The following is a 56,384-nucleotide window of genomic DNA, read 5'->3' on the forward strand; positions in this document are numbered from 1 at the left end:
GCGCGTCCCGGTCAGGTTCCGCGTACACGGCGACGCTGGCGATTCCCGCGTCCCGGCAGGCCCGGGCGACGCGGACGGCGATTTCTCCGCGGTTGGCGATGAGCACCTTGCGCACTGTGGCTCCCTTCTCGAACCTCGTTGAGTCTATGGATTGGAGGGCGCTACCGGCGAGTAGTCCCTGGTGGTGAGCGTGCTCACACGCTCGGTCGCCGGACTCCCGTACGAGCGGCGGCCGTTGGCGGTACACCGCAGGCAGCGGGCCGGGCACGGGTGTGGCGGCGGGTCGGGGGCGCCCGGAGCGGGTGGGGTGGTCTTGGCCACACCGGTCGGGTCAGGCGGCCGCCGGCCGGGGGCGGGTGGTCGCCGCGGCCGTCACGTCGGCCTCCAGCTCGACCACGTCCGGGCCGTAGGCGCGGGCGTTCACCACCCGCAGCACCACCGCGAACGCGCCGTCCCGGCCGTGCTCGCGCGACAGCGTCCGGTGGTTGGCCGCCAGGTAGCGGGCTCCCGCGTGGTTGGACACCGCGGTCTGCCCGGCTATCACGAACACCGGCCGGCTGCCCGCGCGCGGGTGTATCCGGGCCAGCAGCACGTGTGCCCGCTGGCCGGGCTCCTCCGAGGCGGTCAGGAACCGGAACTCGCGCGAGCCGACCAGCAGGGTGTGCACCGGGTGCCCGACCTCCGCGGGCGGGCTGACGAACGCCACCCCCGGCAGCCAGGACTCCAGGTGGGCCGCCGTCCGCTTGTTGCCGGCCGGGCCGCCCACGCAGAACTCGGACTTGTCGCCCAGCCCCTGCCGGACCTCGTCGTGCCCGGTCAGCGTCGCCCGGGCGCCGCACTCGCGCACCAGCGCGGCCAGCTCCATCAGCGCGTACACGTCGTCGCGGGCCACGCTCTTCACGTCCGGTGCCGAAGCCTGGCGGTTGACCACCAGCAGCGCCTCGCCGTTGGCGGGGAGCCCGAAGAAGGCCCGTTGCCGCCCCAGCCGGCGCCGCCGGCGCAGCGTCTGGGCCAGCCAGCCCAGCCCGGCGCTGATCGCCGAAGCGGCCAGCCCCAGAACGACGTTGAGCACACCATCGGTCATCTTCCGCTCCTCGTCGCTCCTTTCCGGCCCGGCTGCGTCAGCCTAACGGCGCCCCGGTCGGCAGTGGAGTGGAACTCTGCAACAGATGTGCGAGCCGGGTTCTGTCCGATTCCGCACCCCGTGGAGGGAATCCGTTGTTCCATCCGCTGGCGCTTCCGCGATAACGGAATGGTCCGGACCATTGACCCGGCTCCGGCCGCTCCCTAGCGTCACAGCCGACCACCGCACCATTCGCACGATTCACGGGGGAAAACGTGAAGCGTTCCACGCTGCCCGTCGCGCTGGCCGCGACCGCGCTCCTGCTCACCGCCTGCTCCGGCGGCTCCGGGAAGACCGGGGCCGCGCCCGGCCCGAGCGCCGACACCTACGGCTGCCTCACCCGGGCCGAGGCCGAGAAGGGGTCCTTCACCCTGGACGCGGGCACCTCCGGCGGCTCGTCCCTGGACGCCTACTACCGGGACTCCGACGCCGGCCACGCCAAGGTCGCGGTGATCTTCTCGCACCAGCGGGACGGCTCGCTCTGCGAGTGGGCGCTCGACCTCCCGGCCTTCACCAAGGCCGGGTACGCCGTCCTGGCCTACACCTCGGAGGGCGACGTCACCGAGGTGATCAAGGCCGGCTCCGCCCACCTGAAGTCCAAGGGCGTCGGCGCGGTCGCGCTGGTCGGCGCCTCCAAGGGCGCCGCCGGCTCCCTGGTCGCCGCCAAGCTGGACAACCCGCTGCCGATCAAGGCCGTGGTCTCGCTCAGCTCGCCCGCTTCGTACCCGCAGTTCAACGCCGCGCTCGCGGTCACCACGGTCAGGACGCCCACCTACTTCGCCGCCGAACAGGCCGACAGCCCGTTCAACGACAACGCCCGGGCCCTCTACGACGCCTCCGTCGCGGAGGACAAGCAGCTCAAGATCTACCCGGGCGGCAGCCACGGCGCCCCGCTGCTCCGGGACGGCGCGCTGCCCGACGTGCTCGACTACCTGGCCAGGCACGCCCCCGCGGCGGGCTAGGCCGCCGGTCTCAGGCCCACAGGTCGGTGATGCGCACGTCCAGTTCGGCGAGCAGGCGGCGCAGCAGCGGCAGCGACAGGCCGATCACGTTGCCGGGGTCGCCGTCGATCCCCTCCACGAACGGTGCCGAACGGCCGTCCAGGGTGAACGCCCCGGCCACGTGCAGCGGTTCGCCGGAGGCGACGTACGCGGCGACCTCGGCGTCGTCCGGCGTCCCGAACCGGACGGTGGTCGAGGCGGTCTCGGCCGCCCGCCGCCCGGTCGCGGTGTCGATCACGCAGTGGCCGGTCCGCAGGACGCCCTCGCGGCCGCGCATCGCCCGCCAGCGGGCGACGGCCTCCGCCGCGTCGGCGGGCTTGCCCAGCGCGGCGCCGTCCAGCTCCAGCACCGAGTCGCAGCCGATCACCAGCGGCGGCTCGCCCGGTTCGGCGGACAGCTCGCCCGCGACCCTCTCCGCCTTCGCCACCGCCAGCACCAGCGCCAACTCGCCCGGCGTCGCGGCGCTCAGCGCGTCCTCGTCGACCCCGCTCACCCGCACCAGCGGATCCAGGCCCGCCTGTCGCAGCAGGCCCAGCCGGGCGGGGGAGGCGGACGCGAGAACCAGCGGACGGCGAGCGGTCATGGCCACCAGCCTAGCCCGCGGCCCGGCCCCGCTACACCAGCACCAGGGCCGCCCCCGCGAGTGCCAGCAGTGCGATCAGCAGGGCCGTCCGACGCAGCTTGCGCTGCACCTCGCGGGCCTCTTGCGACGGCTCGTCGCGGGGATCTGACCAGAGCACTTCACCAGGGTGCGGCCCGCGGACGGGTCGGCGCCTGAGTATCCGTACTCAGTCCGGCGCGGCGGAAACGGTTCGGGTGCCCCTTGACGCCGGGGCCCGGGTTCCCTGCAATAGAGCAATTGGATTGTCGGGTCCATGATCGGCGGCGTGCGGTCGTCGAACTGTTCCCGTGCCCGGCACCATGTCATCCCACATGGTCAGGGCACGCGCACAGCTCCAGAACCACCCCACTGGTTTCGGCTGAGGAGACAAACCATGTCCCAGTTCACCACCACGGCGAGAACCACCACCGCCGCGGCCCGCCCCCACCTGATCGCACTGCACCGCGTGGTCGTCGGGCTGCTCTTCGCCTGCCACGGCGCCGCGTCCCTGTTCGGCGTCCTGGGCGGCGCCTACGGCGGCGGCAGCATCAAGGTCGGCACCTGGCCCGGCTGGTACGCCGCGGTCATCCAACTGGTCTGCGGCTCCCTGGTCCTGCTCGGCCTCGGCACCCGCGTCGCCGCGCTCGTCGCCTCCGGATCGATGGCCTACGCCTACTTCACCGTCCACCAGGAGAACGCGCTCTTCCCGCTCCAGAACGGCGGCGAGTCCGCGGTGCTCTTCTGCTGGGCCTTCCTGCTGATCGCCGTCCTCGGCCCGGGCAGCTTCGCGATTACCGGCCGCGGCAACCGCGAGGAGTAGCACCCGCGCGTCCAGGGGCCCGGGGAACGGCGGTTCCGGGCCCCTGGTCGCGCGTGCCGCCGTTCCCCGGTGGAAGTTTCAGCGCGGCCAGAGGCTGGTGCGCCAGGCGTTCGGGCCCGGGGCCGGGACGGGGCGGGGCGTGCGGTCGGTCCAGACGGTGGCCGGGCCGCGGGAGGGGCCGGTGGCGGCCCGGTTCGCGGCCCGGGATTGGACCACCGCCAGGACGGTGGCCAGCTCCTCGGGGGTCGGCTGCCCGTGCAGCACCTGAATGGGGGTCATGGCGCGGGGTCCCTTCGGGAATCAGAGCGGGATGTTGCCGTGCTTCTTGGGCGGCAGCGCCTCCCGCTTGCCGCGCAGCGCCCGCAGCCCGCGGACGATGTGCCGCCGGGTCTCGCTGGGGGCGATGACCGCGTCGACGTAGCCGCGCTCGGCGGCCAGGTACGGGTTGAGCAGGGTGTCCTCGTACGAGGCGAGCAGTTCGGCGCGGCGCTCCTCGCCGAGGCCCTCGGCCTCGGCGGCGGCGATCTCCCGCCGGTGCAGGATGTTGACCGCGCCCTGGGCGCCCATCACGGCGATCTGGGCGGTCGGCCAGGCCAGGTTGATGTCGGCGCCCAGGTGCTTGGAGCCCATCACGTCGTACGCGCCGCCGAACGCCTTGCGGGTGATGACGGTGATCAGCGGCACGGTGGCCTCCGCGTACGCGAAGATCAGCTTGGCGCCGCGCCGGATGATGCCGTCCCACTCCTGGCCGGTGCCGGGCAGGAAGCCGGGCACGTCGACGAAGGTCAGCACCGGGATGTTGAACGCGTCGCAGGTGCGCACGAAGCGGGCGGCCTTCTCGCTGGCGGCGATGTCCAGGCAGCCGGCCAGGTCCATCGGCTGGTTGCCGACCACGCCCACCGGGTGGCCCTCGACCCGGCCGAAGCCGACCACGATGTTGCCCGCGTACAGCGGCTGGACCTCCAGGAAGTCGCCGTCGTCCAGGACGTGCTCGATCACCCGGCGGATGTCGTACGGCTGGTTCGCCGAGTCCGGGACGATGCCGTCGAGTTCGAGGTCCTCGGCGGTGACCGCGAGGTCGGCCTGCTCGGGGTAGGCCGGCGGGTCGGTCAGGTTGTTGGAGGGCAGGTACGACAGCAGCGCCTTGACGTACTCGATCGCCTCCTTCTCGTCGGCGGCCAGGTAGTGCGCGTTGCCGGACTTGGTGTTGTGGGTGCGGGCGCCGCCCAGCTCCTCCATGTCGACGTTCTCGCCGGTGACGGTCCTGATCACGTCCGGGCCGGTGATGAACATGTGCGAGGTCTTGTCGGCCATCACCACGAAGTCGGTCACCGCGGGGGAGTAGACCGCGCCACCCGCGCACGGGCCCATGATCAGCGAGATCTGCGGGATCACCCCGGAGGCGTGCACGTTGCGCCGGAAGATCTCGCCGTACAGGCCGAGCGAGGCCACGCCCTCCTGGATCCGGGCGCCGCCGGAGTCGTTGATGCCGATCATCGGACAGCCGGTCTTCAGCGCGAAGTCCATCACCTTGACGATCTTCTCGCCGAACACCTCGCCCAGCGAGCCGCCGAAGACGGTGAAGTCCTGCGAGAACACCGCGACCTGGCGGCCGTCCACGGTGCCGTAGCCGGTGACCACGCCGTCGCCGTACGGGCGGTTCCTCTCCTGCCCGAAGTTGGTGGAGCGGTGCCGGGCGAACTCGTCGAACTCGACGAAGGAGTCCTCGTCCAGCAGTTCGGCGATCCGCTCACGGGCCGTCAGCTTGCCCTTGGCGTGCTGCTTCTCGACGGCCGCGGCCGAGCCGGAGTGCACCGCCTCGTCGATCCGCCGGCGCAGGTCGGCGAGCTTCCCGGCGGTGGTGTGCGGGTCCTGCGGTGCCTGGGTCATTCGGGTGGCTCTCCCTGCGTCCTCGGCCGCCGGCCCGGCGCGCGAGGGGGGCGGGCAGGGCGGCGCTGCGGTCTACCGCACAGCAGCGTAACCAGCGTGGGCGCGTTCGTGGTTATGGCCATCGACACATCGTCCACCTGTCCGTTCTGCGAGACGATGAGGCGGCATGTGGCCGCTGCACGTGCCCCTAGGCTGGCCGGGTGACCACTCCCGACCGCCCCCGCCCCCGCCGTTCCGGCCTGCGCGGCTTCGGCCACGACGGCCCCTCCCCGTGGACCGACCTGGAGCGCCCGCCGCTGGACGAGCGGGCCCTGCGGCTCGACCTGCTGCGCCCCGGGGCGCTGTGGACCTCACTCGATGTGGTGAGCGAGACCGGCTCCACCAACGCCGACCTCGCCACCCGGGCGAAGGACGGCGCCCCCGAGGGCGCCGTCCTGGTCGCCGAGTCCCAGCACGCCGGACGCGGCCGCCTGGACCGCCGCTGGAACGCCCCGCCGCGCTCCGGACTGTTCCTGTCGCTGCTGCTGCGCCCGCGGGGCGTCCCGGTGGAGCGCTACGGCTGGCTGCCGATCCTGGTCGGCACCGCCGTCTCCGCCACCCTGGACCGGGTCGCCGAGGTGTCCACCGGCCTGAAGTGGCCCAACGACCTGCAGACCGTCGTCGACGGGCAGGAGCGCAAGCTCGGCGGCATCCTCACCGAGCTGTCCGGCGGCGCCGTGGTGGCCGGCCTCGGCCTGAACGTCTCGCTGCGCGCGGACGAGCTGCCCGTCCCCACCGCCACCTCGCTGGCCCTGGCCGGCGCCGGGACCACCGACCGGTCGACCCTGCTGCGCGCCCTGCTGCGCGAGTTCGCCGAGCTGTACGGCGAGTGGACCGCCGCCGCCGGCGACCCGCACGCCAGCGGCCTGCTGCCCGCGTACACCGCCCGCTGCACCACGCTGAACCGGCAGGTCAGGGTCCAGCTGCCCGGCGAGCGCGAACTGCTCGGCGAGGCCGTCGCGGTGGACGGCGACGGCCGCCTGGTGGTGCGCACCCCCGACGGCGCCAGGCACCCCGTCGCCGCCGGGGACGTGGTGCACGTGCGCCCGCAGGACTGAGCCGGACCGGTCCCGCCCCGCGGGAGCGGCCGGTCTCACCCTGCGGGACCGGCCGCCCGGCTGCCGGGCGGATGCCCCGGATTACGCGATTCCGTGCGAACATTCCACCTGGCAGCGGTGTGAGGCTCGCCACTACCCGCGCGGTGCCCGCGTGCCCACACCTCGAAGACGGCAAGACACAAGTGCGGCTGACCGCACGGGGACGGACCGGTGACAGACAACGACGGCGCCACGACGGGCTCCGGCAGCGGCGCGGCGGACGAGCCCACCGTCGCCACCGACCTGGAGCGGCTGATCCTCGACGCGCCGCGCAAGTACACCCCGTACCAGGCCGCGCGCGCCGCCGAAGTCCCGATGGACCTCGCCACCCGGTTCTGGCGCGCCATGGGCTTCCCCGACATCGGCCAGTCCCGCGCCCTCACCGACAACGACGTGATCGCGCTGCGCCGCCTCGCCGGCCTGATCGAGTCCGGACTGCTCAGCGAACCCATGGCGATCCAGGTCGCCCGCTCCACCGGCCAGACCACCGCCCGGCTGGCCGGCTGGCAGATGGACACCTTCCTCGACAACCTCACCCAGCCCGTCGAGCCCGGCATGAGCCGCTCCGACGTCGCCTACCCGCTGGTGGAACTGCTGCTGCCCGAACTGGAGCAGTTCCTGGTGTACGTCTGGCGCCGCCAGCTCGCCGCCGTCACCGGCCGGGTCGTCCAGGCCGCCGAGGACCACGAGGTCACCTCCGGCCGGCTCGCCGTCGCCTTCGCCGACCTGGTCGGCTTCACCCGGCTCTCCCGCCGGCTGGAGGAGGAGGAGCTCGGCGAACTCGTCGAGGGCTTCGAGAACACCTGCTCCGACCTGATCGCCGGCCAGGGCGGCCGGGTGGTCAAGACGCTCGGCGACGAGATCCTGTTCGTCTCCGAGGACCCGGCCACCGTCGCTGAGATCGCGCTCTCCCTGGTCGAGACGCTCGCCAAGGAGGACAACATGCCCGCCCTGCGGGTCGGCATGGCCTTCGGCACCGTCACCTCCCGGATGGGCGACGTCTTCGGCACCACCGTCAACCTCGCCTCCCGGCTCACCTCGATCGCCCCCAAGGACGCCGTCCTGGTCGACGGCGAACTCGCCGCCGCGCTCGAACAGCACGGCACCGCGAGCCTCCCCGAGACCGAGCCCGCCCCCGGCCACCGCTTCCACCTCCAGCCGATGTGGCGCCGCCCCGTGCGCGGCCTCGGCCTGGTCGAGCCGTGGCTGCTCACCCGGGTGCCCACCGCCGACTGACCCACCCGCGCGCCACCGGCCTCACCCGAAAACCGGACGCACCGCCCTAGGCTGGGTAGCAGGGTCACGCGGGCAGGGAGAAGGCTTACGGTGAGTGAGGCGACCATGGACGAGCGGGCCTCGTTCGAGGCGGCGGCGCCCGACCTGCGGCTGCAGGCCGTGGTGGAACTCGCCCAGGACATGGCGGGCGCGATGACCCCGCTGGAGGCCGTCCGGGCGGCGGCCGCCCGCGCCGTCTCCGCGCTCGGCGCCACCATGGCCGCCGTCTCCGTCTGGGACCGCGAGTCCGGGCGGCTGCGGGTGCTCGTCAACCACGGCGAACTCGCCCCCGGCGAGGAGGAGCTGCCCGAGGACGAGTCGTACCCCGTCGCCGACTTCCCCGAGATCGTCACCTACCTCGAAGAGCACTGGACCACCGGCCGGCTGCCCCGCGCCTGGATCCAGACCGCCGAGGACACCGGCCCGCACACCGGCCACCAGGACCACGTCTCCGGCGCGTTCTGCCGCCAGCGCGCCGCCGGACTGCGCCGCCGCGGCCGCGGCTGCTGCCTGGTCGCGCCGATCGTCCTGCACGGCCAGGCCTGGGGCGAGCTGTACCTCGCCCGCGGCACCGGCATGCCCGTCTTCACCGGCGCCGACGCCGAGTACGCCACCCTGCTCGCCGCCCAGGTCTCGGCCGGCCTCGCCCAGACCGAGCGCGTCGCCGACCTGCGCCGCCTCGCCTTCACCGACGCCCTCACCGGCCTCGCCAACCGCCGCGCCGTCGACGCCCGCCTCGACGCCGCGCTCAAGGCCCACACCCGGGACGGCGCGGTAGTCTCCCTGGTGGTCTGCGACGTCAACGGCCTCAAGCGGGTCAACGACCAGCTCGGCCACGAGATGGGCGACCGCCTCCTCGAACGCTTCGCCCACCAGCTCTCGCTGTCCGCCGCGAAACTCCCCGGCAGCCTGGCCGCCCGGCTCGGCGGCGACGAGTTCTGCCTGCTCGCGGAGGGCCAGTCGGCCGACGAAGTGGTCGTCGTCGCCGAGGAGCTCTGCGCCCGCGCACTGGAGTTGACCGACGGCGAGGGCGTCGCCTGCGGCATCGCCTCCACCGGCGACTCGATCGGCCCGGTCACCACCCCCGACCGCCTGTTCCGCCTCGCCGACGCCGCCCAGTACCGCGCCAAGGCCGGCCGCGCCGCCCACCCCGTCGTCGCCGGGCGCAGCCACGGCCCGGCGTACGCCCCCGACCCGACCATCCAGCTCGCCGACGCGGCCGACCCCCAGCGCAGGGCCGCCGGCGGGCGGCCGAACGGCGACCGCCGGCGCTTCCGCGGCGCCGCGCACAGCGCCGACCCCGGACAGCTCCTCACCGCCGTCCTCGGCGCCCTCGACCAGGGCGGCGGCACCCACCCCGCCGACACCCTCGGCCGGCTCGTCCTGGTCGCCGAGACCGCCTCCCGGCTGCTCAACGCCGTCGGCTGGTGGATCTCCTACGTCCCGCCCGGCTCCCAGCTGATGCGCACCGCCCGGCACGCCGTCTACCGGATGACCGGCGGCCCCGCCAGCACCCGCGCCCAGACCCAGCGCGCCCAGATCGAAGCCCCCGACGCCGTCTTCGACCTCCGCCACTACCCCCTCACCTCCCGCGCCGTCACCGGCGGCTCCTTCACCCTCCGGGCCGGCGCCCCCGGCAACGACGCCGCCGAGGAGGCCGTCATGGTCGTCTCCGGCTACCGCGCCATGGCCGCCGCCGGCGGCTGCAACCCGGCCGGCGGCTGGCTCCTCGAACTCTTCGCCGACGAATCCACCCTCCCCCTCACCCAGACCGCCCCCGCCCTGCGCAGCCTGGTCGCCGTCGCCCTCTCCGGCCCCTGCTCGCCGCCGCCGTCGTAGGCGGGGCCCCGCCGGGGCTCGGGGGACGGCGGGCAGCGCGACCCCGGCGGACGCCGCGGTGCCGGTGACGGCCCGTCAGGCGGCCTCGTCGCCGTCCCAGTCGATGCCGATCTCGGCCAGCCAGCGGCGGTCCTCCGCGTCGGGCTCGGGGTTCGGCTGGCCGGGGCGGGCCGGCGGGCGCGGGATGTGCTGGACCGGGCCGACGCCGTAGCGGTCGGCGGCCCGGTCGGCGGCGGCGGCCTCCTCGCCGCCCGGTTCCAGGACGCCGATGTGCACGGCCTCCTCGTCGCCCGGGTCGAGGACGGTCAGTTCGGGGTGCGGCGGGCGGCGCAGCGCGATGCGGCGGCCGCAGAGCGGGCAGGACCATTCGTCGGCTCCGGAACCGAGCCGTCCGGTGAGCCTCATCTGGTGGATCGGCGGTGGCATTGGACTTCCCCCGTCCAAGCTGTCTTTCTCCCTACTCAGAGGGATGCCCGCTCACCACCCGTCGTCAACCCGACGAAAAGGTGTCATTCGGCAAACAACAGGTGTCAGTCCAGGAAGAGCTGACGGGCCGTCGCGGACTGCTCGATGGCCTCCAACCGGGCTTCGGCTCCCGGCAGTTCGTCGCACATGGTCTGCAGCAGGACGCGGCCCAGCATCATCGGCGCGCACGCGGTGTCGAAGACCAGGCCGGTGCCGACGGCGGCGGGCAGCAGCACGTCGGAGAGCTTGGCGACGGGGGCGAAGGCCGAGTCGGCGACGGTGAGCACCGTCAGGCCGCACTCCCGGGCCACCGTGAGGGCGTCCATCAGCTCGCGCGGGTAGCGCGGCAGGGCGAAGCAGAGCAGCGCGGTGGCCCCGGCGGCGGCGGCCTGCTCCAGCCGGTCGGCGAGCATCGAGCCGCCCTCGTCGAGCAGCCGGATGTCGGGGTGCACCTTGCCGGCGAAGTACGCGAAGCCGTGGGCCTGCGCGGAGGCGGCCCGCAGGCCGAGCACCGGCAGCGGGCGGGAGGCGGCCAGGATCCGGGCGGCCCGGACGATCGGGGCCGGGTCGGCGAGCAGTTCGGCGAGGTGCCGCAGGTGCTCGATCTCGGCGAGCACGGCCTGCTGGTGCTCGTTGCGCACCACCTCGTCGTGGCTCTCGGGCGCGCCGCCCTCGCCGACGCCGAGTTCGCGCAGCTGCTTGCGCAGCGCCGGGTAGCCGTCGTAGCCGAGCGCGACCGCGAACCTGGTCACCGAGGGCTGGCTGACCCCGGCGAGTTCGGCGACCTCGACGCTGGACAGGAACGGCGCCTCGGTGGCGTGCCGGACCAGCGAGTGGGCGATCCGCCGCTGGGTCGGGGTCAGCCGGTGGCCCTCGAAGAGGTGGAGCAGCCGGGCGGAGGGCCCGGTGGTGGTGCCGGTCTCGTCCAGGGCGGTCATGTGCGGTACCTCCACGCTCGGTTGGGCGGTCGCCGGTGGCTTCGACGGTGGGACGACTGTGGCGCAGTCCCGGCAGGTGGGCAATCGCGTATCGACTGGCGGGACGGGCGGGTCCGGAGGCCGGTGACCCGGCTCCGGCGGGTGCGCCCGCCCGTCCCGGGCCGGTGGTCAGGCGAGCGGTCCGGTGACCTTCTCGACCGCCGCCAGCAGGGCGCCGGAGGCGACCAGGGCGGCCGCCGCCTCCAGGTCCGGGGAGAGGAAGCGGTCGCGGCCCGGGCCGCCGACCCCGGCCGCGCGGGCGGCGGCGACGGCGGCGGCGGTCGCCGGGGCGAGCGCGCCCGGCTGCTCGGCGGCCTGCTCCCGGATCTCCAACGCCCGTGCGGCGGCCACGAGTTCCACCGCCAGCACGCGTCCGAGGTTGGCCACCGACTGGCGCAGCTTGCGGGCCGCCGACCAGCCCATCGAGACGTGGTCCTCCTGCATCGCCGAGGACGGGATGGAGTCCACCGAGGCGGGCACCGCCAGCCGCTTGTTCTCGCTGACCAGTGCGGCCTGGGTGTACTGGGCGATCATCAGGCCGGAGTCCACGCCCGGGTCGTCGGCGAGGAACGCGGGCAGGCCGTGCGAGCGGGCCTTGTCGAGCAGCCGGTCGGTGCGCCGCTCGGAGATCGAGGCCAGGTCGGCGGCGGCGATCGCCAGGAAGTCCAGCACGTAGCCCACGGGCGCGCCGTGGAAGTTGCCGTTCGACTCGACCCGGCCGTCGGGCAGCACCACCGGGTTGTCCACCGAGGCGGCCAGCTCCCGTTCGGCGACCAGCGCGGCGTGCGCCAGGGTGTCCCGGCCGGCGCCCGCGACCTGCGGGGCGCAGCGGATCGAGTACGCGTCCTGCACCCGCGGTGCGTCGTCCTGGTGGTGGCCGGTCAGGCCCGAACCCCGCAGCACCGCGAGCATGTTGGCGGCCGAGGCGGCCTGGCCCGGGTGCGGGCGGATCGGGGCGTGCAGCTCGGGGGCGAGCACCTTGTCGGTGCCCAGCAGCGCCTCCAGGCTCATCGCGGCGGTGACGTCGGCGGTGGTGTAGAGCCGGCGCAGGTCGGCCAGCGCCATCACCAGCATGCCGAGCATGCCGTCGGTGCCGTTGATGAGGGCCAGGCCCTCCTTCTCCAGCAGCTCGACGGGTTCGATCCCGGCGGCGGCCAGCAGTTCGGCGGTGTCCTTCTCCACCCCGTCCGGCCCGAACGCGGTGCCCTCGCCCATCAGCGCCAGCGCGCAGTGCGAGAGCGGCGCGAGGTCGCCGGAGCAGCCCAGCGAGCCGAACTCCCGCACCGCCGGGGTGATGTGCGCGTTCAGCAGCGCGGCCATGGTCTCGGCGACCAGCGGGCGCACGCCCGTCCGCCCGGACGCCAGCGTCTTCATCCGCAGGAACATCAGGGCCCGGACCACCTCGGTCTCCACCACCGGCCCCATGCCCGCCGCGTGCGAGCGCACCAGCGAACGCTGCAGCTGGGCCCGGAGCTCCGGGCTGATGTGCCGCACCGCCAGCGCCCCGAAACCGGTGGACACCCCGTACACCGGCCGCGGCTCGGCCGCCAGCGCGTCGATCCGGGCCCGGGCCGCGGCCATCTCGGCGAGCGCGTCCGGCCCGATCTCCACCCGGGCCCCGCCGCGGGCGACGGCGAGGACGTCCTCGGCGCTGACGTCGGCCTTGCCGACCCGGACGACGACACTGTGCATATCCATATGCACAATCTCATCAGGTGAATGGTGATGTGACAAGCAGGGCTGCGCACCGCACCGCTGCGCACCGCACCGCCGTGCTCCGTGCGCGCTTGCGATCGGAGGGCGGGGCCGGGGGGCGGGAACGGCACGCTGACGGTCGGGGGGCCGGAGGGCGGCCGTGTCCGGACCGCGTGTCACGGCCTGACGGGGTGGTTGACTGGCCCGCGGAGGTGTGAGACGCATGGCGCGGGCAACGGAACGGCGACGAGTGGTGCGGCTGCGCGGGGACGAACGCTCCGCGCGGCCCGACAGCCTGGCGGCGGAGGAGCCGCTGGAGATCCGGATCGGCGGCGAGGCGCTGACCGTCACCATGCGCACCCCCGGCCACGACTTCGACCTGGTCGCCGGGTTCCTGGTCGGCGAGGGCCTGGTCGGCGCCGCCGGGGAACTCGCCGCGCTGCGCTACTGCGCCGGGACGGACGCGGACGGCGCCAACACGTACAACGTCCTCGACGCCACCGTCCGCGGCGCCCGCCCCGCGCTCTCCGCCCACCGCAACCTGCTCACCACCAGCGCGTGCGGCCTGTGCGGCCGCGACACCGTCGACGCCGTCCGCACCCGCTCCCGCTGGGACGTCTCCGCCGACCCGCTCACCGTCCCCGCCGAGGTCCTGTACGGCCTCCCGGAGCGGCTGCGCGCCGCCCAGCGCGCCTTCGACGCCACCGGCGGCCTGCACGCGGCCGGGCTGTTCGCCGCGGACGGGACGCTGCTGTGCGTGCGCGAGGACGTCGGCCGCCACAACGCGGTCGACAAGGTCGTCGGCTGGGCGCTGCGCGAGGGCCGCCTCCCGCTGACCGGCCACCTGCTGCTGGTCTCCGGCCGGGCCTCCTTCGAGCTCACCCAGAAGGCCGCGCTGGCCGGCCTCCCCCTCCTCGCCGCCGTCTCCGCACCCTCCTCCCTCGCCGTCGACCTCGCCGAGGAGTTGGGCCTCACCCTGGTCGGCTTCCTGCGCGACCGCGGCGCCAACGTGTACACCCGCGCGGACCGGATCCCATAGGCGCGTCAGGGGTGCGGTGGCGCGCACCCTGGTCGGCGTGGTGCTGTTTGGATATATTCAGCCAGGTCGAGAGTGAATGAATTGCATCCGGCAGGGAGGCTGGCCCATGGCAGAGCAGACGAGCGGCCCGCGCGAGGTGCGCGCGGCGCGGGGGAGCGGGCTGAGTGCGCGGGGCTGGCAGCAGGAGGCGGCCCTGCGGATGCTGATGAACAACCTGGACCCGGAGGTCGCCGAGCACCCGTCGAAGCTGGTGGTCTACGGCGGGACGGGGAAGGCGGCCCGGGACTGGCGCTCCTTCGACGCGATGGTGCGGACGCTGCGGGAGCTGAAGCAGGACGAGACCATGCTGGTGCAGTCCGGCCGCCCGGTCGGCGTGATGCGGACCCACGAGTGGGCGCCGCGGGTGCTGATCGCCAACTCCAACCTGGTCGGCGACTGGGCGAACTGGGAGGAGTTCCGCCGGCTGGAGTCGCTCGGCCTCACCATGTACGGCCAGATGACCGCCGGCTCGTGGATCTACATCGGCACCCAGGGCATCCTGCAGGGCACCTACGAGACCTTCGCGGCCGTCGCGAACAAGAAGTTCGGCGGCACGCTCGAAGGCACCATCACCCTCACCGCGGGCCTCGGCGGCATGGGCGGCGCCCAGCCGCTGGCCGTCACCATGAACGGCGGCGTCGCGATCTGCGTCGACTGCGACCCGTCCCGGATCGCCCGCCGGATCGAGCACCGGTACCTGGACGTCGAGGCGAGCAGCCTCGACCACGCCCTGCAACTGGCCGTCGAGGCCCGCGACCGGCGGCGGCCGCTCTCCATCGGCCTGCTCGGCAACGCCGCCGACCTGCTGCCGCAGCTGCTCGCCATGGACGCCCCGGTCGACATCGTCACCGACCAGACCAGCGCCCACGACCCGCTCGCCTACCTGCCCACCGGCGTCGCCTTCGAGGACATGGCGGCGTACGCGGCCGAGAAGCCCGCCGAGTTCACCCGGCGGGCCCGCGAGTCGATGGCCCGGCACGTGGAGGCGATGGTCGGCTTCCAGGACCGCGGCGCGGAGGTCTTCGACTACGGCAACTCGATCCGCGGCGAGGCGCGACTCGCCGGGTACGAGCGGGCGTTCGACTTCCCCGGGTTCGTCCCCGCGTACATCAGGCCGCTGTTCTGCGAGGGCAAGGGCCCGTTCCGCTGGGCCGCGCTCTCCGGCGACCCGAAGGACATCCACAAGACCGACCGGGCCGTGCTCGACCTCTTCCCGGAGAACGAGTCGCTGCACCGCTGGATCACCATGGCCCAGGAGAAGGTGCACTTCCAGGGCCTGCCCGCGCGGATCTGCTGGCTCGGCTACGGCGAGCGCGACAAGGCCGGCGAGCGGTTCAACGACATGGTGGCCTCCGGCGAACTCTCCGCGCCGATCGTGATCGGCCGCGACCACCTGGACTGCGGCTCGGTCGCCTCCCCGTACCGGGAGACCGAGGCGATGCTCGACGGCTCCGACGCGATCGCCGACTGGCCGCTGCTCAACGCCATGGTCAACGTGGCCTCCGGCGCGTCCTGGGTGTCCATCCACCACGGCGGCGGCGTCGGCATCGGCCGCTCGATCCACGCCGGGCAGGTCACCGTCGCCGACGGCACCCCGCTGGCCGGCGAGAAGATCCGCCGGGTGCTCACCAACGACCCCGGCATGGGCGTCATCCGGCACGTCGACGCCGGCTACGACCGGGCGGAGGAGGTCGCGGCGGAGCGCGGCGTCCGGGTGCCGATGGGCGAGCTGTGAGCTTCGACGCGATGTGGGCGGAGCTGCTCCCGGTGGGCCGCTCCGCCGCCACCGGCGGCTACCGGAGGCACGCCTGGAACTCCGCCGACGCCGAGTGCCGGGCCTGGTTCGAGCAGCAGGCCCGGGCCCGCGGCCTGGCCTGCGAGAGCGACCGCAACGGCAACCAGTGGGCCTGGTACGGGGATCCGGCCGCCGGGAACGCCGTGGTCACCGGCTCCCACCTGGACTCCGTCCCCGACGGCGGCGCCTACGACGGCCCGCTCGGGGTGATCTCCGCCTTCGCCGCGTTCGACGAACTGCGGGCCCGGGGCGCCGAGTTCGCCCGCCCGCTGGCGATCGTCAACTTCACGGACGAGGAGGGCGCCCGGTTCGGCGTCGCCTGCGTCGGCTCCCGGCTGGCCACCGGCGCGCTCGACCGGCGGGCCGCGTACGAGCTGCGCGACGCCGACGGCGTCCGGTTGCCCGACGCCATGGAGCGGGCCGGGCACGACCCGGCGCGGATCGGCGCCGACCCCGAACTGCTCGGCCGGATCGGCGCGTTCGTCGAACTCCACGTCGAACAGGGCCGGTACCTGGCCGAGGGGCGGCCGGTCGGGGTGGCCGGCGCGATCTGGCCGCACGGCCGGTGGCGGTTCGACTTCCACGGCGAGGCCAACCACGCCGGCACCACCCTGCTCGCCGACCGCCGCGACCCGATGCTCACCTACGCCACCACCGTCCTCGCCGCCCGCAAGAAGGCCCGGCTCGCCGGGGCGCTCGCCACCTTCGGCAAGGTCGCCGTCGAACCCAACGGCACCAACGCGATCGCCTCGCTGGTACGCGGCTGGCTGGACTCCCGCGCCCCCGACGAGGCCACGCTCGCCCGGCTGGTGGAATCCATCGAGCAGTCGGCCGTCGAACGGGGCGAACGCGACGGCGTCCGGGTCGAGGCCACCCGCGAGTCGTACACCCCCGTGGTCGACTTCGACGCCCCGCTGCGCGACCGCCTCGCGGAGCTGCTGGGCGCCCCCGTCCTGCCCACCGGCGCGGGACACGACGCGGGCATCCTGGCGTCCGCCGTCCCGACCGCCATGCTGTTCGTGCGCAACCCCAGCGGGGTCTCGCACTCCCCGGCCGAGCACGCCGAACGGTCCGACTGCCACGCCGGGGTCACCGCCCTGGCCGACGTACTGGAGGACCTCGCATGCCGGCCGTCGTGACGTACTGGGCCGAACACGCCTGGCTGCCGCACCCGGACGGCCCGGCCGTCCGGCCCGAGGTGCTGATCACCGTCGGCGCCGGCGGGCGGATCACCGGGGTGGTCCCCGACAGCGGGCCCTGCCCGGCGGGCGCCGTCCGGCTGGCCGGGCTCGCGCTGCCCGGGCAGGCCAACGCGCACTCGCACGCCTTCCACCGGGCGCTGCGCTCCACCGCGCAGGTCGGCTCGGGGACGTTCTGGACCTGGCGCGAGACCATGTACCAGGTCGCCGCCGCGCTCGACCCCGACAGCTACCTGGCGCTCGCCACCGCCGTGTACGCCGAGATGGCGCTCGCCGGGATCACCGCCGTCGGCGAGTTCCACTACCTGCACCACGCGCCCGGCGGCGCCCGGTACGCGAACCCGAACGCGATGGGCGAGGCGCTGGTCGAGGCCGCCGCCCGGGCCGGGATCCGGATCACCCTGCTCGACACCTGCTACCTGTCCTCCGGTTTCGGCGCCGAACCGACCGGGCCCCAACTGCGCTTCTCCGACGGCGACGCGGACGCCTGGGCCGAGCGGGCCGCCGCCCTGACGGACGCCCCGCACGCCCGGATCGGCGCCGCCGTGCACAGCGTCCGGGCCGTCCCCGCCGGGCAGTTGGGCACCGTCGCGCACTGGGCGGCGACCCGCCGGGCGCCGCTGCACGTCCACCTCTCCGAGCAGACCGCTGAGAACGACGCCTGCCTCGCCGCGCACGGCGTCACCCCCACCCGGCTGCTCGCCGACCACGGCGTCCTCGGCCCGCGCACCTCCGCCGTGCACGCCACCCACCTCACCGACGAGGACGTCCGGCTGCTGGCCGGCTCCGCCACCACCGTCTGCATGTGCCCCACCACCGAACGGGACCTCGCCGACGGCATCGGCCCGGCCCGGCGGCTCGCCTCGGCGGGCTGCCCGATCAGCCTGGGCTCCGACAGCCACGCCGTCATCGACCCGTTCGAGGAGGCCCGCGCCCTGGAACTCGACGAACGCCTGCGCACCCGCACCCGCGGCCACTGGACGGCGAACGCCCTGCTCCGGGCCGGCGGCGCCGACGGCCACGCCTCGCTCGGCTGGCCCGAGGCCGGACGCCTGGAGCCGGGCGCGCTCGCCGACTTCTGCGTCCTCGCCCTCGACTCCGTCCGCACCGCCGGGGCGCCGCCCGCGCTCGGCGCCGAGACGGCGGTCTTCGCGGCGTCCGCCGCCGACGTCCGCCACCTGGTGGTCGGCGGCCGGCACGTGGTCGAGGACGGCGTGCACCGGCTCGTCCCGGAGACCGGACGCGCCCTCGCGGACGCGGTCGGCGCACTGCGCTGAGACCTGCCCCGCCACGGGCGGCGGCACCACCGACCAAGGACACAGACCCCCATGAGCCTGCTCATCAGCAACATCGGTTCGCTCGTCACCAACGACCCCGCCCTCGGCGCCGGCCCGCTCGGCCTGCTGGCCGACGCCGCCGTGGTGGTGGACGGCGACCGCGTCGCCTGGGTGGGGCCGAGCGCGGCCGCGCCCGCCGCCGACGAGCACGCGGACGCGGGCGGGCGGGCGCTGCTGCCCGGGTTCGTGGACAGCCACTCGCACCTGGTGTTCGCCGGCGACCGCACCGCCGAGTTCAGCGCCCGGATGTCGGGCCGGGCGTACGGCGCGGGCGGCATCCGCACCACCGTCGCCGCGACCCGGGCGGCGTCCGACGCCGAGCTGAACGCCAACCTGACCCGCTACCTGGAGGAGATGCTGCGCCAGGGCACCACCACCGTCGAGGTGAAGTCCGGGTACGGCCTGAGCACCGCCGACGAGGCCCGCTCGCTGCGGATCGCCGCCGGGCACACCGAGGAGACCACCTACCTGGGGGCGCACGTGGTGCCGCCCGAGTACGCCGACGACCCGGCCGGGTACGTGGAGCTGGTGACCGGCGAGATGCTCGCCGCGTGCGCGCCGTACGCCCGCTGGGTGGACGTGTTCTGCGAGCGCGGCGCCTTCGACGGCGACCAGGCCCGGGCGGTGCTGACCGCCGGCGCCGCCGCGGGCCTGCTGCCCCGGGTGCACGCCAACCAGCTGGGCCCCGGCCCCGGCGTGCGGCTCGCGGTCGAGCTGGGCGCCGCGTCCGCCGACCACTGCACCCACCTGAGCGACGCGGACGTCGCCGCGCTGGCCGACGGCGACACGGTCGCGACGCTGCTGCCGGGCGCCGAGTTCTCCACCCGCGCGCCCTACCCGGACGCCCGGCGGCTGCTGGACGCGGGCGCCGCCGTCGCGCTGTCCACCGACTGCAACCCGGGCTCCAGCTTCACCAGCTCGATGCCGTTCTGCGTGGCCGTCGCCGTCCGCGAGATGGGCATGACCCCCGACGAGGCGGTGCACGCCGCCACCGCGGGCGGCGCGCTCGCGCTGCGCCGCGCCGACGTGGGCCGGATCGCCCCCGGCGCCCGGGCGGACCTCCAACTGCTGGACGCGCCCTCGCACGTCCACCTGGCCTACCGCCCGGGCGTCCCGCTGACCGCCGCGGTGTGGCAGGGCGGGGTCAGGCGGGTCTGACGCCGGTCAGCGGGCGTCGCCCATCAGCTTCCCGATCCGGCCGCGGGCGGCGAACAGGCCGACGCCCGCGGCGATCGCCAGCAGGCCCTGGACGGCGAAGTACCAGGTCGAGCCGACCACGTCGTCGCCGAGCAGCAGCTGGGCGATGGCGGCCACGCAGTCGCCCGCGGTGACGGCGAGGAACCAGACGCCCATCATCTGGCTGGCGTACTTGGCGGGCGCCAGCTTGGTGGTGACGGACAGGCCGACCGGGGAGAGGGTCAGCTCGCCGGTGGTCTGGATCAGGTAGACCACGGCCAGCCAGAGCGGCGAGACCATGACGCCGCCGGACGCCGCCGCCATGGCGAGCATCATCACCAGGAAGGACGCGCCGATCATCAGCAGGCCGAAGGCGAACTTCGCGGTGGTGGAGGGGTTGCGGCCGCGCCGGGCGGCGGCGTTCCACAGCCAGGCGAAGACCGGGGCCAGCGCCATGATGTACAGCGGGTTCAGCGACTGGAACCAGCTGGACGGGAAGCCGAAGCCGAACAGGCTCCCGGCGGTGTTCTGCTCGGCGAACACGCTCAGGGTGGAGCCGGACTGGTCGTAGATCATCCAGAACACCGCGGCCGCCACGAAGAACCACAGGTAGCCGCCCATCCGGGAGCGCTCCGCGCCGGACAGGTCGCGGTCGCGGCGGATCCGGGCGAAGACCAGCGCGGGGATCGCGATGCCGGCCAGCGACAGCGGCCAGATCGCCCAGGAGACGGTGAAGTGCCCGGTGCCGGCCACCACGCCGTAGAACAGCGCGGCGGCGGCCAGCCAGAGCGCGGCCTTGCGCAGCACCGCGCGGCGCTCGTCCCGGCTCATCGGCGCGGCGACGACGCTCGAGCGCGGGCTGAGGTGGCGGCTGCCCAGCAGGTACTGGATCAGGCCGAGCGCCATGCCGACGCCCGCCAGCGCGAAGCCCAGGTGCCAGTTCACCTTCTGCCCGACGGTGCCGATCACCAGCGGTGCCAGGAAGGCGCCGAGGTTGATGCCCATGTAGAAGATGGTGAAGCCGCCGTCGCGGCGCGAGTCGTCGTCCTTGTCGTAGAGCTGGCCGACCATCGTGGAGATGTTGGCCTTCAGCAGGCCGGAGCCGATCGCGATCGGCACCAGGCCGGCGAAGAAGAACCCCTTGCTGGGGACGGCGAGCATGAAGTGCCCGACCATGATGACCAGCCCGCCGAGGGCGACGGTGCGCCGGGCGCCGAGCAGCCGGTCGGCGATCCAGCCGCCGGGCAGCGCGAGCAGGTAGACCATGGCGTTGTAGACCGAGTACACGGCGGCGGCGGTGGCCGCCGGGACCTCCAGGCCGCCCTTGGCCGCCGCGGTGGTCATGTAGAGCACCAGCAGCGCGCGCATGCCGTAGAAGCTGAAGCGCTCCCAGGTCTCGGTCATGAAGAGGGTGGCCAGGCCGCGGGGGTGGCCGAGGAAGGTCCGTCCCGGGCTGGGGGAGAGCCGTGCCTCGGACTCCAGGGTGGTCGGAGCCATGCTGATTCCTTGCCTGTTTTCTCGGGGGTTCCCACCACCCTAAGTCGCCGGTTCAGGTGATCACGGAGCGTGAAAGGTATGACGAAGGTAAAGCCTTGCGGCTATGTATCGTACATTTCAACGCCCAGAGCGGAAGACTGCCTGTGAAACAAAGGGCGATGTGGAGAATGTCCGTTAAAGTGCAGTTGTTGCCGAAGTGGGCCCCGAAATCAAGTTGATCACCGGCTGTGACGGTCTTCACAGGGCCCCGTCCGGAGCGGCCGGGACCGCCCGGGACCCCCTGATCGGCGGCCCCCGCGCGGTCTACCATCGCCCCTATGACCTGTGTGCTGCTGGCCGAGGACGACCCGGCAATCTCCGAACCGCTGGCCCGCGCCCTGCGCCGCGAGGGCTACGAGGTGCTCGTCCGCGAGGACGGGCCGACCGCCCTGGGCGCCGGCCTCAGCGAGGACGTCGACCTGATCGTGCTCGACCTCGGCCTTCCCGAGATGGACGGCCTGGAGGTGTGCCGGCGGCTGCGCGCCGACGGCAAGAGCTTCCCCGTCCTGGTGCTCACCGCCCGCGCCGACGAGGTGGACACCGTGGTCGGCCTGGACGCCGGCGCCGACGACTACGTCACCAAGCCGTTCCGGCTGGCCGAACTGCTCGCCCGGGTCCGGGCCCTGCTCCGGCGCGGCAACGTCGACCAGCTGACCACCGGCGCGCACGGCGTGAAGATCGACATCGAGTCGCACCGCGCCTGGCTCGGCGAGGAGGAACTCACCCTCTCCGCCAAGGAGTTCGAGCTGCTGCGGGTCCTGGTGCGGGACGCCGGACGGGTCGTCACCCGCGAGGAGATCATGCGCCAGGTCTGGGACACCACCTGGTGGACCTCCACCAAGACCCTGGACATGCACATCTCCTGGCTGCGCAAGAAGCTCGGCGACGACGCCGCGAACCCGCGCTACATCGCCACCGTGCGGGGCGTCGGCTTCCGCTTCGAGAAGAACTGACCGGAAGCACCGAAGCGACCCGGACCCGACCGAAGGACCGCCCGGCGTGAAGCGCAGGATGATCAACTCGCTGCTGGGCGTCGTCCTGGTGGTGGTCGCGGTGTTCTGCGTGCCGCTGGCCCTGATCGAGAAGCAGACGATCGTCAACGCCGCCAACGACCGGGTGGACGCGGTGGCGGTCCGGGTCCTCGGCCTGGTCGAGAGCCGGCTCGCCGCGGGGGAGCCGGTCAGCGGCGAGAAGTTCGCCGCGGTCGTCACCGGCGACGACTACCACGTCACCGTGGACATCCCCGGGCAGGAGCAGATCGCCCTCGGCCACCCCGTCGAGGGCGACGCGCTGACCGCCACCGAGACCGGCGCCAGCGGCGAGACCGTCACCGCCGCGCAGTCCCGCACCGCGCTCGACCACGAGATCGGCAACATGCTGCTGCTGCTCGGCGTGGTCGCGCTGCTCGCCGTCCAGGCCGCCGTGGCGCTCGCCGTCTGGCAGGCCAAGCGGCTGGCCCGGCCGCTCACCGACCTCGCCGAGACCGCCGAACGCCTCGGCTCCGGCGACCCGCGTCCGCAGGGCCGCCGCTACGGCGTCCCCGAACTCGACCGGATCGCCGAGGTGCTGGACACCAGTGCCGAGCGCATCGCCCGGATGCTCACCGCCGAGCGCCGGCTCGCCGCCGACGCCTCGCACCAACTGCGCACCCCCCTCACCGCGCTCTCCATGCGCCTGGAGGAGATCACCGCGCTCGCCGAGGACCCGGACACCGTCCGCGAGGAGGCCGCCATCGGCCTCCAGCAGGTCGAGCGGCTCACCGACGTGGTGCAGCGGCTGCTCACCAACCAGCGCGACCCCAACAGCCCCACCGCGGTGACCTTCGGGCTCGACGAGGTGGTCAAGCAGCAGGTCGAGGAGTGGGCCCCGACCCTGCGCGACGGCGGGCGGCGGCTGGTCATCGAGGGCCTGGCCGGGGCCCGGGTGATCGGCACCCCCGGCGCCGTCTCCCAGGTGCTCGCCACGCTGATCGAGAACTCGCTGATGCACGGCGCCGGCGCCATCACGCTGCGGGTGCGCCGCTCCGGCAGCTCGGTGGTCGCCGAGGTCCAGGACGAGGGCCCGGGCGTCCCCCGGGAGCTGGGCAACCGGGTCTTCGAACGGGCCGTCAGCGGCCGCAACTCCACCGGCATCGGGCTGGCCGTCGCCCGCGACATCGCCGAAGCCGACGGCGGCCGCCTCGAACTGCTGTCGCTGCGGCCGCCGGTGTTCGCGCTCTTCCTCGCCCGCGGGGACGGCTGAGGGGGCGCGGTCGGTTCAGTTCGCCAGCGCGGGGCGCTCCTCGGCGGCGAGCAGCAGCTCCGCCTCCTGCACGACCTCGGGGTCCTCCAGCTCCGGCATCGCCTTGAACACCCAGGTGCGGTAGGAGACGAAGCGGAAGACGGTGGCGATCGCCAGGCCGAGGAGCTTGCCGCCCAGCCGCTCGACGGGGCTGTCCAGCCCCAGCACGTACTGGGTGAAGCCCAGGGTGCCGGTCTCGATCAGCATGCCGACGCCGCTGAACAGCAGGAACAGCGTGATCTCCCGCTTGCGCGAGGCGGCGTCGCGGTCCCGGTAGAGCCAGTAGCGGTAGCCGAGGTAGTTGGTGGCGATCGCCACCACGGTCGCCGCGATGTTGGAGCGCAGCGAGGCCAGGCCCACGGCGTTGTTGAGGATCCAGAACAGTCCGAAGTTGACCACCACGCCGGAGGCGCCGATCAGGGCGAAGCCGAAGGCCTCCATGCGCAGCCCCCGCAGCCGCTGGAGCGGGGAGGGGCGCGTTTCGATGGTGCTCGTCATCCGGGCTGTCTCCGTCTACGTCTACTTCACATGATCGGATAAGTAGGTGTCGTGCGATCCGGCCCACCAGGCTACCCGCACTCCGCGGGTGCTCCGGCCCCGATCCGCGCGCGATCCGGGCGCGCGCGACCCCGCGCACGCGGGTACGAGTGCCCCCACCGGCCCGGATATCCTGGAGCGCGTGACTGTAGCGGGCAATGCGAACTTTCCAGTGGTCGGAGTCATCGGTGGCGGGCAGCTCGCCCGCATGATGCACCAGGCGGGCATCCCGCTGGGCATCCGCTTCAAACTCCTCGCCGACACCCCCCAGGAGTCGGCCGCGCAGGTGGTCGGCACCACCGTGCTCGGCGACTACCGCGACCTCGACACGCTGCGGGCCTTCGCCGCCGACTGCGACGTGATCACCTTCGACCACGAGCACGTGCCCACCGAGCACCTGCGCGCCCTGCAGGCCGAGGGCGTCGCCGTCCGCCCCGGCCCGGAGGCCCTGGTCAACGCCCAGGACAAGGGCGTCATGCGGGCCAGGCTCGACTCCATCGGCGTCCCCTGCCCCCGGCACCGCCTGGTCGCCGACCCGGCCGACGTCACCGCCTTCGCCGAGGAGGGCGACGGGTACCCCGTCGTCCTGAAGACCGTCCGCGGCGGCTACGACGGCAAGGGCGTCTGGGTCGTCGGGGACGAGACCGAGGCCGCCGCCCCCTTCCTGGCCGGCGTCCCCGTGCTGGCCGAGGAGAAGGTCGACTTCCTGCGCGAGCTCGCCGCCAACGTGGTCCGCTCGCCCAGCGGCCAGGCCGTCGCCTACCCCGTCGTCGAGTCCGTCCAGGAGAACGGCATCTGCGCCGAGGTCACCGCCCCCGCGCCCGACCTCGACCCCGCCCTCTCCGACGAGGCCCAGCAGCTCGCCCTCCGCATCGCCGGCGAACTCGACATCACCGGCCACCTCGCCGTCGAGCTCTTCCAGACCCGCGACGGCCGCATCCTGGTCAACGAACTCGCCATGCGCCCGCACAACTCCGGCCACTGGTCCCAGGACGGCGCCGTCACCTCCCAGTTCGAGAACCACCTGCGCGCCGTCCTCGACCTCCCCCTCGGCGACCCCCGCCCCCGCGCCAAGTGGACCGTCATGGTCAACGTCCTCGGCGGCGACTACCCCGACATGTACCGCGCCTTCCTGCACTGCATGGCCCGCGACCCCGGCCTCAAGATCCACATGTACGGAAAGGACGTGAAGCCCGGCCGCAAGGTCGGCCACGTCAACGTCTTCGGGGACGACCTCGAAGACGTCCGCGAGCGCGCCCGCCACGCGGCCGCCTACCTGCGAGGAACGATCACCGAATGACCTCTCCCCTTGTCGGCATCGTGATGGGCTCCGACTCCGACTGGCCCGTGATGGAGGCCGCCGCGCAGGCGCTCGACGAGTTCGAGATCCCGTACGAGGTCGACGTGGTCTCCGCGCACCGGATGCCGCGCGAGATGGTCGCCTACGGCGAGCAGGCGCACGGGCGCGGCCTGAAGGCGGTCATCGCGGGGGCCGGCGGGGCCGCGCACCTGCCCGGGATGCTGGCGTCGGTGACGCCGCTGCCGGTGATCGGCGTGCCGGTGCCGCTGCGCTACCTGGACGGGATGGACAGCCTGCTGTCGATCGTCCAGATGCCCGCCGGGGTGCCGGTGGCCACCGTCTCGGTCGCCGGGGCGCGCAACGCGGGGCTGCTCGCGGTGCGGATGCTGGCCGCGTTCGACGCCGAACTGGCCGAGAAGATGGTCGAGTTCCAGGCCGAGCTGAACAATCAGGCCACCGAGAAGGGGCGCAAGCTGCGCGCCAAGGTCGCGGGGAACGACTCCTTCGGCTTCGGCAAGTAGTAGAACGGGGGGATGACCCCCGAACTGCTCGACCGCGCCCGGGCCGTCCTGCGCACCACCCCGGTGCTGGACGGCCACAACGACCTGCCCTGGGCGATGCGCGCCCAGGCCGGGTACGACCTCGACGCCGTCGACCTGACGGCCGACCAGAGCCACCGGCTGCACACCGACTTCGGCCGCCTGCGCGCGGGCGGGGTCGGCGCGCAGTTCTGGTCGGTGTACGTGCCCGCCGAGCTGTCGGGGGACGGCGCGGTCAGCGCGACGCTGGAACAGGTCGACTTCGTCCGGACGATGACCGAGCGGTACCCCGAGCAGCTGCGGCTCGCGCTGACCGCCGACGACCTGGAGGCCGCCCGCGCCGAGGGCCGGATCGCCTCGCTGATGGGCGCCGAGGGCGGGCACTCGATCAACTCCTCGCTGGCCACCCTGCGCGCGCTGTACGAACTGGGCGTGCGCTACCTGACGCTCACCCACAACTCCAACGTGCCCTGGGCGGACTCCGCCACCGACGAGCCCGTGCACGGCGGGCTGAGCGCGTTCGGCGAAGAGGTGGTGCGGGAGATGAACCGGCTCGGCATGCTGGTCGACCTCTCGCACGTCTCGGCCGGCACCATGCGCGACGCGCTGCGGGTCTCCGAGGCGCCGGTGGTCTTCTCGCACTCCTCCGCCCGCGCCGTCTGCGACCACCCGCGCAACGTCCCCGACGACGTGCTGGCCGCGCTGCCCGCCAACGGCGGCGTCGCGATGGCCACCTTCGTGCCGAAGTTCGTGCTGCCCGCCGCCATCGAGTGGACGCTCGCCGCCGACGCCAACATGGCGGCCCGGGGCTTCCACCCGCTGGAGACGACGCCCGGGGCGATGGCCGTGCAGCGCGCCTACGAGGCCGAGCACCCCCGCCCGGTCGCCACCGCCGCCACCGTCGCCGACCACCTCGACCACATGCGGGAGGTCGCCGGCGTCGACCACATCGGCATCGGCGGCGACTACGACGGCACCGCCTTCACCCCGTCCGGCCTGGAGGACGTCTCCGGGTACCCGGTGCTGGTCGCCGAACTGCTGCGCCGCGGCTGGTCCGAGGCCGAACTCGCCAAGCTGACCTGGCACAACGCCGCCCGGGCGCTGCGCGAGGCCGAGACGGTCTCCCGCCGGCTGCGGGCCGAGCGCCGCCCCTCGACCGCCACCCGCGAGCAGCTGGACGGCGCGTGAACCACGAAGACCTTGACCCCGCCCCTGGGGCAGGCCGCAGCGTTGCCGGTGCGGAGGAGGAACGGCTGCTCACCACCGGCGAGTTCGCCCGGCGCGGCCTGCTGTCGCCCAAGGCGCTGCGGCTGTACGACCGGCAGGGGCTGCTGCCGCCGGACCGGATCGACCCGGACAGCGGCTACCGGTACTACCGGCCGGAGCGCCTGGCCACCGCGCGGCTGATCGTCCGGCTGCGCGGACTGGACATGCCGCTGGCCACGGTCGCCGAGGTGCTCGCCCTGCCGGGCCCCGCGGCGGCCGAGCGGATCGCCGCGTACTGGGCCGCCGTCGAACGGCGGACCGCCTCGCAGCGGACGCTGGCCGAGCACCTCCGCGTCCAACTCAGCGGACTGAAAGGGATCGACGAGATGTACCGGATCGAACTGCGCGAGGTGCCCGAGCAGCTGGTGCTCACCGAGCGGCGCCGCGCCAGGCCGGAGGAGCTGGACCGCTTCATCCCGGAGGCCACCGCCCGGCTGGAAGCCGTCGCGGCGGCCCACGGCGGCGTAGCGGCCGCCCCGTTCGTGGTCTACCACGGGGACGTCAACGAGGACGCCGACGGCCCGGTGGAGGTCTGCGTTCCGATCGACCCGGCCCGCGCCGAGGGGCTGACCGCCGCGCACCGCACCGAACCCGCGCACCGGGAGGCGTACACCACGATCACCAAGGCGCAGGTGGAGTACCCGCAGATCCTCAGCGCCTACGACGCGGTCTGCGACTGGACGGAGCGCGGCGGCACCCCGCGCCTCGGCCCCGGCCGCGAGGTGTACTTCGCCGACTGGGCCGCCGCCGGGCCGTCCGACCCGGTCTGCGACGTCGCCTTCCCGATCGGCGGCTGACCGGCGGGGGCCGCTACAGCTTCGGCAGCTCGATCGCCGGGCACCTGTCCATCACCATGTCGAGCCCGGCCGCGCGGGTGCGCGCGAAGGCCGCCTCGTCGACCACCCCGAGCTGGAACCAGACCGCATTCGCCCCCTTCGCCACCGCCTGGTCGGCGACCGGCCCGGCCAGCTCGGAGTTGACGAACACGTCCACCACGTCGACCGGGAACGGGATCTCGGCGAGCGAGGCGTAGCCCTGCTCGCCGAGCACCGTCTCGGCCTTCGGGTGCACCGGCACGATCCGCTTCCCGGCCCGCTGCAGCACCCGGGCCACCCCGTACGCGGCCCGCGCGGTGTTGTTCGACAGGCCGACCACGGCCCAGGTGTCGCCGGAGTCGGTGAGGATCTTCCGGACGGTGGCGTCGTCTCCGTAGCTCATGCCCGGAGCAACGACGCCACCGCGCCGCCCATTCCGCGCACCGCCGGCCCGACGCGCCGCCGGTTCGACCGCTACTCCGCCGACGGCCGGCCCATCGCCCGGTACGTCCAGCCGGCGGCCCGCCAGGCCTCGCCGTCCAGCACGTTGCGGCCGTCCACCACCCGGCGCTCGGCGACCACCGCGCCGACCTCCGTCGGGTCCAGCTCGCGGAACTCCTGCCACTCGGTCAGGTGCAGCACCACGTGCGCGCCCTCGGCGGCCTCCAGCGGGGAGGCCGCGTAGGAGAGGCTGGGGAACATCTTGCGGGCGTTGTCCATCGCCTTCGGGTCGTAGACCGTGACCTGGGCGCCCTGGAGCTGGATCTGCCCGGCCACGTTCAGCGCGGGCGAGTCCCGGATGTCGTCCGAGTTCGGCTTGAACGCGGCGCCCAGCACCGCGACCCGGCGGCCCAGGAACCCGCCGCCGCACTGCTCGCGGGCCAGCTCCACCATCCGGGAGCGGCGCCGCATGTTGATCGAGTCGACCTCGCGCAGGAAGGTCAGCGCCTGGTCCGCGCCCAGCTCGCCGGCCCGCGCCATGAACGCCCGGATGTCCTTGGGCAGGCAGCCGCCGCCGAAGCCCAGGCCGGCGTTCAGGAACTTCCGGCCGATCCGCTCGTCGTACGAGAGCGCCTTGGACAGCTGCACCACGTCGGCGCCGGCGCTCTCGCAGACCTCGGCCATCGCGTTGATGAAGGAGATCTTGGTGGCCAGGAAGGAGTTCGCGGCGGCCTTCACCAGCTCGGCGGTCGGGAAGTCGGTCACCACGAACGGCACGCCGTCCGCGATCGGGCCCGCGTACACCTCGCGCAGCAGCCGCTCGGCGCGCTCGCTGCGCACGCCGACCACCAGCCGGTCCGGGTGCAGGGTGTCGTCGACCGCGAAGCCCTCGCGCAGGAACTCCGGGTTCCAGGCCAGCTCGGCCTGCTCGCCCGCCGGGGCCAGCGCGGCCAGCCGCTCCGCCAGCCGGCTCGCCGAGCCCACCGGCACCGTCGACTTGCCCACCACCAGGGTCGGCCGCTCCAGCAGCGGCGCCAGCGCGTCCACCGCGGCGTCCACGTAGCTCATGTCGGCGGCGAACTCGCCCTTGCGCTGCGGGGTGTTCACGCAGACGAAGTGCACGTCGCCGAAGGCCGCGAGCTCCTCCCAGGAGTCGGTGAACCGCAGCCGCCCGGTCGAACCCTCGTGCCCCGCGACGTGCTTGAGCAGCAGCTCCGACAGCCCCGGCTCGTACATCGGCACCCGCCCGGAGGCCAGCGCCGCCAGCTTCTCCCGGTCGACGTCGAGCCCCAGGACCTCGAACCCGAGCTCCGCCATGCACGCGGCATGCGTCGCGCCCAGGTAGCCGGTGCCGATCACCGTGATGCGGGGAGCCACGCGCATTCCCTTCGGTCCGGGCCGTACCAGGGGTGAGCGACGGCCGCAGCCACCGATGGTAGCCGCCCGGCCGAGCGCCGGGACGCGCGGATTTCACGGTTTCGGCTCGAAGGCCCGCACGGGGGGTTCACAATGCCGCCATGAGTTCCAAGGGGCGGGGCGACGAACCGGAGGAGGACTCCGGTTCGCTGAGCATCTTCGACCGTGACGGGGACGGGGACGGGAACGGGAACGGCGGGGAGGACGGCGGCGGGGAGGGCGCGGCGGCGGAGTCCGCGCCGCGGCGCCGGCGGGGGCGGCGGCTGCTGGTGTGGACGCTGGCGGTGCTGCTGGTGCTGGCGGGCGGGGCGTTCGGCGGGCTGCTGTGGGTGGCGGACCACTACGCGTCCTCGGTGGAGCGGATCCCGAACGCCTTCCCGACCCTGGCCGCGTCCGAGCAGCCCCCGGCGGTGCCGCACAGCGGGCAGACCTTCCTGCTGGTCGGGCTGGACGCCCGCTCCGACCAGGCGACCACCGGCAAGGACGCCAAGGCGCCGGCCTGGCAGGCCGGGGCGCAGCGCAGCGACACCATGATGCTGATGCACGTCTCGGCGGACCGGAAGTCGGTCTCGCTGGTCTCCATCCCGCGCGACACCTGGGTGCCCGTCCCCGGCCACGGCAAGGCGAAGATCAACGCGGCCTACTCCTGGGGCGGCCCGGCGCTGATGATCCAGACCGTCCAGGACCTCACCAAGATCAGGATCGACCACGTCGCGGTGATCGACTGGAACGGCTTCCGGGCCCTCACCGACGCCGTCGGCGGCGTCGACATCACCATCCCGCGCACCATCGAGGCCAAGGGCGACGCCCGCGAGTGGCTGGCCGGCACCCACCACATGGACGGTGCCGAGGCGCTGCTCTACGTCCGCGAACGGCACGGCCTGCCCAACGGGGACCTCGACCGCACCAAGCGGCAGCAGAACTTCCTGCGCGCCCTGATGATCAAGACCATGAGCTCGGGCACCCTCTCCAGCCCGTCCAAGCTCACCGGCCTGCTCGGCACCATCGGCGACGTGGCCAGCGTCGACGACCGGCTCAGCAACACCGACCTGTACGACCTCGCCTGGAGCCTGCGCGACGTCCGCCCCGACGGCGTCCACTTCATGAACGCCCCGTTCGGCGGCTTCGACACCATCGACGGCCAGGCGGTGGTCCTGATGGACGACGGCGCCGCGGGCGTCCTGTGGAACGCCGTGCGCACCGACCGGATGGACGCCTACCTGGCCGAGCACCGCACCAGCACCGACACCCTGGGGCAGGACGTCAGCTGACGGCGGGCGCGGGCCCCTGCTCGTGCACCCGCTGCCGCTCGCCGACCTTCCGGGCCGGGGCGCCGGCCCAGACCTCGCCGGGCCCGGTGGAGCGGGTCAGCACCGCGTTGGCGCCGACGACGGTGTCGGCGCCGACGGTGAGCGTGCCGCTCTTGCAGACGATCTTCGCGCCGGCGCAGACCACCACGCCGTCCTCCAGCACCACCCGCCGCATCGCCGACAGCTCCTGCGGCACCCACGGGTCGGCGCGGCCGATGGTGACGCCGTTGTAGAGGGTGACGTTCGCGCCCAGGGTGGTGTACGGGTGCAGGACGGTGCCGAAGCCGCGGTGGAAGACCACCAGGCCGGGGCCGATCTCGGCGGCGGCCGGCACCTCCAGCCCGTAGAGGGCCAGGGCCTCCTGGACCAGGCGGCCGAACAGTCGGCTGCGGCGGCGGTAGATGAGGGCGGTCACCAGCGACATGGCCGACATTGTCCGCCGCCCCGCGCGGGGCGGCGCCGACGACGCGCGCCGCGGCGGCAGTTCGGATCCGCCGTGCGAATCGCGGATCCCGGACGCCGCCGCGGGGCGCGGCCGGTCGGGCCGGAACGGCCCGGAGGGAACGACCGGACGCGAACGGCCGGTCGGGGGCGGCTACTTGGCGACGGCTACTTGGCGGCGGCCGGGACGGGGGTGTCGTTGCGCATCGCCTCGAAGACCGCCTTGGACTTGGCCTCGTCCCACTTGACGGCGGACTCGCCGGTGGGGGTGCGGTAGTCCGGGTTGCCGATCGGGACGGTGATGGTCTTGCCGTCGCCGCCGGTGACGCCCTTCATGGCGAGGAACATCGAGCCCAGGTCGGTCAGGCCCGCGTCGTCGTCGACGATCACGGTGTCCAGGCCGGCCGAGACCAGCGGGTAGAAGGTGAACGGGTTGAGCAGCGTCGTCGGGGAGGCGGCCTGCTTGGCCAGCGCGCCGAGGAACTTCTGCTGGTTGCGCATCCGGCCGAGGTCCTGGTCGGCCATCTGGTGGCGCTGCCGGACGAAGGCCAGCGCCTGCTTGCCGCTCAGGGTCTGGGTGCCGGCCTGCAGGTCGAGGCCGGAGTCCTTGTCCTTGACCGGCTGCTCGATGTTCATCTCGACGCCGCCGACGGCGTCGACCAGGCCGACGAAGCCGGAGAAGCCGATCTCCGCGTAGTGGTCGATCCGCAGGTTCATGTTGGTCTCGACGGTCTGCACCAGCAGGCGGCCGCCACCGGCCGCGAAGGCCGCGTTGATCTTGCGGGTGGCGGCGGGGACGGTCTTGCCGTTGCCGGAGGTGTCCTGGTGGGCGGGGATCTGCACCCAGGAGTCGCGCGGGATCGACATCAGCGTGTTCCCGTTGTCGCCGATGTGCAGGACCATCATCGAGTCGCTGCGCTTGCCCTCGGCGGAGCCGGTGTGCAGGTCCTGCTCGTCGGCGTCGGTGAGGCCGGCCCGGCTGTCGGAGCCGACGATCAGCCAGTTGGTGCCCTTGCCCGGGGCCGGCCGGCCCGGGTAGTCGGCCAGCACGTTCTCGTGGTGCAGCTTGCCGTCCGCCCAGAAGTAGGTGCCGATCATGGTCACCAGCAGGGCGAGGACCAGGCCGAGCACCGAGTAGCCGACGGTCTTCTTGCGCGAGCGGCGCGGCCGGGCGGCCCCGGGCGCGCCGGCGCCCGCCCCCGCGCCGGAACCAGGACCGGCCGGGTTCGGCCCGGACTCGTACGGCGGCCGCCCCTGGGGCGGCCGCCCGCCGTACGGGGGCTGCCCGCCGCCGCCGTCGCGGTACGGGTCGCCGCCCTGCGGGCGGCCGTCGTCGGGTCGGTCCTGCCGGGCGGGACGGGAGAGCGGGACGCCCGTGCCGCGCGGGTTCAGCTCCGGCGGCAGCGGCGGTTCCGCCGCCGCTCCGCCCTGGCCCCGCGCCGCGTCGCCCCGCCCGTATGCGCCGCCCCCCGGGCGCTCCTGCCACGTGTTCATGGGGGAAGGATGCCCGAACCGGGGGCCGCGCGGTGGTCGAGGAGGCGCCGCGGGCCCCGTTGTGGCCGTTTTGATGCAGGGCGGGGACGGTTCGGAGCACTGTTCACCAGGCGGGCACGGCCTTGACCCGTCGAAACCGGGCGTGTTTGCATGACCGTATGGAGCAGCGTCAGGTCCTCACCCGTCGGCGGCACGTCGACCACGGTCGGGTGTCCTGCTCGCTGTGTCGCGGCTGACGCCTTCGCCGCGCACTCACCCGGGCGACCCGCGCCTCGCCCACTCCTTCCCCTCCCCCCTTCCCGGTCGCGGCGTGCCCGCGGCCGTACGCCCCGAGGTGACTCCATGGCCGTGATCCTGTCCGTCTCCGGTTCCCCGTCCGCGACCTCCCGCACCACCCGGCTGCTGCGCCACGTCGACCGCCGGCTCGCCTCGCACGGGCACCAGGTCCGCACGCTGGACGCCCGCTCGCTGCCCGCCGCCGCGCTGCTCGCCGCGGACACCTCGGACCCGGCGATAGCCAGGGCCGTCGAGCTGTTCGAGCAGGCCGACGGCGTGGTGATCGGCACCCCGGTCTACAAGGCCGCCTACTCGGGCCTGCTGAAGGCCCTGCTCGACCTGCTGCCGCAGTACGCGCTGCGCGGCAAGACGGTGCTGCCGCTGGCCACCGGCGGCTCCACCGCGCACGTGCTGGCGGTGGACTACGCGCTGCGGCCGGTGCTCAGCTCGATGGGCGCCGGGCACATCACCCAGGGCTGGTTCGTGCTGGACCGGCACGTCGGCGTGCGCGAGGACGGCGGCACCGAACTGGAGCGCGAGACCGAGGTGTTGCTGACCCCGGTGGTGGACGCGTTCTCCGCCGCGCTCGCCCCGCGGGTGGAGCTCGCCGTGGCGAGCTGACCGTTCGTCGGCGAAGCCGCCCCGCCCGGGGCCCGGGACCCTCAGACCGCAGCGCGGGAACCCCTAGGGGAGAGGGCCCGGGCCCCGGACGCTTTCCCGGGCCGGGGCTCAACCCGGTGGAGGACGACCGCTCCCGGGCCCCGCTCCTACCGTGGAGCCGTCCCCCGGGCCCCACCTCCAGAGGTAGGGCCAGCCCCACCCCGAAGACGGATGCCTGCTGGATTCCGCGGCCGGGGTCACGCCCGGAAGGCTGGGGGACGACGTCGGACCCCACCACGAGGAGCATGCAGTGACCACGGCAGCGAGCCCCGCTCACCTCTCATCCCTGCCGGAGCGGGGCGGCGCCGCCGCCCGGGCCAGGCAGGTCACCAAGGCGTACGGCGCGGGGGAGACCCGGGTGACGGCGCTGGACGCGGTCGACGTCGACATCGACCGCGGCCGCTTCACCGCGATCATGGGCCCGTCAGGGTCCGGCAAGTCGACGCTGATGCACTGCCTGGCCGGGCTGGACACCGTCTCCGAGGGGCGGATCTGGATCGGCGACACCGAGATCACCGGGCTGAAGGACAAGCAGCTGACCAAGCTGCGCCGGGACAAGATCGGCTTCATCTTCCAGGCCTTCAACCTGCTGCCCACGCTGAACGCGGTGGAGAACATCACGCTGCCGATGGACATCGCGGGCCGCAAGCCCGACCAGGCCTGGCTGCAGCAGGTGATCGACACCGTCGGCCTGTCCGGCCGGCTCAAGCACCGCCCCGGCCAGCTCTCCGGCGGCCAGCAGCAGCGCGTCGCGGTGGCCCGCGCCCTGGCCGCCCGGCCCGAGATCATCTTCGGCGACGAGCCCACCGGCAACCTCGACTCCCGCTCCGGCGCCGAGGTGCTCGGCTTCCTGCGCCGCTCCGTCGACGAACTCGGCCAGACCATCGTGATGGTGACGCACGACCCGGTCGCCGCCGGCCACGCGGACCGGGTGCTGTTCCTCGCCGACGGCGCGATCGTCGACGAGATGCACAACCCGACCGCCGACTCCGTCCTGACCCGCATGCGCCGTTTCGACGGCAAGCGCACCAGCTGAGACGGGGCCCGACCATGCTGCTCAAGACCTCGCTGCGGAGCTTCTTCGCCCACAAGTGGCGCCTGGTGCTCTCCCTGCTCGCCGTGGTGCTCTCGGTCGCCTTCGTGTCCGGCACCCTCGTCTTCTACAACACCGCCACCAGCACCTTCGACAAGCTGTTCGCCTCCACCGCCTCCGACCTGTCGGTCTCCAAGGCCGAGGACGAGATCGCCGACGGCGCCCCCGGCCGGGTGCCCACCATCCCGGTGGGGACGGTGGCGAAGGTCGCCGCCGAGCCCGGCGTCAAGGCCGCCCTCGGCCAGGTCATGACCTCCGACGCGACGCTGGTCGACCCCGCCACCAACAAGGTGATCGGCCCGACCAGCGGCGCCCCCACCCTCACCGGCAACTGGACCGACACCCCGCGCAACTCCGTCGACATCACCTCCGGCCACGCCCCGCAGGGCGACGGCCAACTGGTGCTGGACGCCGACACCGCGGAGAAGGCCCACCTCGGCCTCGGCTCCAAGGTCCGGATCATCACCGACGCCAACCACGACTTCACCGTCTCCGGCATCGCCACCTTCCGCACCACCAACCCCGGTGCCGCCCTCGCCTTCCTGGACACCGCCACCGCCCAGCGGGTGCTGCTCGGCACCGAGGCGTACACCTCGGTCGAGGTCTTCGGCGACGGCACCCGCACCGACGAGCAGCTGAAGGCCACCGCCCTGGCCGACCTCGGCGGCGGCTTCCAGGCCAAGACCGCCGCCGAGCAGAAGAAGGAGAACTCCGACGACGTCGGCTCCTTCCTGGACTTCATGAAGTACGCGATGCTCGGCTTCGCCGTCCTCGCGGCCGGCGTCGGCGGCTTCCTGATCGTCAACACCTTCTCCATGCTGGTCACCCAGCGCACCCGCGAGATCGGCCTGCTGCGCGCCATCGGCGGCAGCCGCTCCCAGGTCAACCGCTCGGTGCTGACCGAGGGCCTGTTCCTCGGCGTGCTCGGCTCCACCCTGGGCATCGGCGCCGGGCTCGGCCTCGCGCTCGGCATGATCCAGCTGATGAAGGCCGTCGGGATGAACCTGGACGCCTCGCTGGAGATCACCTGGACGGTTCCGGCGGTCTCGTACGCGGTCGGCGTGCTGGTGACGCTGCTCGCCGCGTTCGTCCCGGCCCGCCGCGCCTCCCGGATCACCCCGATGGCCGCGCTGCTCGACCACGCCGCCCCGGTCGAGCCCCGGGCCAACCGGATCCGCACCGCGGTCGGCGGCCTGGTCACGGTGGCCGGCGCCGCCGCCCTGGTGCTCGCCGCCTCCTCCTCCGGCGCCACCGGCGGGTCGCTGATCGGCCTCGGCGTGCTCGCCACCCTGGTCGGCGCCGTGGTGCTCGGCCCGCTGCTGGTCTCCGGCCTGCTCCGGCTGCTCGGCGGCGCGCTGTCCGCCCTGTTCGGCCCGGCCGGCCGCCTCGCCCAGCGGAACGTGATGCGCAACCCGCGCCGCACCGGATCCACCGCCGCCGCCCTGATGATCGGCCTGGCCGTGGTCGTCGGCGCCTCCGTGATCACCTCCTCCATGGTCTCCTCGGCCACCGCCCAGATCGACAAGTCCGTCGGCGCCGACTACATCGTCGGCGGCGGCCGCTCCCCGATCCCGGCGGAGGCGGCCGAGGCGGTCGAGCGCACCCCCGGCGTCGACCACATCACCCGGCAGAAGGAGGTGCCCGCCGAACTCACCACCCCCGACGGCGCCCGCACCAAGACCGAGCTGATCGCCGCCGACTCGAACTTCACCCGGGACTTCCGCCTGCCGGTCGCCTCCGGCACCGCCGAGGGCGTCTTCACCGGCGGCCTCTCGGTCGACCAGAAGTTCGCCGACGCGCACCACCTGCAGGTCGGCGACCGGATCGCCGTCGCCTACGGCGAGGGCCGCACCCAGACCATCCCGGTCGCCGCCGTCCTGAAGACCGGCAACCAGCTGTTCGACGGCAACTTCTTCACCGGCACCAGCACCGTCTCCACCGGCCTGAACGGCCGGCTCCCCGGCGACGGCACGCTGTTCGCCGGAGCCTCGGCCGGCGCCGACAAGGGCGCCGTGCTCGCCGGCCTGCAGAAGGCGCTGGAGCCCTACCCGCAGCTGATGGTCAAGGACCAGGCCGGCTACAAGGACATGATCAAGTCCCAGGTCGACCAGCTGCTGTCCATGGTCTACGGCCTGCTCGGCCTGACGATCGTGGTCGCCGTCCTCGGCGTGGTCAACACGCTGGCCCTGTCGGTCATCGAGCGCACCCGCGAGATCGGCCTGCTGCGCGCCATCGGCCTCTCCCGCCGCCAACTGCGCCGGGTGGTCCGGCTCGAATCCGTGGTCATCGCCCTGTTCGGCGCCGTCCTCGGCAGCGTGCTCGGCCTCTCCTGGGGCGTCGCCGCCCGCTCCGTGCTCGCCGACAACGGCCTGACCACCCTCACCGTCCCCACCGGCACCGTGCTCACCGTCCTGGTCGGATCCGTGGTCATCGGCCTGGCCGCCGCCCTCGTCCCGGCCTTCCGCGCCGCCCGGATGAACGTGCTGGCCGCCATCGCCACCGACTGACCGGCCGTCACCGCCCGCCGTTTCCCGCCCCCCTCGGGGCCCGGGGAACGGCGGGTCCGTGCCGCTCCGGGCCGGGGCCCGCCGAAGGCCCGTGCCGCTCCGGGCGGTACGGCACCCCGCACGCCCCTCAGCCCGGACAGCCGATCTCGGTCCCGCTCTCCGCCCCGGCCACCGCCGGAGCGGAAGCGGCGGCAGCCGGCGTCGCACTCGCCGCCCTGCTCGGGGAGGCCCCGCCCGCCGGGGAGCGGTACTCACTGCCCGCGACCACCTGGAAGGTCGACCCCAGGCCCGGCACGGACTCGAGTTCGGCGTCCGGCAGCGCCGCGGCCAGGGTCTTCACCGACTCGTCCCAGCGCGGGTCGTAGCGGATCACCGTCCGGGCGGCGGACGTCCCGCCGGGCGCGTTGGACGGCGTGCCGGTGGTGGCGAACCCGGCCTTGCGCAGCTCCGCGTCGACCCGGAAGCCCAGGCCCTGGACGCCCGCGCCGTTGAGCACCTGCACCCGCACCTCGCCCGGAGGAACCGTTCCGGCAACGGGCGGGGCGCTCGGCGGAGCGGTGGACGCCGGAGCCCCGGCGCCGGCCACGGTGAGCGGCCGCCCGGCCCGGACGGCCTCGAACAGCGCCGCCGCGCCCTTCTCGTCCCACAGCACGGTCGACCCCCACCCCGCCACCTGGTGGTCCACCTGGGCCAGCGGCACCGTGGCGAAGTCCGCGTTCGAGGCCGACAGGTCCTTCAACCGGCCCGCGAACTCCAGCAGTTCGGCGTTGCCCAGCCCCTTGTCGACCTTGACCGAATGCAGCACGGTGTCCAGCACCCCGGTCAGCTTCGCCGGGTCGAGCAGGGCGTTCCCGGCGGTCGCCCGGTGCAGCAGCTGCGCCAGGAACTTCTGCTGGCGGTGCATCCGCCCCAGGTCGGAGGAGCCGTCCACGTGCCGGGCCCGGACGTAGCGCAGCGCCCCCGCGCCGTCCAGCCGGCTGGTGCCGGCCGGCAGGTCCAGCCCCGAGTAGTCGTCCTTGAGCGGCTTGGGGGTGCACACCTCGACACCGCCCAGGGCGTCCACGGTGGAGACGAAGGCGAGGAAGTCCACCTCCACGTAGTGGTCGATCCGCAGCCCGGTGTTCTGCTCGACGGTGCGCACCGCCAGCGGCGCCCCGCCCATCCCGTACGCCGCGTTGATCTTGCCCTTGGAGGCGGCCACCTGCTTCCCGGTGGCGAGGTCCTGGTGCGCGGGGATGTCCACGTAGGAGTCGCGCGGGACGGACACCACGGTGGCCCGGCCGCGGTCCGCGGACAGCTGCACGACCATCATCGTGTCGGTGCAGTGGCAGGACTCGCCGCCCGCGTGCAGCACGTCCTTCAGGGTGGACTCCGGGATGCCCTCGCGCTCGTCGGTGCCCACCACCAGGAAGGTCGAGGCGCCGTCGTCGGCCGGGCGGTCCGGGCCGCCGCCGATCGCGTCCACCCGGTCGAGCGAGGAGCCGACGCCGTTCAGCACCGCCCACCCGCCGCACGAGGTGGCCAGGACCGCGAAGGACAGGACGCCCGCCGCCCAGCGGCCCCGGCTCCGACGGCCCGGACCTCGCCGCTGGACCGGTGCGGAGAGGCGTGCGGGCGGACGCTGCTGAGGCATCTTCCGGATGGTAGGCGGGCCGGCCGCGCCCGCCCGGACGGCGCGCCGGACGGGGGAGGACCCCGTCTGACAGGCACCGTGCCGCGCCGGTACGCTCGGGCACGATGAACACCAAGGCTGCTGAGGAGCTGCCGGCGGTCTCCGTGATCATGCCGGTGCTCAACGAGGAACGACACCTGCGCACCGCCGTCCGCCGCATCCTGGAGCAGGAGTACGGCGGCGAACTGGAGGTGGTGATCGCGCTGGGCCCGTCCTCGGACCGGACCGACGAGATCGCCGCCGCGCTCACCGCCGAGGACCCGCGGGTGCGCACCGTCCCCAACCCGACCGGCCGCACCCCGGCGGGCCTGAACGCGGCGATCCGGGCCAGCCGCCACCCCGTGGTGGTCCGGGTCGACGGCCACGGCCTGCTGACGCCCGGTTACATCGCCACGGCGGTCCGCCTGCTCGACGAGATGGAGGCCGCCAACGTCGGCGGCATCATGCACGCCGAGGGCGAGAACGACTGGGAACACGCCGTCGCCGCCGCGATGACCTCCAAGGTCGGCGTCGGCAACGCGGCCTTCCACACCGGCGGCCTGGCCGGCCCCGCCGACACCGTCTACCTCGGGGTGTTCCGCCGCGAGGTGCTGGAGCGGCAGGGCGGCTACAACGAGGAGTTCATCCGCGCCCAGGACTGGGAGCTCAACTACCGCATCCGCCGGGCCGGCGGCCTGGTCTGGTTCACCCCCCAGCTCAAGGTCACCTACCGTCCCCGGCCCAGCGTGCGCGCCCTGGCCAAGCAGTACAAGGACTACGGCCGCTGGCGCCGGGTCGTCACCCGCTACCACCGCGGCTCGGTCAACCTGCGCTACCTGGCCCCGCCGGCCGCCCTGCTCGGCGTGCTGGCCGGCCTGCTGCTCGGCGTCCTGGTGCACCCGGCGTTCCTCGTCCTGCCGGCCGGCTACCTGCTGGCGATCGTCCTCGGCAGCCTGAAGAGCCCCGGCCTGTCCGCGAAGTCGCGGCTGCTGCTCCCGGTGGCCCTCGCCACCATGCACATGAGCTGGGGCTTCGGCTTCCTCACCTCCCCGCGCAAGCTGGCCCGCAAGGTGATCGCCTCCACCCCGCCCGCCCCGATCGACCCGAAGCCCACCACCGCGGCCTGACGCCCCGTCGAGGACGGTCCCCGGAACGCCGGACGGGGGCCGTCGCCGCGCACTAGGCTCGCGCCATGACGAGCAGCGCCCCCAGGATCGAGGCCACCGCCGACGTCGACCCGAGCGCCGAGATCGGCCCCGGCAGCACCGTCTGGCACCTCGCCCAGATCCGCGAGGACGCCCGGATCGGCGCCGAGTGCATCATCGGCCGCGGCGCGTACGTCGGCCCCGGCGTCCGGCTCGGCGACCGGGTCAAGCTGCAGAACCACGCCCTGGTGTACGAGCCCGCAGTCCTGGAGGACGGCGTCTTCGTCGGCCCCGCCGCCGTCCTCACCAACGACCTCTACCCGCGCTCCGTGGACCCGGACGGCAGGCTCAAGCGCGGCGACGACTGGCACGCCCGCGGCGTCACCCTCCGCGAGGGCTGCTCGATCGGCGGCCGCGCCGTCCTGGTCGCCGGCGTCACCGTCGGCCGCTGGGCCCTGGTCGCCGCCGGCGCGGTCGTCCACCGCGACGTCCCCGACCACGCCCTGGTGGCCGGCGTCCCCGCCCGCCGGATCAAATGGGTCGGCCGGGCCGGCGAACCGCTCACCCCCGCCGGCCCCGGCCGCTGGCACTGCCCCCGCACCGGCGAGGGCTACACCGAGACCGGCCCCGACACCCTCGTCCGCGACGCCTAGCCAGGGCGGGCGGGCACCCCGGGGCCGGGGAGCGGAGGGGCCCCTCACTTCCCCTTGGCCGCACAGACGTTGGTGTCGTCCGCCTGCACCCGCTGGATGTCCTTGGGCGCCTCGGTCGGGGCCGGCGAGGGCGTGCCGGCCGCGCCGGTGAAGTCCTTGCCGATCACGACCACCACGCCGTCCTTGGCCCCGAGCCTGCTGCTCGCCTGCGCCGCCGTCGCGGGCAGTCCGAGGGCCGCGGCCACCGCCTGCGCCTCGTCCTCGTGCCCGGCGGGGTAGGAGACCGTGCTGGTGTCCGCCGCGTCCGCGTTGTTGCCCGCGACGGCCAGCTCGAAGCCCTTGTCCTGGAGCGCGGTGGCCGCCTTCGTGGCCTGCTTGGGGGTTCCGCTGCCGTTGCGCACGGTGACCTTCACGCCGGCCGCGTCCACCTGGGGCGCGGCGGGGGCGGAGGAGGCCGGGGCCTGGGGCGTCCCGGGGGCGGCGCTCGGCGCCGGGGCGCCGGTCAGCGAGCGGTCCGCGGCGATCATCGAGAACACCTGCTGGGCGTCGTTCGGCTTGAGCACCAGGTGGTTGTTGTTCGTCGGGTCGTCGATCACCGGCACCGTGGTGAAGGTGATGTTCTTGGTGTCGACCCGGGAGATGTCGAGCGCCAGGTCCTTCAGCTTGTTGACGCTGCCGATCCCGTCGTCCACGGTGAGCGCCTTGGTGGCGGCGTCCGCCAGGTCCCACAGCTTGGTGGGGCTGGTCAGGGTGTCGCTGCTCTTCATCTTGCGGATCATCGAGGAGATGAACTGCTGCTGCAGCGGGATGCGGGTCAGGTCGCCGCCGAAGCCCACCGCGTGCCGGGTGCGGACGAAGGCCAGCGCCTCCTCGCCCTGCACCACGTGCCGGCCCGCGGACATCTTCAGGTGCGAGTACGGGTCGTCGATGTCGGTGGCGGCGCACACCTCGACACCGCCGACCGCGGTCGAAAGGGTCTTCACCGCTTCGAAGTTGACCATCATGAAGTGGTTGATCCGGACGCCGGTCAGCTTCTCCACGGTCTTCCAGGTGCAGCCCGGGTCGCGCCCGTCCTGCCCCAGGCTGGTGTTGAACATCGCCCTGGCCTCGCCGGGGATGCTCGTGTCGCCGCTCTTGCAGTCCGGGATCTGCACCATCAGGTCGCGCGGGATGGACAGCACCGTCGCGTTGGAGCGGTCCTTGGCGATGTGGAACAGCAGCGTGGTGTCCGCGTGCCCGGTCGAGCCCTCGTCGCCGTACTCGCGGCCCAGGCCGACCCGGCTGTCGGTGCCGATCACCAGGATGTTCAGCGCGTCGGTCGCCTGCGGGCGCTCGGAGTCGTCACCGACCTCGACCTTCACCGAGGAGATGTTGTTGTTGAAGTGCTGGTACACGTAGTACGCGCCGCCGCAGCCCGCCACCAGCACCAGGCCCAGCGTGCCCGCGGACCACTTCAGCGCCCGCCGGCCGCGGGTCGAGCGGCCCTTGCGGCGGGCGGCCCGGCCGCCCGCCACCGCGGTCGCGCCCTTCCCGCCCCGGGCGGCCCGGGAGCCGCGGGGGGCCGGCGCGTCGGCGTCGGCGGCCTCGGCCGGGGCCCGGCGCGCGGACCGGGGGCGCGCGGCGGCGGGCCGGCGGCCGGCGTCCAGGTCGAGCCGGAACTCGCCGGTGGCCGGGTCGAGCACCCACTGGTCGGCGGGGTCGACGCCGGGAGGGTTCGAGTCCGCCGAGTCGCCCCGGTTCCGGTGTCCGCTGTTCATCCCGGACACCCTAAACGAGCCTGACGCCCCAACCGTCCACCATGTGATACCCGTCACCCGGCGGAAGGGTGGAAAACGGCGGCGGCGCTCCCCGCCCGGTCCGATCCGCCGGGCGGAGCGCGCCGCCGCCGCACTCCACTGCCATCGCCCCAGGACTACCCGTCCCGGTGGGCCCCGGTCGTCAACCCAGACGCAGAGTCACCCGTTCGGATTCGATCCGGCTCCGCCACTGATCCTCCGTCAACTTCCCGGAGTTGCGGCACAGGACGACCGACGCCCCGGCCGCCAGCGGCGCCAGCAGGCCCGCCTCCAGGCCCGTCCAGTCGTCGAACGACAGCGTCGAGAGCACCCGGCTGCCGCTGTCCAGGCCCAGCCGGGCCGCGCCCTCCCGGGCCAGCGCCACCGCCTGCTCGCCGGTCAGCTTCAGCGGCAGCCCGTCCACCAGCGTCTCCAGCGCCACCGCCTGCGGGTCCACCGGCGAGTACGGGGCGAACCGGTCGCCCTGCCCGGGCACCTCCGCCGCGTAGTCCAGGAACCCGTCCGGCCGCTGCGGGAACCGGCCGCCCAGCGGGCGCAGCGCCAGCGCCACCCGCTCGCCCGGGCACGCCTGCGCGGCCGCCAGCCCGTCCGGGCCCGAGACCACCAGGTCGGCGCCCTCCGGCTCGCCCTGCGGCACCGCCACCACGCCCACCGACCAGCAGGCCAGCAGCCACACCGCGCTCTGCCAGTGCGCCGGCAGCAGCAGCGCCGCCCGGTCGTCCGGTGCGGCGTTCAACTCGTCCTGCAGCAGGTTGGCCGTCTTCGCCACCCAGTTGTCGAACGTCTTCGCCGACAACTCCACCCGTTCCCCGGTCGAGTCGTCGTAGAAGGTCACCAACGGGCGGGACGGGTCGGCGGCGGACCCCGGGCGCAGGAAGGCCTGCAGCAGCTCGGCGGGGGTGCGGGCGTCGGCAGCGAAAGGCGCAGTCATGGTGCGGTCCAGCCTACGTCCTGCGCCCCGCCGGACGGGAGGGTGCCCGCCCGTTCGGCCCGCCGCGTCGCGACACCGCGCCGCGTTACGCTCACCCTGCCCCGTGCCCGAGCCCCGGGGTCCCGCCCCCGACTTCCGAGGATGTACCGATGTCCGCCCAGACCCGACAGTGGCGGCCCGGCTACCCGCTCGACCTGGGACGCACCCTCTTCCCGCTCCAGCACGGCGCCGGCGACCCCGCCTTCCAGCGCACCCCCGACGGCGCCGTCTGGCGCGCCTCCCGCACCCCCGACGGGCCCGGCACCCTGCGGATCCTCCAGCGCGCCGACGGGATCGACGCCACCGCCTGGGGGCCCGGCGCCGGCTGGCTGCTGGAACAGCTCCCGGCGATGCTCGGCGCGCACGACGACCCGGCCGGGCTCGTGCTGCCCCCCGGGCCGCTCCGCGAGGCCCAACGCTCCTGCCCGGGGCTCCGGTTGACCCGCACCGGCCTGGTGATGGAATCCCTGGTCCCGGTGATCCTGGAGCAGAAGGTCACCACCACGGAGGCCTACCGGGCCTGGCGCGCCCTGCTCCGCGACCACGGCACCCCGGCCCCCGGCCCGGCCGCCGACCTCGGCATGCGGGTCGTCCCCACCGCCCGCGAATGGACCCTCGTCCCCAGCTGGGCCTGGCACCGGGCCGGCGTCGACCCCAAGCGCTCCGCCACCGTCGTGCGCGCGGCCCGCCTCGCCGCCCGCCTCGAGCAGGCCGCCGCGATGGCCCCGGCGGACGCCTTCGCCCGCCTCACCGCCGTCCCCGGCATCGGCCCCTGGACGGCCGCGGAGACCCTCCAGCGCAGCAACGGCGACGCCGACGCCGTCTCCGTCGGGGACTTCCACCTCCCCAACACCGTCGGCTGGGCGCTGGCCGGCCGGCCCCGCAGCGACGACGCCCAGATGCTCGCCCTGCTGGAGCCCTACCGCCCCCACCGCCACCGCCTCTGCCGCATCCTCCCCCTCACCGGGGCCCGTCCTCCGAAGTACGGCCCCCGCCTCACCCCCAACGACCACCGGAACCGGTGAGACGCCGGGAGGGCACCGCGGCGGCCGCGCCCCCGCCGTTCCCCGGGCCCCTGGGTGCCCCTACCGCACCGTCAGGAAGGACTCCGCGTCCCGCGCCTGGCGTTCCCCCGGCCCCTGCGCCGCCCGGCCCACGGCGACCGCGCCCATCGGGTCCCAGCCCGCCGGGAGGTCCAGCGACTCGCGGACGGTGTCGCGGCAGAACATCGTCGAGGACACCCACGCCGAGCCGTAGCCCTCGCCGGCGAGCGCGACCAGCAGGTTCTGCACGGCGGCGCCGATCGCCACCACGAACATCTCCCGCTCGGCGGCGGCCCGCCGCTCGTCGGGGTAGTCGTGGGAGCCGTCCATGGCCAGGCACGGAACGATCAAGTACGGTGCGCCGCGCAGCACTTCGCCCCGGGCGGTGCGCCGGGCGATCCGCTCCTCGGTCCAGCCGTCGAGCTCCCGCAGGTCCCGCTGCCAGGCGGCGAGCATCGCGTCCAGCAGCCCGGTCCTGGCCTCCGGGGTCTCCAGCAGGACGAACCGCCAGGGGGTGGTGTGGTGCGGGGCGGGGGCGGTGACCGCGGCGGCGACGGCCCGCCGCACCGCGCCGCCGTCGACGGGTTCGTCGGTGAAGGCGCGCACCGTGCGCCGCAGGGTGACCGCCTCGCGGACGGCCTCGGAGGTGCCGAGGCGGAACATGTCCTGCCCGGCGGGGCGGACCAGCCCGCGGGCGCCCTCCCCGTCGTCCGCGGTGACCAGCCCGTCCAGGCCGCGGACGACCGCCACCGGGGTGCCGGTGGCCTTGCCCTTGACCAGGTCGGCGGCGGCGGCGAGCTCGTCGGCGGTGGCGGTGACGGTCAGCCGCAGCTCGTTGCCGTGGCTGTCGAAACGCCCGCGGTGGTCCTCCAGGACGGGCAGCCCGGCGGCGCCGATCGCCACGTCGGTGAGGCCGTTGCGCCAGGGCCGGCCGAAGGTGTCGGTGATCAGCACGGCCAGCCGCCGGCCCGTCAGCTCCTGCAGCCGGGAGCGCAGTCGCCGGGCCGAGGCGTCGGGGTCGACCGGCAGCAGCAGGACCGTGCCGGGCGCCGTGTTGGACGCGTCGACGCCGGCCGCGGCCATCACCAGGCCGTTGCGGTTCTCGACGATCCGGGTCCGGCCGCGCCGGGCCACCACCCGGACGGTCTCGGCGTCGATCGCGGCTTCCCGGTCGTCGGCGCGCACCAGCCGACCCTCGGCCTTGGAGACCACCTTGGAGGTGACCACCACGACGTCGCCGTCCGCGAACTCGCCCGCCTTGGCGATCAGTTCGGCCAGGTCGTCGCCGGCCGCGACCTCCGGCAGCCCGCGGACCGGCAGCACCGACAGTGCCGACGCCCCGGCGCTCACGCCCGAGTCCGCGCCCCCGCTCACTTCGCGACCTCCGCGGCCAGCGCCAGCGCGGCGCGCGCCATCTCGGCGGTGGCCTCGACGGAGCCCATCAGCAGCGGGACGGCCCGGCAGGCGATCCCGGCGGCGGCCACCTCGTCGACCGAGGCGGCGTCCGAGGTGTCCACCAGCCAGCCGTCCAGCAGCCCGCCGTCCCGGCGCGCGCCGTAGTGCCGGGCGACGGCCGCCGCGCTGGTCTCCACCCCGACGGCGGCCAGCACCTTGTCGGCCATGCCGCGCACCGGCGCACCGCCGACGATGGGGGAGAGGCCGACCACGGGGGCGCCCGCGGCGGCGACCGCCTCCCGGATGCCGGGCACGGCGAGGATGGTGCCGATCGAGACCACCGGGTTGGACGGCGGCAGCAGGACGAGGTCGGCCTCGGCGATCGCCTCCAGCACGCCGGGCGCGGGCTTCGCGCTCTCGGCGCCGACCGGCACGATCGCCTCGGCCGGGACGGCGGCGTGCAGCCGCACCCAGTACTCCTGGAAGTGCACCACCCGGGGCCCGTCCGCGTCGGTGATCCGGACGTGGGTCTCGACCCGGTCGTCGCTCATCGGCAGCAGCCGCACGCCGGGCTGCCAGCGGTCGCACAGCGCCTCGGTGACGGCGGACAGCGGGTACCCGGCGGCCAGCATCCGGGTGCGCACGATGTGGGTGGCGAAGTCCCGGTCGCCGAGCCCGAACCACTCGGGCCCGACCCCGTACGCCTTCATCTCCTCCTTGATCGACCAGGTCTCGTCGGTGCGGCCCCAGCCCTGTTCCTCGTGGATGCCGCCGCCGAGGGTGTACATCACGGTGTCCAGGTCGGGGCAGACCTTCAGGCCGTAGAGGTGGATGTCGTCCCCGGTGTTCCCGATCACGGTGATCCGGTCCTCGGGGGTGAGGGCCGCCCGCAGCCCGCGCAGGAACCTGGCTCCGCCGATCCCGCCCGCCAACGCAGTGATTCGCATGGTTTCATCCTGCCAGCGCGTCAGTGCACCCGGTGACGCCCCGGGTCGGCGGCGGCGCCCTCCGCGGCCTCCTGCGCGGTGCCGGCCGGGTACTGGTTCATCTCGACCAGGCCGGGCGTGTAGAGGTGGACGGAGACCGCGGGCTCCAGCGAGGCGTTGACCATCTCGTGCAGGTGGCCCGTGGAGAACACCCGCAGCCGGCCGGGGACCAGCGCGCGCGAACCCTCGCCGCCGGCCGTCAGCGAGCGTTCGGTGAGCTCACCCTCCAGGACGGTCATCACGCCGGAGGAGCGGCCGTGGTCGTGGAAGCCGCTGGACTGGCCGGGCAGCCAGCTCAGCAGCCAGACCTCGTAGCCGGGGCCGGTCTCCAGCCGGGCGTACCAGCGGGTCAGCGCGTCGTAGCGGACCAGCGGCTCCCAGCGGGCCCGGTCGGCGGCGATCTCGCGGACCAGCCGGGCGTAGCCGCCGAGCGTGGTGGGGTGCGCGGGCAGGTCGGTGCGGGCCAGGTGCGGGAAGGCCATCGGGTCGCCCGCGATGGACACGTCGCTCAGGCCGTCGGTCCAGCGGGGCGCGGGGAGCGGGGCGAGCACGGAGGGGGGTGCGGAAAAGCGCTTGCGGTCGCGGTTGCGCTTGCGGAGGCGGGGCATTCGCACGGTGACGTCCTCGGGTTCGGCTGCGGATGGGATCAGCCGGGGCCGCGAGAACGTTCAGTGGAGGACTGTCGCGCGGTCGGCCTCTGTTCCGGGGCGGCGCGCGGTGGGACGCGAGCGCCTAGATACAGCGGAGACAGCGGCGACAACACGAGGAGTTCGCGGCAGCGCCGAGGAGCGCCTGACGGCGCCGGTCGGCGGAGGTGGCCGGGAACTCTGACATGCGGGCAAGCAGACCGCAACGGACCCTCCAGTGTCAAGGCGAGCTGACGGACATTCGGGTCACATCGGCTTTGAACCACCGGATGGGGTGATAAGCGCCCATTAAGGTTTCGAAGCTAAAAACCGCGGGAAGGGACGCCCTGAGATCGCCCCGGACCTTCCGGTCGGGAGCGGCAGTACGGCCTGATGGCTGGTCAGGGGCCAGGCTCGATGTCCGGGTTGTCCGGATATGTACACTATTCGTAGTGGCTTGGTTCCGGGGAGTGAATCCTTGGCCCAATACCAGAGCCCGGCTTGACTAGGCCAGAGTGACGCAACTGTAATTTCTCTCGTGTCGTTCCGCCGCACCGGCAACGGCAACACCACGGGGACGCCAAGAGGGGCAGAGGAGGCGCGCCAGTATGAGCGAGCTCTTTGAGCTGTTGATCGGTGAGGGCATCGAGGAAGACGAAGAGGAACTCGGCTGGCAGGAGCGCGCGTTGTGCGCCCAGACCGACCCCGAGTCCTTCTTCCCCGAGAAGGGCGGCTCCACCCGGGAGGCCAAGAAGGTCTGCCTGGCGTGCGAGGTCCGGGCCGAGTGCCTGGAGTACGCCCTCGCCAACGACGAGCGGTTCGGCATCTGGGGCGGCCTGTCCGAGCGCGAACGCCGCCGCCTCAAGAAGAGCGCGGTCTGAACCCCTCCGCCGCACCCGGACCCGTGCCGGCGCCCCACCACGAGCAGGTGGGGCGCTTTCGCATTCCCGGGCCCGGCGGGGGCCCGCGCCCGCCGGGCACCGGCCGGACGCGATACCCGCTGCACCGTCTCTTCACACCCGCCGGGGACGATCGGGCCACCCGGAGCCGTTAGTGTGGTGCGTCATCTGCCGTCAAACCCGAACCGGTGGTCCGCGCACCCGATGACTGTCTACAGCCACCAGAGCGGCTTCTCCGCTGCCAGGCCGCCCGCCTACCCGCGCCACTTGGTCACCGCGGTGATCGTCTCGCACGACGGCGCCCGCTGGCTGCCGCAGGCGCTTGCCGGACTGCTCGGCCAGGACCGGCAGGTCCAGCGGGTCCTCGCGGTGGACACCGGCTCCACCGACAACTCCCCGCAACTGCTCGCCGACACCCTCGGTGACTGGCTCCCCGACAGCGGCCCGCTGGTCCTCGGCCGCCGGGTCGGCTTCGGCCGCGCCGTCGGCGAAGCCGTCCTCAATAGCCCCCCGCTGCGCCCCGAGGACCTCTCCTACAGCCTCGACCCGTCCGGCTACGACCCGGTCACCGGCGGCTGGGACGACTTCGGCGACCCGCTCGCCGGCGAGGACGAACTCGGCCGCGGCGGACCGCGCGAGACCCAGCCGGTCGAGTGGCTCTGGCTGCTGCACGACGACTGCGAACCGCAGACCGACGCCCTGCGCCGACTGCTCCAGGTCGCCGACTCCACCCCGACCGCCGCCGTCGTCGGCCCCAAGCTCCGCTCCTGGTACGACCGCAGGCAGCTCCTCGAGGTCGGCGTGACGATCGCCCGCTCCGGTCGCCGCTGGACCGGCCTCGACCGCCGCGAGCAGGACCAGGGCCAGCACGACCAGGTCCGCCCGGTGCTCGCCGTCTCCACCGCCGGCATGCTGGTGCGCCGCGACGTGTTCGAGGAACTCGGCGGGTTCGACCGGGCGTTGCCGCTGATGCGGGACGACACCGACTTCTGCTGGCGGGTCAACGCGGCCGGCCACCGCGTCGTGGTCGCCCCGGACGCCGTGCTCCGGCACGCCGAGGCCGCCAGCCGCGAACGCCGCGCCATCGACTGCGCCAACGCCCACCCGCACCGGGTCGACAAGGCCGGCGCCGTCTACACCCTGCTCGCCAACTCCAAGGGCCTGCTCTTCCCGTACGTCCTGCTCCGGCTGATCCTCGGCACGGTCCTGCGGGTCATCGTCAACCTGGTCGGCAAGGACCCCCGGCAGGCCTACGACGAGATCGCCGGCCTCGGCCACGAACTGCTGCGCCTGCCACGGCTGATGGCCTCCCGGGCGCGCCGCCGCAGGACCCGCTCGGTCGACTCGCTGGACGACCGCACGCTCTTCCCGGCCCCCGGCGCCACCGTCCGGCTCGCCGTCGAGAACGTCGTCTCCTCGCTCGGCATCGGCGGCACCGACGACGCCGGCGCCGGCCGGCACGGCTCCGTCGAGTCCGGCCCCGGCGACGACGACGCCGACGACCTGGTGGTCGAACAGTTCGCCCTGCTCAAGAAGCTGGTGCGGCGCCCGGCCCCGGTGCTGTTCGCCGCACTGCTGCTGTTCGCGCTGGCCGCCTGCCGCGGCCTGATCGGCTCCGGCTACCTCCAGGGCGGCGCCCTGCTGCCCGCCGCCGACGGCGCGGCCGGCCTGTGGAACATGTACGCCGCGCCCTGGCACGCCATCGGCACCGGCTCCACCGCCGCCTCCCCGCCCTACCTCGCGGTGCTCGCCGTCCTGTCCTGGGCGCTGTTCGACCACGCCGACCTCGCGCTCACCCTGATCGTGGTGCTCTCGGTGCCGCTCGCCGCGGTCAGCGCCTACCTGGTCTCCCGGCCGCTGATCGCCTCCAAGGCCGTCCGCGCCTGGGCCAGTGCCACCTACGCGCTGCTGCCCGCCGCCACCGGCGCGCTCGCCCAGGGCCGGATCGGCACCGCCGTGCTCGCCGTGCTGCTGCCCCCGCTGGCCCGCGCCGCCGCGATCACCGCCGGCCTCGGCATCCGCAAGGAGACCGCCGCCAAGGGCGCCCGCCCCGGCTGGCGCTCCGCCTGGATGACCGTGCTGATGCTCACCGTCAGCACCGCCTTCGTCCCGCTCACCTGGGCCATCGCCGTCCCGCTCTGCCTGGCCGCGCTGGTCCACGCGGTGCTCCGCGGCGGCGCGTTCGGCTCCGGCGTCCAGGCCGTGCGGCTGCTCGGCCTACGCGTCGTGGTGATCCTCGGCCTGCCGGTCCTGGTGCTCGCCCCCTGGTCGCTGCAGGTGCTGGCGAACCCCTCCCGGCTGCTGCTGGAGGCCGGCGTCCCCGGCTTCAACGGCCCCGCCGCCGACCCGCTCGGCCTGGTCCTGGTCAACCCCGGCGGCGCCGGCACGCCCCCCGTCTGGCTGTCCGCCGGCGTGGTGCTCGCCGCGCTCGCCGCCCTGCTGCGCGCCGACCGCCGCCGCGCCGTGCTGGCCGCCTGGGGCGCCGCCGCCGCCGGGCTGGTCTTCTCCGTCGCGGTGGCCGGCACCGCCGTCACCCCCGCCTCCGGCGGCCCCGGGACCGCCGCCTGGGCCGGCCCCGCCACCCTGCTGGCCGGCGTCGCGCTGCTCGCCGCCGCCGCGATCGGCGCCGACGGCGCCAACACCCGCGTCTCCGGCATCGCCTTCGGCTGGCGCCAGCCGGTCGCCGCCCTGGTGCTCGCCGCCGCCGTGCTCGCCCCCGTCGGCACCGCCGTCTGGTGGGCGCTCACCGGCGCCGACGGCCCGCTGCGGCGCGGCACCGACGCCCAGGTCCCGGCGTTCATCGCCGAGTCCGGGAACACCACCGACCGCTCCCGCACCCTGACCGTCACCGGCAACGCCGAGGGCACCTCGGTGCGGTACGCGCTGGTGCGCGGCGCCGGCCTGACCACCGGCCAGGCCGAGGGCACCGTGGACGCCGCCGCCGACGGACAGCTGGCCCAGCTCACCGCCAAGCTGCTGGCCGGCTCCGGCGGCGACCTGGCCCGCACCCTCGCCGGGTACGGCGTCAGCTACGTCCAGGTGAAGGACCCGGTGATCGCCAAGGTCCGCGACGTGCTGGACACCACGCCCGGCATCGTCCGGCTCAGCCTCGACAACGGCACCGGCCTGTGGCAGATCACCAGCGTCCCCGGCACCCGGGCGCAGATCACCAGCCCCGGCGCCGCCCCGGTGGCCGTCCCCGCCGGGCAGCACGACATCTGGACCACCGTCCCGGCCGGACCGGCCGGCCGCCAGCTCCGGCTCGCCGAACAGGCCGACCCCGCCTGGCAGGCCACCCTGAACGGCAAGCCGCTGCAGGCCGTCACCGTGGACGGCTGGGCGCAGGGCTTCACCCTCCCCGCCGAGGGCGGCCGGCTCGACGTCACCCGCACCGACGGCGCCGCCCACACCGCGTGGGCCTGGGGCCGGCTCGCGCTCGGCGTGGTCGTGCTGGTCCTGGCCCTGCCCGGCCGCCGCAACACCAACGACGACGACATCCCCGAGGACGTCGTCGCCGCCCAGGCCCTGGCCGCCCAGGCCCAGGCCCAGGCGCCCGTCCCCGGCAGCCGCCGGGCCCGCCGCCTCGCCGAACGCGGCGAGGGCGAGGACCCGCAGGCCGAACCCGGCGTCTACACCCCCGGCATCCCGGCCCAGCCCGTCGGCGAACCCGCCCCCGAGCCCTACCGGCCCGAGCCCGAGACCTTCGCCGATCCGTACCAGGCCGATCCCTACCAGGCCGACCCGTACCAGCAGCAGACCTACCAGTCCGACGGCTACGGCTACGACTACACCCAGCAGCCCGTCGGCGCCCCCCAGCAGGGCGACGGCTACGACCAGTACGGCCAGCAGCAGTCCTACGGCTACGACACCCCGCCCGCCCAGGGCTGGACCGACCCGTACGCCGCCGGCTACCCGCAGCAGGACGGGCAGCAGCAGCCCTGGCTGCCCGAACAGCAGCAGCCCACCACCTACTACGACCCCAACGACCCCTACGGCGGCCACCCGCAGCAGCCCGGGACGGGGAGCGACCAGCGATGAAGAAGCCCACCCTGAAGGCGCCCAAGTTCAAGGCCCCCGACCTGGGCGCGGTGACCGGCGGCAGCCGCACCGGCCAGTCCCTGCTGGCCGGCGTGGCCGTGCTCGGCCTGGTGTTCGGCATCGCCGAACTGCGCTCCCCGGCGACCTCCGCCGCCGACGCGGGCGGCGCCCGCACCACCGCGCAGGTCGAACGCACCGCGCTGGTCTGCCCGCCGCCGATGCAGGGCGTCACCGGCTCCACCAACCTCACCCTGTTCAGCCCCGAGGGCGGCACCGGCAGCACCGGCAGCGGCCTGCTCGCCGAGGCCAACGCGGACAACGTGGTCGCCGCGCAGAGCCCCGCGCGTGCCGCCCCGACCAAGCCCTCCGGCGCCCCTTCCGGGTCCCCGTCCGAGCAGCCCTCCGGCAGCCCGTCGGCCGCGCCGAACGCCGGCGCGCCGGTCGTGGACGCCCGCGTCACGCTCGCCAAGCCCGGCGTCCCGGCGACCGGCCCCGCCGCCAACAACGACAACGCCCCCGGCAGCTTCGCGATCGCCACCGGCAACCTCGCCCCCGGCTTCACCGCGACCCAGGTCACCAGCTCCGAGAACGGCGGCACCAGCCTGGCCGGCGCCGACTGCGTGCCCTCCGGCACCAGCTTCTGGTTCGCCGGCGCGAGCACCGCGGGCAACCGGGTCGACTACGTCACGCTGGTCAACGCCGACAGCCTGCCCGCCGTCGTCGACCTGCGGATGTACGGCGACAAAGGCCTGATCGAGAACGAGCTCGCCAGCAGCATCTCGATCGCCCCCGGCCAGACCCAGACGCTGCTGCTCAGCAGCCTCACCAAGGGCCCCGTCGACGACCTCGCCCTGCACGTCGTCACCCGCAGCGGACGGGTCGGCGCCGGCGTCCACGCCATCGACACCGGCAAGGGCACCGACTGGCTCGAACCCTCCGCCGACCCCGGCCCCAGCGTCACCGTCCCCGGCATCCCCGACGACGTCACCACCGCCCACCTGGTGGTCGCCACCGACTCCGCCGACGACGCCGACCTGAAGGTCCAGCTCTCCGGCAAGAACGGCTGGTTCACCCCCGCCGGCAAGGAGAGCATCCACGTCAAGGCCGGCATGACCGCCACCCTCGACTTCCAGTTCTCCGCGGAGACCCGCGAGGGCGCGAGCGCGATCCGGCTCACCCCCTCCAGCGCGGGCCACCCCACCCCGGTCGTGGCCGGCCTGCGGGTCGACCGCGAGAACAAGGGCAAGACCGAGGCCACCTGGCTCTCCGGCGGCTCCCCGGTCGGCGACCGCGCCTCCGTCGCCGACAACCGGGCCGGCCAGACCAAGCTGATGCTCACCGCCGTCGACGCCGACGCCAAGGTGAAGGTCAGCAGCTCGGCCGGCGCGAGCGGCGGCACCCCCGTCACCAAGGACGTCGACGTCCCGGCCGGCACCACCGTCACCGTCGAGGGCATCGACCCCGAGGGCGCCAACGGCCCCTACGCCCTCACCCTGCGGACCCTCGGCGGCGGCCCCGTCCTCGCCACCCGCCAGCTCAGCGTCACCACCAAGGACGTCCCCGCCTTCACCACCCAGCGGTTCCGCGACGACCACGCCACCGTGGAGGTCCCCCGCGTCGCCGCCGACCCCGGGATCGTCCTCAGGTAAGCGCGTCCGGCCCCGCCGTCCCCGCTCCCCTACTCCTCGCCGTACCGGGGGTCGATCGCGTCCGGCGAGAGCCCCAGCAGTTCCGCGACCTGCTCGATCAGGATCTCGTGGACGAGCGCCGCCCGGTCCTCCTTGGACTTGGCGCGGATCTCCACCGGCCGCCGGTAGACCAGGATCCGGCTGCGCCGGCCCGTCGCGCCGGGGACGACCCGGCCGAGCGGGACGGTGTCGGGCTCGGGCTCGCCCTTGGCGGGCAGCGGGACCTCCAGGACGGCGAACTCCACGTCCTCCAGCTGGGGCCAGCGCCGCACCAGCCGCTCCATGGACTCCCGGACGTAGTCGTCGAAGAGCTCGGAGCGGGTCAGCGAGATGGGCACCTGCGGCGGGGCCAGCGGTCCGCGCAGGCCGCGGCCGTGCCGGTCGCGGTGCTTGCGGCGGCCGGGACCGGGCGGGGACGAGGGTGTCGAGCTGTCCATAGCAGTGTCGAGCGTAGTCCCTGGATGCCCGGAAGTGGACCACTCCAGCACGGCGCGTAACGGCGACGGGACACGCGAGCCGGGGCGGGTCTTCGCGGGCCGGTCCGACTTGCGGTACCGTCCACCCTCGTGAGCTCTGTACGTCGTTGTTCGCGGACCGCGTGCGGCCGACCGGCCGTGGCGACGCTGACGTACGTCTACGCGGACTCCACCGCGGTGCTCGGCCCGCTGGCGACGTACGCGGAGCCGCACTGCTACGACCTCTGCGCCGAGCACGCCGAGCGCCTCACCGCCCCGCGCGGCTGGGACGTGGTCCGCCTGGCGGGCGACACCGGCCCGCTGCGGCGCAGCAGCGACGACCTGGAAGCACTGGCGAACGCGGTGCGCGAGGCGGCCCGCCCGCAGGAGCGCACGCCCCGTCAGGGCCCGCCCCCCGAGGGCGAGTCCGGGCGGCGGGGGCACCTGCGGGTGCTGCGCTCCCCGGAGAGCTGACCCCCGGGGCCGGACGGCGGCGCCGGCCGTTCGCCGGGGCCGGGTACGCTGCCCCTCTGCGGCTCGGACGGATGCGTCCGGTACGCCCGCAGCACATCGCAGCACACACACGGGAGCATTCTGGTGCGGGACCTCAAGCAGCTTGTGAAGGCGTACGACGTCCGGGGCGTCGTGCCGGACCAGTGGGACGAGTCGCTGGCGCACGCCTTCGGTGCGGCCTTCGTCGAGGTGATCGGTGGCAGCGCGGTGGTCGTCGGCCACGACATGCGCCCGTCCTCGCCCTCGCTGTCCCGCGCCTTCGCCGAGGGCGCCGCCTCCCGCGGCGCCGACGTGGTGGAGATCGGGCTCTGCTCGACCGACCAGCTGTACTACGCCAGCGGCAGCCTGGACCTGCCCGGCGCGATGTTCACCGCCTCGCACAACCCGGCCCAGTACAACGGCATCAAGCTGTGCCGCGCGGGCGCCGCCCCGGTCGGCCAGGACACCGGCCTGTCCGAGATCCGCGAGCTGGTCGAGTCCTGGCTCGACGAGGACGGCAAGGTGCATGTCCCGGCCGCCGAAGCCGCCACCACCACCGGCACGCTCTCCGCCAAGGAGACCCTGGGCGGCTACGCCGAACACCTGCGCAAGCTGGTCGACCTGACCGCGATCCGCCCGCTCAAGGTCGCGGTGGACGCGGGCAACGGCATGGGCGGCCACACCGTCCCCACCGTCTTCGACGGCCTGCCGCTGGACGTCGTCCCGATGTACTTCGAGCTGGACGGCACCTTCCCCAACCACGAGGCCAACCCGCTGGACCCGGCCAACCTGGTCGACCTGCAGGCCAAGGTCCGCGAGGTCGGCGCCGACATCGGCCTGGCCTTCGACGGCGACGCCGACCGCTGCTTCGTGATCGACGAGAACGGCGACCCGGTCTCCCCGTCCGCGATCACCGCCCTGGTCGCCGAGCGCGAGATCGCCCGCGCCCAGGCGGGCGGCGAGGCCAACCCGACGATCATCCACAACCTGATCACCTCCTGGACGGTGCCCGAGGTGGTCCGCGACCTCGGCGGCGTCCCGGTCCGCACCCGGGTCGGCCACTCCTTCATCAAGCAGGAGATGGCGAACACCGACGCGGTCTTCGGCGGCGAGCACTCCGCGCACTACTACTTCCGCGACTTCTGGCGCGCCGACACCGGCATGCTGGCCGCGCTGCACGTGCTGGCCGCGCTCGGCGGGCAGGACGGCCCGCTGTCCGCGCTGACCGC

Annotated in this window: 49 protein-coding genes and 1 pseudogene (1 of these 50 running past the window's edge); 28 read left to right on the forward strand and 22 right to left on the reverse strand. The window is 74.1% G+C overall.

Annotated features, from left to right (window positions below; genetic code table 11):
• Both OO48_RS40740 and OO48_RS20360 read right to left on the reverse strand, forming a co-directional pair.
• Nucleotides 1-115: biotin carboxylase N-terminal domain-containing protein (locus tag OO48_RS40740; RefSeq protein ID WP_157845496.1), on the reverse strand; the 115-nt coding region annotated here is incomplete at its 3' end.
• Between the two features lie 216 nt (nt 116-331).
• Nucleotides 332-1,084 carry a hypothetical protein gene (locus OO48_RS20360; protein WP_081952251.1) on the reverse strand — a complete coding sequence of 251 codons (753 nt, stop codon included), beginning with the start codon at nt 1,082-1,084 and terminating at the stop codon, nt 332-334.
• A 254-nt stretch (nt 1,085-1,338) separates the two neighbouring features.
• Between OO48_RS20360 and OO48_RS20365 the strand changes: the two genes are divergently transcribed.
• Entirely contained in the window at nt 1,339-2,085 is a 747-nt protein-coding gene (locus OO48_RS20365) for an alpha/beta hydrolase family protein (protein WP_033218341.1), read from the forward strand.
• Nucleotides 2,086-2,095: 10 nt separating this feature from the next.
• Here OO48_RS20365 and OO48_RS20370 read toward each other — a convergent pair whose 3' ends face one another.
• Nucleotides 2,096-2,707, reverse strand: a complete 612-nt coding sequence (locus OO48_RS20370; RefSeq protein ID WP_033218343.1) for a Maf family protein — start codon at nt 2,705-2,707, stop codon at nt 2,096-2,098.
• Between the two features lie 31 nt (nt 2,708-2,738).
• Nucleotides 2,739-2,864 (reverse strand): morphogenic membrane protein MmpB, encoded by a 126-nt coding sequence (mmpB, locus tag OO48_RS40745; protein WP_280842428.1) that lies wholly within the window; start codon nt 2,862-2,864, stop codon nt 2,739-2,741.
• 255 nt (nt 2,865-3,119) lie between these two features.
• On the opposite strand from mmpB, the gene OO48_RS20375 reads away from it, so the two are divergent.
• Entirely contained in the window at nt 3,120-3,545 is a 426-nt protein-coding gene (locus OO48_RS20375) for a DoxX family protein (protein WP_051732360.1), read from the forward strand.
• Nucleotides 3,546-3,623: 78 nt separating this feature from the next.
• On the opposite strand, the gene OO48_RS20380 is transcribed toward OO48_RS20375, so the two are convergent.
• The gene (locus tag OO48_RS20380) at nt 3,624-3,824 is read right to left on the reverse strand and encodes an acyl-CoA carboxylase subunit epsilon (RefSeq protein WP_033218345.1); all 201 of its coding nucleotides are present in this window, start codon (nt 3,822-3,824) and stop codon (nt 3,624-3,626) included.
• A 21-nt stretch (nt 3,825-3,845) separates the two neighbouring features.
• On the reverse strand, nt 3,846-5,435 hold the full coding sequence (locus OO48_RS20385) for an acyl-CoA carboxylase subunit beta (protein ID WP_033218349.1): 1,590 nt from the start codon (nt 5,433-5,435) through the stop codon (nt 3,846-3,848).
• A gap of 200 nt (nt 5,436-5,635) precedes the next feature.
• On the opposite strand from OO48_RS20385, the gene OO48_RS20390 reads away from it, so the two are divergent.
• The 3 genes and pseudogenes from OO48_RS20390 to OO48_RS20400 all read left to right on the forward strand — a co-directional run.
• The gene (locus OO48_RS20390) at nt 5,636-6,532 is read left to right on the forward strand and encodes a biotin--[acetyl-CoA-carboxylase] ligase (protein ID WP_425338565.1); all 897 of its coding nucleotides are present in this window, start codon (nt 5,636-5,638) and stop codon (nt 6,530-6,532) included.
• 210 nt (nt 6,533-6,742) lie between these two features.
• Nucleotides 6,743-7,807 carry an adenylate/guanylate cyclase domain-containing protein gene (locus OO48_RS20395; protein ID WP_033218352.1) on the forward strand — a complete coding sequence of 355 codons (1,065 nt, stop codon included), beginning with the start codon at nt 6,743-6,745 and terminating at the stop codon, nt 7,805-7,807.
• Between the two features lie 105 nt (nt 7,808-7,912).
• Nucleotides 7,913-9,127: pseudogene (locus OO48_RS20400) on the forward strand (GGDEF domain-containing protein); the annotation flags it as partial.
• 633 nt (nt 9,128-9,760) lie between these two features.
• Here the strand turns inward: OO48_RS20400 and OO48_RS20405 are convergent.
• The 3 genes from OO48_RS20405 to hutH form a co-directional block, all read right to left on the reverse strand.
• Nucleotides 9,761-10,111 (reverse strand): hypothetical protein, encoded by a 351-nt coding sequence (locus OO48_RS20405; RefSeq protein WP_033218353.1) that lies wholly within the window; start codon nt 10,109-10,111, stop codon nt 9,761-9,763.
• 104 nt (nt 10,112-10,215) lie between these two features.
• Complete coding sequence (locus tag OO48_RS20410; protein WP_033218355.1) at nt 10,216-11,088, reverse strand: MurR/RpiR family transcriptional regulator; 873 nt, start codon at nt 11,086-11,088, stop codon at nt 10,216-10,218.
• 168 nt (nt 11,089-11,256) lie between these two features.
• On the reverse strand, nt 11,257-12,819 hold the full coding sequence (gene hutH / locus OO48_RS20415; protein ID WP_033218357.1) for a histidine ammonia-lyase: 1,563 nt from the start codon (nt 12,817-12,819) through the stop codon (nt 11,257-11,259).
• A 226-nt stretch (nt 12,820-13,045) separates the two neighbouring features.
• Between hutH and fdhD the strand changes: the two genes are divergently transcribed.
• The 5 genes from fdhD to hutI all read left to right on the forward strand — a co-directional run bounded on the left by fdhD (nt 13,046) and on the right by hutI (nt 19,389).
• Complete coding sequence (gene fdhD, locus OO48_RS20420) at nt 13,046-13,861, forward strand: formate dehydrogenase accessory sulfurtransferase FdhD (RefSeq protein ID WP_033218359.1); 816 nt, start codon at nt 13,046-13,048, stop codon at nt 13,859-13,861.
• A gap of 106 nt (nt 13,862-13,967) precedes the next feature.
• Nucleotides 13,968-15,635 carry a urocanate hydratase gene (gene hutU, locus OO48_RS20425; protein WP_033218361.1) on the forward strand — a complete coding sequence of 556 codons (1,668 nt, stop codon included), beginning with the start codon at nt 13,968-13,970 and terminating at the stop codon, nt 15,633-15,635.
• An 11-nt stretch (nt 15,636-15,646) separates the two neighbouring features.
• The gene (locus tag OO48_RS20430) at nt 15,647-16,834 is read left to right on the forward strand and encodes an allantoate amidohydrolase (protein ID WP_033218422.1); all 1,188 of its coding nucleotides are present in this window, start codon (nt 15,647-15,649) and stop codon (nt 16,832-16,834) included.
• Nucleotides 16,819-18,171: a formimidoylglutamate deiminase gene (locus OO48_RS20435; protein ID WP_033218363.1), complete on the forward strand. Its 1,353-nt coding sequence runs from the start codon at nt 16,819-16,821 to the stop codon at nt 18,169-18,171. Before OO48_RS20430 ends, OO48_RS20435 begins: the two co-directional genes overlap by 16 nt.
• A 51-nt stretch (nt 18,172-18,222) precedes the next feature.
• On the forward strand, nt 18,223-19,389 hold the full coding sequence (gene hutI / locus OO48_RS20440; RefSeq protein ID WP_033218365.1) for an imidazolonepropionase: 1,167 nt from the start codon (nt 18,223-18,225) through the stop codon (nt 19,387-19,389).
• A gap of 6 nt (nt 19,390-19,395) precedes the next feature.
• On the opposite strand, the gene OO48_RS20445 is transcribed toward hutI, so the two are convergent.
• Nucleotides 19,396-20,904, reverse strand: coding sequence for a peptide MFS transporter (locus OO48_RS20445; protein WP_033218367.1), 1,509 nt, complete (start codon nt 20,902-20,904; stop codon nt 19,396-19,398).
• Nucleotides 20,905-21,221: 317 nt separating this feature from the next.
• On the opposite strand from OO48_RS20445, the gene OO48_RS20450 reads away from it, so the two are divergent.
• Both OO48_RS20450 and OO48_RS20455 read left to right on the forward strand, forming a co-directional pair.
• Nucleotides 21,222-21,896: a response regulator transcription factor gene (locus OO48_RS20450; RefSeq protein WP_033218369.1), complete on the forward strand. Its 675-nt coding sequence runs from the start codon at nt 21,222-21,224 to the stop codon at nt 21,894-21,896.
• 46 nt (nt 21,897-21,942) lie between these two features.
• Entirely contained in the window at nt 21,943-23,184 is a 1,242-nt protein-coding gene (locus OO48_RS20455) for an ATP-binding protein (RefSeq protein WP_033218370.1), read from the forward strand.
• 15 nt (nt 23,185-23,199) lie between these two features.
• Here the strand turns inward: OO48_RS20455 and OO48_RS20460 are convergent, their stop codons facing one another.
• Complete coding sequence (locus OO48_RS20460) at nt 23,200-23,721, reverse strand: GtrA family protein (protein WP_245194727.1); 522 nt, start codon at nt 23,719-23,721, stop codon at nt 23,200-23,202.
• A 247-nt stretch (nt 23,722-23,968) separates the two neighbouring features.
• Between OO48_RS20460 and OO48_RS20465 the strand changes: the two genes are divergently transcribed.
• The 4 genes from OO48_RS20465 to OO48_RS20480 are packed head-to-tail and all read left to right on the forward strand — an operon-like array spanning nt 23,969 to nt 27,662.
• The gene (locus OO48_RS20465; protein WP_051732367.1) at nt 23,969-25,060 is read left to right on the forward strand and encodes a 5-(carboxyamino)imidazole ribonucleotide synthase; all 1,092 of its coding nucleotides are present in this window, start codon (nt 23,969-23,971) and stop codon (nt 25,058-25,060) included.
• On the forward strand, nt 25,057-25,581 hold the full coding sequence (purE, locus tag OO48_RS20470; protein WP_033218374.1) for a 5-(carboxyamino)imidazole ribonucleotide mutase: 525 nt from the start codon (nt 25,057-25,059) through the stop codon (nt 25,579-25,581). The genes OO48_RS20465 and purE overlap by 4 nt, the downstream gene beginning before the upstream one ends.
• 12 nt (nt 25,582-25,593) lie before the next feature.
• Nucleotides 25,594-26,787: a dipeptidase gene (locus OO48_RS20475; RefSeq protein ID WP_033218376.1), complete on the forward strand. Its 1,194-nt coding sequence runs from the start codon at nt 25,594-25,596 to the stop codon at nt 26,785-26,787.
• On the forward strand, nt 26,784-27,662 hold the full coding sequence (locus OO48_RS20480; RefSeq protein ID WP_209439518.1) for a MerR family transcriptional regulator: 879 nt from the start codon (nt 26,784-26,786) through the stop codon (nt 27,660-27,662). The genes OO48_RS20475 and OO48_RS20480 overlap by 4 nt, the downstream gene beginning before the upstream one ends.
• 13 nt (nt 27,663-27,675) lie before the next feature.
• On the opposite strand, the gene OO48_RS20485 is transcribed toward OO48_RS20480, so the two are convergent.
• Both OO48_RS20485 and OO48_RS20490 read right to left on the reverse strand, forming a co-directional pair.
• Nucleotides 27,676-28,083, reverse strand: coding sequence for a CoA-binding protein (locus tag OO48_RS20485; RefSeq protein ID WP_033218377.1), 408 nt, complete (start codon nt 28,081-28,083; stop codon nt 27,676-27,678).
• Nucleotides 28,084-28,154: 71 nt separating this feature from the next.
• Nucleotides 28,155-29,498: a UDP-glucose dehydrogenase family protein gene (locus tag OO48_RS20490; RefSeq protein WP_033218429.1), complete on the reverse strand. Its 1,344-nt coding sequence runs from the start codon at nt 29,496-29,498 to the stop codon at nt 28,155-28,157.
• 140 nt (nt 29,499-29,638) lie between these two features.
• Here OO48_RS20490 and OO48_RS20495 point away from each other — a divergent pair, with 140 nt between their 5' ends.
• Complete coding sequence (locus OO48_RS20495; RefSeq protein ID WP_033218379.1) at nt 29,639-30,808, forward strand: LCP family protein; 1,170 nt, start codon at nt 29,639-29,641, stop codon at nt 30,806-30,808.
• Here OO48_RS20495 and OO48_RS20500 read toward each other — a convergent pair.
• A complete protein-coding gene (locus tag OO48_RS20500) occupies nt 30,801-31,271 on the reverse strand; it encodes a serine O-acetyltransferase (protein WP_051732363.1) in 471 nt (156 codons plus the stop codon). The two genes, OO48_RS20495 and OO48_RS20500, sit on opposite strands and share 8 nt — an antisense overlap.
• A gap of 185 nt (nt 31,272-31,456) precedes the next feature.
• Nucleotides 31,457-32,782 (reverse strand): LCP family protein, encoded by a 1,326-nt coding sequence (locus OO48_RS20505; RefSeq protein ID WP_033218381.1) that lies wholly within the window; start codon nt 32,780-32,782, stop codon nt 31,457-31,459.
• Nucleotides 32,783-33,124: 342 nt separating this feature from the next.
• Here OO48_RS20505 and ssuE point away from each other — a divergent pair, with 342 nt between their 5' ends.
• From ssuE to OO48_RS20520, 3 genes are all read left to right on the forward strand, one after another.
• Nucleotides 33,125-33,679, forward strand: coding sequence for an NADPH-dependent FMN reductase (ssuE, locus tag OO48_RS20510; RefSeq protein WP_033218383.1), 555 nt, complete (start codon nt 33,125-33,127; stop codon nt 33,677-33,679).
• A gap of 289 nt (nt 33,680-33,968) precedes the next feature.
• Nucleotides 33,969-34,754, forward strand: a complete 786-nt coding sequence (locus OO48_RS20515; RefSeq protein WP_245194728.1) for an ABC transporter ATP-binding protein — start codon at nt 33,969-33,971, stop codon at nt 34,752-34,754.
• Between the two features lie 14 nt (nt 34,755-34,768).
• On the forward strand, nt 34,769-37,318 hold the full coding sequence (locus tag OO48_RS20520) for an ABC transporter permease (protein ID WP_033218386.1): 2,550 nt from the start codon (nt 34,769-34,771) through the stop codon (nt 37,316-37,318).
• Nucleotides 37,319-37,445: 127 nt separating this feature from the next.
• Here the strand turns inward: OO48_RS20520 and OO48_RS20525 are convergent, their stop codons facing one another.
• Entirely contained in the window at nt 37,446-38,951 is a 1,506-nt protein-coding gene (locus OO48_RS20525; protein WP_063830710.1) for an LCP family protein, read from the reverse strand.
• 104 nt (nt 38,952-39,055) lie between these two features.
• On the opposite strand from OO48_RS20525, the gene OO48_RS20530 reads away from it, so the two are divergent.
• Together OO48_RS20530 and OO48_RS20535 are read left to right on the forward strand one after the other, a co-directional pair.
• Entirely contained in the window at nt 39,056-40,096 is a 1,041-nt protein-coding gene (locus OO48_RS20530) for a glycosyltransferase family 2 protein (RefSeq protein ID WP_033218389.1), read from the forward strand.
• 65 nt (nt 40,097-40,161) lie between these two features.
• A complete protein-coding gene (locus tag OO48_RS20535) occupies nt 40,162-40,767 on the forward strand; it encodes an acyltransferase (RefSeq protein ID WP_033218392.1) in 606 nt (201 codons plus the stop codon).
• A 44-nt stretch (nt 40,768-40,811) separates the two neighbouring features.
• Here the strand turns inward: OO48_RS20535 and OO48_RS20540 are convergent, their stop codons facing one another.
• Together OO48_RS20540 and OO48_RS20545 are read right to left on the reverse strand one after the other, a co-directional pair.
• Nucleotides 40,812-42,524 (reverse strand): LCP family protein, encoded by a 1,713-nt coding sequence (locus OO48_RS20540; protein WP_033218393.1) that lies wholly within the window; start codon nt 42,522-42,524, stop codon nt 40,812-40,814.
• A gap of 181 nt (nt 42,525-42,705) precedes the next feature.
• Entirely contained in the window at nt 42,706-43,494 is a 789-nt protein-coding gene (locus OO48_RS20545) for a TIGR03089 family protein (protein WP_033218395.1), read from the reverse strand.
• Nucleotides 43,495-43,643: 149 nt separating this feature from the next.
• Here OO48_RS20545 and OO48_RS20550 point away from each other — a divergent pair, with 149 nt between their 5' ends.
• The gene (locus OO48_RS20550) at nt 43,644-44,558 is read left to right on the forward strand and encodes a DNA-3-methyladenine glycosylase family protein (protein WP_051732365.1); all 915 of its coding nucleotides are present in this window, start codon (nt 43,644-43,646) and stop codon (nt 44,556-44,558) included.
• A 60-nt stretch (nt 44,559-44,618) separates the two neighbouring features.
• Here OO48_RS20550 and OO48_RS20555 read toward each other — a convergent pair whose 3' ends face one another.
• From OO48_RS20555 to OO48_RS20565, 3 genes are read right to left on the reverse strand one after another with little or no spacing between them, the layout of a single operon-like run.
• Entirely contained in the window at nt 44,619-45,926 is a 1,308-nt protein-coding gene (locus OO48_RS20555) for a coenzyme F420-0:L-glutamate ligase (RefSeq protein ID WP_051732368.1), read from the reverse strand.
• A gap of 20 nt (nt 45,927-45,946) precedes the next feature.
• A complete protein-coding gene (gene cofD / locus OO48_RS20560) occupies nt 45,947-46,918 on the reverse strand; it encodes a 2-phospho-L-lactate transferase (protein WP_033218398.1) in 972 nt (323 codons plus the stop codon).
• A 20-nt stretch (nt 46,919-46,938) separates the two neighbouring features.
• Complete coding sequence (locus OO48_RS20565) at nt 46,939-47,439, reverse strand: cysteine dioxygenase (RefSeq protein WP_033218439.1); 501 nt, start codon at nt 47,437-47,439, stop codon at nt 46,939-46,941.
• Between the two features lie 752 nt (nt 47,440-48,191).
• Between OO48_RS20565 and OO48_RS20570 the strand changes: the two genes are divergently transcribed.
• From OO48_RS20570 to OO48_RS20580, 3 genes are all read left to right on the forward strand, one after another.
• Nucleotides 48,192-48,464 (forward strand): WhiB family transcriptional regulator, encoded by a 273-nt coding sequence (locus OO48_RS20570; RefSeq protein ID WP_014136066.1) that lies wholly within the window; start codon nt 48,192-48,194, stop codon nt 48,462-48,464.
• A gap of 222 nt (nt 48,465-48,686) precedes the next feature.
• Nucleotides 48,687-52,520 (forward strand): glycosyltransferase family 2 protein, encoded by a 3,834-nt coding sequence (locus OO48_RS20575; RefSeq protein ID WP_033218400.1) that lies wholly within the window; start codon nt 48,687-48,689, stop codon nt 52,518-52,520.
• Complete coding sequence (locus OO48_RS20580) at nt 52,517-54,169, forward strand: DUF5719 family protein (protein WP_051732366.1); 1,653 nt, start codon at nt 52,517-52,519, stop codon at nt 54,167-54,169. Before OO48_RS20575 ends, OO48_RS20580 begins: the two co-directional genes overlap by 4 nt.
• A gap of 29 nt (nt 54,170-54,198) precedes the next feature.
• Here the strand turns inward: OO48_RS20580 and OO48_RS20585 are convergent, their stop codons facing one another.
• Nucleotides 54,199-54,645, reverse strand: a complete 447-nt coding sequence (locus OO48_RS20585; RefSeq protein ID WP_033218402.1) for a metallopeptidase family protein — start codon at nt 54,643-54,645, stop codon at nt 54,199-54,201.
• 129 nt (nt 54,646-54,774) lie between these two features.
• Between OO48_RS20585 and OO48_RS20590 the strand changes: the two genes are divergently transcribed.
• On the forward strand, nt 54,775-55,137 hold the full coding sequence (locus OO48_RS20590) for a DUF3499 domain-containing protein (RefSeq protein WP_030461916.1): 363 nt from the start codon (nt 54,775-54,777) through the stop codon (nt 55,135-55,137).
• 120 nt (nt 55,138-55,257) lie between these two features.
• Nucleotides 55,258-56,384, forward strand: partial view of a phosphomannomutase/phosphoglucomutase gene (locus tag OO48_RS20595; protein ID WP_033218403.1) — the 5' portion only. The gene runs 268 nt beyond the window's last position; 1,127 of the gene's 1,395 nt are visible here — the first part of the coding sequence; its start codon is at nt 55,258-55,260; the stop codon falls past the right edge of the window.

The sequence above is a fragment of the Kitasatospora phosalacinea genome (genome assembly GCF_000716545.1).
GTDB classification, from domain to species: Bacteria; Actinomycetota; Actinomycetes; order Streptomycetales; family Streptomycetaceae; genus Kitasatospora; species Kitasatospora phosalacinea.

What these genes read in the sequence shown, in the direction of transcription:
- OO48_RS20360 (WP_081952251.1), bottom strand. Translation starts at nt 1,084, where the DNA reads ATGACCGATGGTGTGCTCAACGTCGTTCTGGGGCTGGCCGCTTCGGCG.
- OO48_RS20370 (WP_033218343.1), bottom strand. Translation starts at nt 2,707, where the DNA reads ATGACCGCTCGCCGTCCGCTGGTTCTCGCGTCCGCCTCCCCCGCCCGG.
- OO48_RS20375 (WP_051732360.1), top strand. Translation starts at nt 3,120, where the DNA reads ATGTCCCAGTTCACCACCACGGCGAGAACCACCACCGCCGCGGCCCGC.
- OO48_RS20380 (WP_033218345.1), bottom strand. Translation starts at nt 3,824, where the DNA reads ATGACCCCCATTCAGGTGCTGCACGGGCAGCCGACCCCCGAGGAGCTG.
- OO48_RS20385 (WP_033218349.1), bottom strand. Translation starts at nt 5,435, where the DNA reads ATGACCCAGGCACCGCAGGACCCGCACACCACCGCCGGGAAGCTCGCC.
- OO48_RS20405 (WP_033218353.1), bottom strand. Translation starts at nt 10,111, where the DNA reads ATGCCACCGCCGATCCACCAGATGAGGCTCACCGGACGGCTCGGTTCC.
- OO48_RS20410 (WP_033218355.1), bottom strand. Translation starts at nt 11,088, where the DNA reads ATGACCGCCCTGGACGAGACCGGCACCACCACCGGGCCCTCCGCCCGG.
- hutH (WP_033218357.1), bottom strand. Translation starts at nt 12,819, where the DNA reads ATGCACAGTGTCGTCGTCCGGGTCGGCAAGGCCGACGTCAGCGCCGAG.
- fdhD (WP_033218359.1), top strand. Translation starts at nt 13,046, where the DNA reads ATGGCGCGGGCAACGGAACGGCGACGAGTGGTGCGGCTGCGCGGGGAC.
- hutU (WP_033218361.1), top strand. Translation starts at nt 13,968, where the DNA reads ATGGCAGAGCAGACGAGCGGCCCGCGCGAGGTGCGCGCGGCGCGGGGG.
- OO48_RS20430 (WP_033218422.1), top strand. Translation starts at nt 15,647, where the DNA reads ATGTGGGCGGAGCTGCTCCCGGTGGGCCGCTCCGCCGCCACCGGCGGC.
- OO48_RS20435 (WP_033218363.1), top strand. Translation starts at nt 16,819, where the DNA reads ATGCCGGCCGTCGTGACGTACTGGGCCGAACACGCCTGGCTGCCGCAC.
- hutI (WP_033218365.1), top strand. Translation starts at nt 18,223, where the DNA reads ATGAGCCTGCTCATCAGCAACATCGGTTCGCTCGTCACCAACGACCCC.
- OO48_RS20445 (WP_033218367.1), bottom strand. Translation starts at nt 20,904, where the DNA reads ATGGCTCCGACCACCCTGGAGTCCGAGGCACGGCTCTCCCCCAGCCCG.
- OO48_RS20450 (WP_033218369.1), top strand. Translation starts at nt 21,222, where the DNA reads ATGACCTGTGTGCTGCTGGCCGAGGACGACCCGGCAATCTCCGAACCG.
- OO48_RS20460 (WP_245194727.1), bottom strand. Translation starts at nt 23,721, where the DNA reads ATGACGAGCACCATCGAAACGCGCCCCTCCCCGCTCCAGCGGCTGCGG.
- OO48_RS20465 (WP_051732367.1), top strand. Translation starts at nt 23,969, where the DNA reads ATGATGCACCAGGCGGGCATCCCGCTGGGCATCCGCTTCAAACTCCTC.
- purE (WP_033218374.1), top strand. Translation starts at nt 25,057, where the DNA reads ATGACCTCTCCCCTTGTCGGCATCGTGATGGGCTCCGACTCCGACTGG.
- OO48_RS20475 (WP_033218376.1), top strand. Translation starts at nt 25,594, where the DNA reads ATGACCCCCGAACTGCTCGACCGCGCCCGGGCCGTCCTGCGCACCACC.
- OO48_RS20485 (WP_033218377.1), bottom strand. Translation starts at nt 28,083, where the DNA reads ATGAGCTACGGAGACGACGCCACCGTCCGGAAGATCCTCACCGACTCC.
- OO48_RS20495 (WP_033218379.1), top strand. Translation starts at nt 29,639, where the DNA reads ATGAGTTCCAAGGGGCGGGGCGACGAACCGGAGGAGGACTCCGGTTCG.
- OO48_RS20500 (WP_051732363.1), bottom strand. Translation starts at nt 31,271, where the DNA reads ATGTCGCTGGTGACCGCCCTCATCTACCGCCGCCGCAGCCGACTGTTC.
- OO48_RS20505 (WP_033218381.1), bottom strand. Translation starts at nt 32,782, where the DNA reads ATGAACACGTGGCAGGAGCGCCCGGGGGGCGGCGCATACGGGCGGGGC.
- ssuE (WP_033218383.1), top strand. Translation starts at nt 33,125, where the DNA reads ATGGCCGTGATCCTGTCCGTCTCCGGTTCCCCGTCCGCGACCTCCCGC.
- OO48_RS20520 (WP_033218386.1), top strand. Translation starts at nt 34,769, where the DNA reads ATGCTGCTCAAGACCTCGCTGCGGAGCTTCTTCGCCCACAAGTGGCGC.
- OO48_RS20525 (WP_063830710.1), bottom strand. Translation starts at nt 38,951, where the DNA reads ATGCCTCAGCAGCGTCCGCCCGCACGCCTCTCCGCACCGGTCCAGCGG.
- OO48_RS20530 (WP_033218389.1), top strand. Translation starts at nt 39,056, where the DNA reads ATGAACACCAAGGCTGCTGAGGAGCTGCCGGCGGTCTCCGTGATCATG.
- OO48_RS20535 (WP_033218392.1), top strand. Translation starts at nt 40,162, where the DNA reads ATGACGAGCAGCGCCCCCAGGATCGAGGCCACCGCCGACGTCGACCCG.
- OO48_RS20540 (WP_033218393.1), bottom strand. Translation starts at nt 42,524, where the DNA reads ATGAACAGCGGACACCGGAACCGGGGCGACTCGGCGGACTCGAACCCT.
- OO48_RS20545 (WP_033218395.1), bottom strand. Translation starts at nt 43,494, where the DNA reads ATGACTGCGCCTTTCGCTGCCGACGCCCGCACCCCCGCCGAGCTGCTG.
- OO48_RS20550 (WP_051732365.1), top strand. Translation starts at nt 43,644, where the DNA reads ATGTCCGCCCAGACCCGACAGTGGCGGCCCGGCTACCCGCTCGACCTG.
- cofD (WP_033218398.1), bottom strand. Translation starts at nt 46,918, where the DNA reads ATGCGAATCACTGCGTTGGCGGGCGGGATCGGCGGAGCCAGGTTCCTG.
- OO48_RS20565 (WP_033218439.1), bottom strand. Translation starts at nt 47,439, where the DNA reads ATGGCCTTCCCGCACCTGGCCCGCACCGACCTGCCCGCGCACCCCACC.
- OO48_RS20570 (WP_014136066.1), top strand. Translation starts at nt 48,192, where the DNA reads ATGAGCGAGCTCTTTGAGCTGTTGATCGGTGAGGGCATCGAGGAAGAC.
- OO48_RS20575 (WP_033218400.1), top strand. Translation starts at nt 48,687, where the DNA reads ATGACTGTCTACAGCCACCAGAGCGGCTTCTCCGCTGCCAGGCCGCCC.
- OO48_RS20580 (WP_051732366.1), top strand. Translation starts at nt 52,517, where the DNA reads ATGAAGAAGCCCACCCTGAAGGCGCCCAAGTTCAAGGCCCCCGACCTG.
- OO48_RS20585 (WP_033218402.1), bottom strand. Translation starts at nt 54,645, where the DNA reads ATGGACAGCTCGACACCCTCGTCCCCGCCCGGTCCCGGCCGCCGCAAG.